The sequence below is a fragment of the Gordonia sp. B8661-1 genome (assembly GCF_059427765.1).
Window position 1 is genome coordinate 57,672 of record NZ_JCAHRL010000003.1, and the last position, 56,948, is coordinate 114,619.

Annotated in this window: 52 protein-coding genes and 3 tRNA genes (1 of these 55 only partly in view); 30 read left to right on the forward strand and 25 right to left on the reverse strand. The window is 66.8% G+C overall.

Features of this window, described 5'->3' with window-relative positions:
- The 7 genes from cmrA to AC4JJG_RS07735 all read right to left on the reverse strand — a co-directional run.
- Positions 1–268, reverse strand: the beginning of a protein-coding gene (cmrA, locus tag AC4JJG_RS07705; RefSeq protein ID WP_495402021.1) for a mycolate reductase. 539 nt of this gene lie to the left of the window's left edge; 268 of the gene's 807 nt are visible here — the first part of the coding sequence; its start codon is at positions 266–268; the stop codon falls past the left edge of the window.
- A 9-nt stretch (positions 269–277) separates the two neighbouring features.
- Entirely contained in the window at positions 278–814 is a 537-nt protein-coding gene (locus tag AC4JJG_RS07710; protein ID WP_495402020.1) for a nitroreductase family deazaflavin-dependent oxidoreductase, read from the reverse strand.
- Entirely contained in the window at positions 814–2,877 is a 2,064-nt protein-coding gene (locus tag AC4JJG_RS07715) for an oxidoreductase (RefSeq protein ID WP_495402019.1), read from the reverse strand. The genes AC4JJG_RS07710 and AC4JJG_RS07715 overlap by 1 nt, the downstream gene beginning before the upstream one ends.
- A gap of 69 nt (positions 2,878–2,946) precedes the next feature.
- Positions 2,947–3,492 carry a PadR family transcriptional regulator gene (locus AC4JJG_RS07720; protein ID WP_495402017.1) on the reverse strand — a complete coding sequence of 182 codons (546 nt, stop codon included), beginning with the start codon at positions 3,490–3,492 and terminating at the stop codon, positions 2,947–2,949.
- A 195-nt stretch (positions 3,493–3,687) separates the two neighbouring features.
- On the reverse strand, positions 3,688–4,116 hold the full coding sequence (locus AC4JJG_RS07725; RefSeq protein ID WP_495402016.1) for a hypothetical protein: 429 nt from the start codon (positions 4,114–4,116) through the stop codon (positions 3,688–3,690).
- Positions 4,113–5,297 carry a globin domain-containing protein gene (locus AC4JJG_RS07730; RefSeq protein ID WP_495402015.1) on the reverse strand — a complete coding sequence of 395 codons (1,185 nt, stop codon included), beginning with the start codon at positions 5,295–5,297 and terminating at the stop codon, positions 4,113–4,115. The genes AC4JJG_RS07725 and AC4JJG_RS07730 overlap by 4 nt, the downstream gene beginning before the upstream one ends.
- Positions 5,298–5,380: 83 nt before the next feature.
- Positions 5,381–5,881, reverse strand: a complete 501-nt coding sequence (locus AC4JJG_RS07735; protein ID WP_495402014.1) for an RrF2 family transcriptional regulator — start codon at positions 5,879–5,881, stop codon at positions 5,381–5,383.
- Between the two features lie 131 nt (positions 5,882–6,012).
- Between AC4JJG_RS07735 and AC4JJG_RS07740 the strand changes: the two genes are divergently transcribed.
- Together AC4JJG_RS07740 and AC4JJG_RS07745 are read left to right on the forward strand one after the other, a co-directional pair.
- Positions 6,013–7,317 (forward strand): uracil-xanthine permease family protein, encoded by a 1,305-nt coding sequence (locus AC4JJG_RS07740; RefSeq protein WP_495402013.1) that lies wholly within the window; start codon positions 6,013–6,015, stop codon positions 7,315–7,317.
- Positions 7,318–7,319: 2 nt separating this feature from the next.
- Positions 7,320–7,628, forward strand: coding sequence for a hypothetical protein (locus AC4JJG_RS07745; RefSeq protein ID WP_495402012.1), 309 nt, complete (start codon positions 7,320–7,322; stop codon positions 7,626–7,628).
- On the opposite strand, the gene AC4JJG_RS07750 is transcribed toward AC4JJG_RS07745, so the two are convergent.
- Complete coding sequence (locus tag AC4JJG_RS07750; protein ID WP_495402011.1) at positions 7,605–7,982, reverse strand: DoxX family protein; 378 nt, start codon at positions 7,980–7,982, stop codon at positions 7,605–7,607. The genes AC4JJG_RS07745 and AC4JJG_RS07750 overlap by 24 nt on opposite strands.
- Positions 7,983–8,146: 164 nt before the next feature.
- On the opposite strand from AC4JJG_RS07750, the gene AC4JJG_RS07755 reads away from it, so the two are divergent.
- Positions 8,147–8,998 carry a sigma-70 family RNA polymerase sigma factor gene (locus AC4JJG_RS07755; RefSeq protein ID WP_495402010.1) on the forward strand — a complete coding sequence of 284 codons (852 nt, stop codon included), beginning with the start codon at positions 8,147–8,149 and terminating at the stop codon, positions 8,996–8,998.
- Between the two features lie 7 nt (positions 8,999–9,005).
- Here AC4JJG_RS07755 and AC4JJG_RS07760 read toward each other — a convergent pair whose 3' ends face one another.
- The 3 genes from AC4JJG_RS07760 to AC4JJG_RS07770 all read right to left on the reverse strand — a co-directional run bounded on the left by AC4JJG_RS07760 (position 9,006) and on the right by AC4JJG_RS07770 (position 12,778).
- Positions 9,006–9,683, reverse strand: coding sequence for an ArsR/SmtB family transcription factor (locus AC4JJG_RS07760; RefSeq protein WP_495402009.1), 678 nt, complete (start codon positions 9,681–9,683; stop codon positions 9,006–9,008).
- A complete protein-coding gene (locus AC4JJG_RS07765; protein ID WP_495402007.1) occupies positions 9,676–11,148 on the reverse strand; it encodes an MFS transporter in 1,473 nt (490 codons plus the stop codon). Before AC4JJG_RS07765 ends, AC4JJG_RS07760 begins: the two co-directional genes overlap by 8 nt.
- A gap of 115 nt (positions 11,149–11,263) precedes the next feature.
- Positions 11,264–12,778, reverse strand: a complete 1,515-nt coding sequence (locus AC4JJG_RS07770) for a DHA2 family efflux MFS transporter permease subunit (RefSeq protein ID WP_495402006.1) — start codon at positions 12,776–12,778, stop codon at positions 11,264–11,266.
- Positions 12,779–12,873: 95 nt separating this feature from the next.
- Between AC4JJG_RS07770 and AC4JJG_RS07775 the strand changes: the two genes are divergently transcribed.
- A complete protein-coding gene (locus AC4JJG_RS07775) occupies positions 12,874–13,539 on the forward strand; it encodes a TetR/AcrR family transcriptional regulator (protein ID WP_495402004.1) in 666 nt (221 codons plus the stop codon).
- 57 nt (positions 13,540–13,596) lie between these two features.
- Here AC4JJG_RS07775 and AC4JJG_RS07780 read toward each other — a convergent pair whose 3' ends face one another.
- Together AC4JJG_RS07780 and AC4JJG_RS07785 are read right to left on the reverse strand one after the other, a co-directional pair.
- Positions 13,597–14,556, reverse strand: a complete 960-nt coding sequence (locus tag AC4JJG_RS07780) for an isopenicillin N synthase family dioxygenase (RefSeq protein ID WP_495402003.1) — start codon at positions 14,554–14,556, stop codon at positions 13,597–13,599.
- A 151-nt stretch (positions 14,557–14,707) separates the two neighbouring features.
- Positions 14,708–14,781 (reverse strand) — tRNA-Arg (locus AC4JJG_RS07785).
- Positions 14,782–14,836: 55 nt separating this feature from the next.
- Between AC4JJG_RS07785 and AC4JJG_RS07790 the strand changes: the two genes are divergently transcribed.
- Positions 14,837–16,864 (forward strand): bifunctional copper resistance protein CopD/cytochrome c oxidase assembly protein, encoded by a 2,028-nt coding sequence (locus tag AC4JJG_RS07790; RefSeq protein ID WP_495402002.1) that lies wholly within the window; start codon positions 14,837–14,839, stop codon positions 16,862–16,864.
- A 139-nt stretch (positions 16,865–17,003) separates the two neighbouring features.
- The gene (locus tag AC4JJG_RS07795; RefSeq protein WP_495402001.1) at positions 17,004–17,405 is read left to right on the forward strand and encodes a single-stranded DNA-binding protein; all 402 of its coding nucleotides are present in this window, start codon (positions 17,004–17,006) and stop codon (positions 17,403–17,405) included.
- 84 nt (positions 17,406–17,489) lie between these two features.
- On the opposite strand, the gene AC4JJG_RS07800 is transcribed toward AC4JJG_RS07795, so the two are convergent.
- Complete coding sequence (locus AC4JJG_RS07800; RefSeq protein WP_495402000.1) at positions 17,490–18,377, reverse strand: hypothetical protein; 888 nt, start codon at positions 18,375–18,377, stop codon at positions 17,490–17,492.
- Positions 18,378–18,565: 188 nt separating this feature from the next.
- On the opposite strand from AC4JJG_RS07800, the gene ettA reads away from it, so the two are divergent.
- On the forward strand, positions 18,566–20,239 hold the full coding sequence (gene ettA / locus AC4JJG_RS07805) for an energy-dependent translational throttle protein EttA (RefSeq protein ID WP_495401999.1): 1,674 nt from the start codon (positions 18,566–18,568) through the stop codon (positions 20,237–20,239).
- A gap of 18 nt (positions 20,240–20,257) precedes the next feature.
- Here the strand turns inward: ettA and AC4JJG_RS07810 are convergent, their stop codons facing one another.
- Positions 20,258–21,121, reverse strand: a complete 864-nt coding sequence (locus AC4JJG_RS07810) for a LysR family transcriptional regulator (protein ID WP_495401998.1) — start codon at positions 21,119–21,121, stop codon at positions 20,258–20,260.
- A 71-nt stretch (positions 21,122–21,192) separates the two neighbouring features.
- Here AC4JJG_RS07810 and AC4JJG_RS07815 point away from each other — a divergent pair, with 71 nt between their 5' ends.
- The 4 genes from AC4JJG_RS07815 to AC4JJG_RS07830 all read left to right on the forward strand — a co-directional run bounded on the left by AC4JJG_RS07815 (position 21,193) and on the right by AC4JJG_RS07830 (position 27,617).
- Positions 21,193–21,558, forward strand: coding sequence for a nuclear transport factor 2 family protein (locus AC4JJG_RS07815; RefSeq protein ID WP_495401997.1), 366 nt, complete (start codon positions 21,193–21,195; stop codon positions 21,556–21,558).
- A gap of 126 nt (positions 21,559–21,684) precedes the next feature.
- Entirely contained in the window at positions 21,685–26,406 is a 4,722-nt protein-coding gene (locus tag AC4JJG_RS07820) for an NAD-glutamate dehydrogenase (protein ID WP_495401996.1), read from the forward strand.
- A 57-nt stretch (positions 26,407–26,463) separates the two neighbouring features.
- Positions 26,464–26,925, forward strand: coding sequence for an acyl-CoA thioesterase (locus AC4JJG_RS07825; protein ID WP_495402057.1), 462 nt, complete (start codon positions 26,464–26,466; stop codon positions 26,923–26,925).
- Positions 26,922–27,617, forward strand: a complete 696-nt coding sequence (locus tag AC4JJG_RS07830) for a DUF8185 domain-containing protein (RefSeq protein WP_495401995.1) — start codon at positions 26,922–26,924, stop codon at positions 27,615–27,617. Before AC4JJG_RS07825 ends, AC4JJG_RS07830 begins: the two co-directional genes overlap by 4 nt.
- An 8-nt stretch (positions 27,618–27,625) precedes the next feature.
- Here the strand turns inward: AC4JJG_RS07830 and AC4JJG_RS07835 are convergent, their stop codons facing one another.
- Positions 27,626–29,704: a glycoside hydrolase family 13 protein gene (locus tag AC4JJG_RS07835; protein WP_495405761.1), complete on the reverse strand. Its 2,079-nt coding sequence runs from the start codon at positions 29,702–29,704 to the stop codon at positions 27,626–27,628.
- Between the two features lie 507 nt (positions 29,705–30,211).
- A complete protein-coding gene (locus AC4JJG_RS07840; RefSeq protein WP_495401993.1) occupies positions 30,212–30,643 on the reverse strand; it encodes a globin in 432 nt (143 codons plus the stop codon).
- 191 nt (positions 30,644–30,834) lie between these two features.
- Between AC4JJG_RS07840 and AC4JJG_RS07845 the strand changes: the two genes are divergently transcribed.
- The 3 genes from AC4JJG_RS07845 (at position 30,835) to AC4JJG_RS07855 (ending at position 32,429) form a co-directional block, all read left to right on the forward strand.
- The gene (locus AC4JJG_RS07845) at positions 30,835–31,500 is read left to right on the forward strand and encodes an HNH endonuclease (protein WP_495401992.1); all 666 of its coding nucleotides are present in this window, start codon (positions 30,835–30,837) and stop codon (positions 31,498–31,500) included.
- A gap of 151 nt (positions 31,501–31,651) precedes the next feature.
- Positions 31,652–31,900, forward strand: coding sequence for an aa3-type cytochrome oxidase subunit CtaJ (gene ctaJ / locus AC4JJG_RS07850; RefSeq protein ID WP_495401991.1), 249 nt, complete (start codon positions 31,652–31,654; stop codon positions 31,898–31,900).
- A gap of 106 nt (positions 31,901–32,006) precedes the next feature.
- Positions 32,007–32,429, forward strand: a complete 423-nt coding sequence (locus AC4JJG_RS07855) for a DUF5130 domain-containing protein (RefSeq protein WP_495402056.1) — start codon at positions 32,007–32,009, stop codon at positions 32,427–32,429.
- A 75-nt stretch (positions 32,430–32,504) separates the two neighbouring features.
- Here AC4JJG_RS07855 and AC4JJG_RS07860 read toward each other — a convergent pair whose 3' ends face one another.
- Positions 32,505–33,857, reverse strand: coding sequence for a cation:dicarboxylate symporter family transporter (locus AC4JJG_RS07860; protein ID WP_495402055.1), 1,353 nt, complete (start codon positions 33,855–33,857; stop codon positions 32,505–32,507).
- 275 nt (positions 33,858–34,132) lie between these two features.
- Between AC4JJG_RS07860 and AC4JJG_RS07865 the strand changes: the two genes are divergently transcribed.
- Complete coding sequence (locus AC4JJG_RS07865) at positions 34,133–35,713, forward strand: sensor histidine kinase (RefSeq protein ID WP_495401990.1); 1,581 nt, start codon at positions 34,133–34,135, stop codon at positions 35,711–35,713.
- A complete protein-coding gene (locus AC4JJG_RS07870) occupies positions 35,710–36,405 on the forward strand; it encodes a response regulator (RefSeq protein ID WP_495401989.1) in 696 nt (231 codons plus the stop codon). Before AC4JJG_RS07865 ends, AC4JJG_RS07870 begins: the two co-directional genes overlap by 4 nt.
- Here the strand turns inward: AC4JJG_RS07870 and pepN are convergent, their stop codons facing one another.
- Positions 36,406–39,006: an aminopeptidase N gene (gene pepN, locus AC4JJG_RS07875; protein WP_495401988.1), complete on the reverse strand. Its 2,601-nt coding sequence runs from the start codon at positions 39,004–39,006 to the stop codon at positions 36,406–36,408.
- 208 nt (positions 39,007–39,214) lie between these two features.
- Here pepN and AC4JJG_RS07880 point away from each other — a divergent pair, with 208 nt between their 5' ends.
- The gene (locus AC4JJG_RS07880; RefSeq protein ID WP_495401987.1) at positions 39,215–39,841 is read left to right on the forward strand and encodes a mycothiol-dependent nitroreductase Rv2466c family protein; all 627 of its coding nucleotides are present in this window, start codon (positions 39,215–39,217) and stop codon (positions 39,839–39,841) included.
- Between the two features lie 42 nt (positions 39,842–39,883).
- On the opposite strand, the gene AC4JJG_RS07885 is transcribed toward AC4JJG_RS07880, so the two are convergent.
- Entirely contained in the window at positions 39,884–40,891 is a 1,008-nt protein-coding gene (locus tag AC4JJG_RS07885) for a M48 family metallopeptidase (RefSeq protein ID WP_495401986.1), read from the reverse strand.
- 22 nt (positions 40,892–40,913) lie between these two features.
- Here AC4JJG_RS07885 and AC4JJG_RS07890 point away from each other — a divergent pair, with 22 nt between their 5' ends.
- Together AC4JJG_RS07890 and AC4JJG_RS07895 are read left to right on the forward strand one after the other, a co-directional pair.
- The gene (locus AC4JJG_RS07890; RefSeq protein WP_495401985.1) at positions 40,914–41,390 is read left to right on the forward strand and encodes a ribose-5-phosphate isomerase; all 477 of its coding nucleotides are present in this window, start codon (positions 40,914–40,916) and stop codon (positions 41,388–41,390) included.
- 15 nt (positions 41,391–41,405) lie between these two features.
- Positions 41,406–42,209, forward strand: coding sequence for an Fpg/Nei family DNA glycosylase (locus tag AC4JJG_RS07895; protein ID WP_495401984.1), 804 nt, complete (start codon positions 41,406–41,408; stop codon positions 42,207–42,209).
- 56 nt (positions 42,210–42,265) lie between these two features.
- Here AC4JJG_RS07895 and AC4JJG_RS07900 read toward each other — a convergent pair whose 3' ends face one another.
- Positions 42,266–42,400, reverse strand: coding sequence for a hypothetical protein (locus tag AC4JJG_RS07900; RefSeq protein WP_495401983.1), 135 nt, complete (start codon positions 42,398–42,400; stop codon positions 42,266–42,268).
- Between the two features lie 219 nt (positions 42,401–42,619).
- Here AC4JJG_RS07900 and AC4JJG_RS07905 point away from each other — a divergent pair, with 219 nt between their 5' ends.
- Positions 42,620–43,555, forward strand: coding sequence for a PE-PPE domain-containing protein (locus tag AC4JJG_RS07905; RefSeq protein WP_495405751.1), 936 nt, complete (start codon positions 42,620–42,622; stop codon positions 43,553–43,555).
- A gap of 80 nt (positions 43,556–43,635) precedes the next feature.
- Here AC4JJG_RS07905 and AC4JJG_RS07910 read toward each other — a convergent pair whose 3' ends face one another.
- From AC4JJG_RS07910 to AC4JJG_RS07920, 3 genes are all read right to left on the reverse strand, one after another.
- Positions 43,636–44,331, reverse strand: a complete 696-nt coding sequence (locus tag AC4JJG_RS07910) for a L,D-transpeptidase (RefSeq protein ID WP_495401005.1) — start codon at positions 44,329–44,331, stop codon at positions 43,636–43,638.
- A gap of 267 nt (positions 44,332–44,598) precedes the next feature.
- The gene (locus AC4JJG_RS07915; protein WP_495401004.1) at positions 44,599–45,033 is read right to left on the reverse strand and encodes a hypothetical protein; all 435 of its coding nucleotides are present in this window, start codon (positions 45,031–45,033) and stop codon (positions 44,599–44,601) included.
- A gap of 69 nt (positions 45,034–45,102) precedes the next feature.
- Entirely contained in the window at positions 45,103–45,678 is a 576-nt protein-coding gene (locus AC4JJG_RS07920) for a hypothetical protein (protein ID WP_495401003.1), read from the reverse strand.
- 263 nt (positions 45,679–45,941) lie between these two features.
- On the opposite strand from AC4JJG_RS07920, the gene AC4JJG_RS07925 reads away from it, so the two are divergent.
- Positions 45,942–46,223 carry a helix-turn-helix transcriptional regulator gene (locus tag AC4JJG_RS07925; protein WP_495405762.1) on the forward strand — a complete coding sequence of 94 codons (282 nt, stop codon included), beginning with the start codon at positions 45,942–45,944 and terminating at the stop codon, positions 46,221–46,223.
- On the opposite strand, the gene AC4JJG_RS07930 is transcribed toward AC4JJG_RS07925, so the two are convergent.
- Positions 46,175–46,248: transfer RNA gene (locus AC4JJG_RS07930), tRNA-Gly, on the reverse strand. The genes AC4JJG_RS07925 and AC4JJG_RS07930 overlap by 49 nt on opposite strands.
- Before the next feature lie 193 nt (positions 46,249–46,441).
- On the opposite strand from AC4JJG_RS07930, the gene AC4JJG_RS07935 reads away from it, so the two are divergent.
- The 9 genes from AC4JJG_RS07935 to AC4JJG_RS07975 all read left to right on the forward strand — a co-directional run bounded on the left by AC4JJG_RS07935 (position 46,442) and on the right by AC4JJG_RS07975 (position 56,798).
- Positions 46,442–46,515, forward strand: a tRNA-Pro gene (locus AC4JJG_RS07935).
- 62 nt (positions 46,516–46,577) lie between these two features.
- A complete protein-coding gene (tig, locus tag AC4JJG_RS07940; protein ID WP_495401002.1) occupies positions 46,578–47,927 on the forward strand; it encodes a trigger factor in 1,350 nt (449 codons plus the stop codon).
- 278 nt (positions 47,928–48,205) lie between these two features.
- Complete coding sequence (locus AC4JJG_RS07945; protein WP_495401001.1) at positions 48,206–48,820, forward strand: ATP-dependent Clp protease proteolytic subunit; 615 nt, start codon at positions 48,206–48,208, stop codon at positions 48,818–48,820.
- A gap of 59 nt (positions 48,821–48,879) precedes the next feature.
- On the forward strand, positions 48,880–49,578 hold the full coding sequence (locus tag AC4JJG_RS07950; RefSeq protein WP_495401000.1) for an ATP-dependent Clp protease proteolytic subunit: 699 nt from the start codon (positions 48,880–48,882) through the stop codon (positions 49,576–49,578).
- A 348-nt stretch (positions 49,579–49,926) separates the two neighbouring features.
- Positions 49,927–51,207, forward strand: a complete 1,281-nt coding sequence (clpX, locus tag AC4JJG_RS07955) for an ATP-dependent Clp protease ATP-binding subunit ClpX (protein WP_495400999.1) — start codon at positions 49,927–49,929, stop codon at positions 51,205–51,207.
- A 252-nt stretch (positions 51,208–51,459) separates the two neighbouring features.
- A complete protein-coding gene (locus tag AC4JJG_RS07960) occupies positions 51,460–52,065 on the forward strand; it encodes a molybdenum cofactor guanylyltransferase (RefSeq protein WP_495400998.1) in 606 nt (201 codons plus the stop codon).
- A 52-nt stretch (positions 52,066–52,117) separates the two neighbouring features.
- A complete protein-coding gene (locus AC4JJG_RS07965; protein ID WP_495400997.1) occupies positions 52,118–54,775 on the forward strand; it encodes a valine--tRNA ligase in 2,658 nt (885 codons plus the stop codon).
- The gene (gene folC / locus AC4JJG_RS07970) at positions 54,772–56,403 is read left to right on the forward strand and encodes a bifunctional tetrahydrofolate synthase/dihydrofolate synthase (RefSeq protein WP_495400996.1); all 1,632 of its coding nucleotides are present in this window, start codon (positions 54,772–54,774) and stop codon (positions 56,401–56,403) included. Before AC4JJG_RS07965 ends, folC begins: the two co-directional genes overlap by 4 nt.
- Positions 56,400–56,798 carry a DUF4233 domain-containing protein gene (locus AC4JJG_RS07975; RefSeq protein WP_495400995.1) on the forward strand — a complete coding sequence of 133 codons (399 nt, stop codon included), beginning with the start codon at positions 56,400–56,402 and terminating at the stop codon, positions 56,796–56,798. Before folC ends, AC4JJG_RS07975 begins: the two co-directional genes overlap by 4 nt.
- Positions 56,799–56,948 lie beyond the last annotated feature (150 nt).

Genomic DNA, 56,948 nt, shown 5'->3' on the forward strand with positions numbered 1-56,948 from the left:
AGAGGATCGAGATGTCCCGGTCGGCGAGTTCGGCGGCGAGCACCTCGACGGCGGCCGTGTCGGACAGGTCGACCGGCCGGACCTCGGCGTGTACGCCATGGCGTCGGGTGAGTTCGGCAGCGAGTTCGGTCATCACGTCGCCGCGCCGGGCCACCAGGATCAGGGAGTGGCCGCGGGCCGCGAGCGCACGGGCCAACGCCATCCCGATCCCGGAGGAGGCCCCGGTGACGACGGCGCGGGAGTTCTCTGATGGTGCGGGAAGCGGCATGGCGCCATGCTATCCGGCGGTGAGGCGGAACACCCGGATCGCCCGGTCGGTTCGGCCCTTGTACTCCGAATACACGCCGATGAGGTCCTCGAACCGCCGGTACACCCGGTCACGTTCGGCGCCGTCGAGCAGTTCGGCGTGGGCGGCGATCGGCTGGCCGTCGGTGAGTACGGTGCAGGCCGGATCGGCGAGCAGGTTGCCGGTCCACGCCGGGTGATGATCCTGCCCGAAGTTGGACCCGACGACGTAGATGTGCGGATCGTCGCGGACGTAGAGCAGGGGAGAGGTGCGCGGGAGCCCCGACTTCCGGCCGGTCGTGGTGAGCAGCATCGTCGGGGTGCCGATCGGTCCCAGGATGGTGAAACGTCCGTCGGACCGGGACAGGAGTCGCCGATCCAGTGGTGCAAGGCGGCGCACCACCGACGAACCGAATCGGGTCTTCGCCAGCGCGACCAGGGGAACGCGCAGCGGGTTGCGGTCCGACCCCCAATGCCGTTCGGGGAACGGGCGTTCCGGGGTCGGGCCGTCGCCCGCCGCGCTCGTCATCAGTCCAGTCCCGCCGCGACCTCGGTGCCCTGGCGGATCGCCCGCTTGGCATCGAGTTCGGCGGCCACATCGGCGCCACCGATCACGTGGGTGGAGATGCCCGCGAGGGTCAGCGGATCCACGAGCTCGCGCACGGATTCCTGTCCGGCGCAGACGATCACGTTGTCGACCTCCAGGACACGGGTGTCGGTCACGGCGCCGTTCTCGTCGCGGAAGCTGAGGTGCAGGCCGGCATCGTCGATGCGGTCGTAGTGGGCGCCGGAGATCTGCTCGACACCCTTCATCTTCACGGTCGCCCGGTGCACCCAGCCGGTCGTCTTGCCGAGAGTCTTGCCCTGCTTGCCGCTCTTGCGCTGCACCATGTAGACCTCACGGGTGGCGGGCAGGGGCCGCGGCTTGGTGACGAAACCCGGTCGGGTGAGATCTTCGCTGATACCCCATTCCTGTTCCCATTCCTTGAGATTCAGCGTCGGGGATTCGTCGGTGGTGAGGAACTCGGTGACATCGAAGCCGATACCGCCGGCCCCGATGACCGCGACGCGCTTGCCGATCTCCTTGTGCCCCAGCACGGCATCGGCGTACGACATGACCATCGGGTGATCGATGCCCTCGATGTCCGGGATACGCGGGGTCACGCCGGTGGCGATGATGACCTCGTCGAACTTCGCGGCGATGATCTTCTCCGCGTCGGCGCGCACCCCGAGGTGGAGTTCGACGTTGTGCACCTCGAGCTGGCGGTTGAAGTAGCGGAGGGTCTCGTTGAACTCCTCCTTGCCGGGAATCCGTGCGGCGATGGAGAACTGACCGCCGACGGTGTCGCCGGACTCGAACAGCTCGACCTTGTGTCCGCGCTGTGCCGCGGACACCGCGGCGGACAGTCCCGCGGGACCGCCGCCGATGACGGCCACCCGCTTGGCCTTGCGGGTCGGCCCGAGGCTCAGGGTGGTCTCGCGACCGGCACGCGGGTTCAGCAGACAGGACACCTTCTTGCCGACGAACGCGTGATCCAGGCAGGCCTGGTTGCAGCCGATGCAGGTGTTGATCTCGTCGCCGCGGCCGCCCTCGGCCTTGTTCGCGAAGTCCGGGTCGGCCAGCAGCGGACGTGCCATCGAGATGGCGTCGACCCGGCCGCGCTGCAGGATCTCCTCCGCGACCTCCGGGGTGTTGATGCGGTTGCTGGCGATCAGCGGAATCGACACCTCGTCGCGGAGACGTTCGGTGTACTTCACGAAGGCGGCCCGCGGCACGGACGTCACGATCGTCGGGACCTGTGCCTCATGCCAGCCGATGTCGGTGTTGATGGCGTCGACGCCGAGTTCCTCGGCCTTGCGTGCCATCAGCGCGATCTCGTCCCAGGTCTGGCCTTTGCGGACGAAGTCGGCGATCGACTGGCGCAGGATGACGGTGAAATCGCGCGGCACCTGCTTGCGGATCTCCTTGATGACCTCGACGAGGAACCGCTGCCGGTTCTCCGTCGAACCGCCCCACTTGTCGGTGCGGTCGTTGGTCTGATCGCAGAGGAACTGGTTGATCAGATACCCCTCGCCACCCATGATCTCGATGCCGTCATACCCCGCCTTGTGCGCGAGCTTCGCGGACCGGCCGAAGGACCGGATGACGTGCCAGATGATCGGTTCGGTCATCTTGAGATGTTTGAACGGATGGATGGGGGACGGCTCGGAACCGGCCGCCACCTTGAACGGGGTATAGCCGTAGCGGCCCGCGTGAATCAGCTGAATCGCGATCTTGCCGTCCTCGCGATGCACCGCCGAGGTGATGCGACGATGCCGGATGACGTCGCCGTGGTTGGTGAGCTTGCCCGCGAACGGGGAGAGCAGGCCGGTCCGGGAGGTGCCGAATCCGCCGGTGATGATCAGGCCGACACCGCCGCGGGCGCGCTCGGCGTAGTAGGCGGCCAGTTTGTCGGTGTCCCACAGGCGGTCTTCGAGGCCGGTGTGCATCGATCCCATGACGATCCGGTTCCGCAGCGTCGTGCCGCCGATCTGCAGGGGCTCGAACAGCAAGGGGTAGTGCGGGTTCGGGGTTGCCGTGTGGGCTGACATGGCTGACCTTCCTATGTGGGACGGACCGTCGTGGTCCTGTTCGTCGCGCTCTCTGTGGTTCGGGCGGCCTCAGCCGTTCAGTTCGCGTTCGAGGCCGGCGATGACCTCGTCACACCAGTCGATGAAGCTCTGTTCGGAGCGGATTCCGCCGCGGAGCACGAGGTACTGGTGCAGTTTGCGTCCGGTCAGCTCATCGGGTTCGGGGTAGTACTCGCGCTCGAACCCGGCGAACAGGGCGAGGCGTGCGACATGTTCGTCGCGGTGTGCCTTGAGTTCGCCGAGGATGGTGGCGAGGTCGCCGAATTCGGCGGCACGCAGTTTCACGCCGAGGTCACTGCGCAGCGGCTGCCACGCGGTGGGGCTCATGACCCACTCCGACAACACCTTTCGGCCCTCGTCGGAGATGGTGTAGACCTTCTTGTCCGGACGGCCGTCCTGGCTGATCGACTCATAGCTGACCAGACCGTCGGTGTGAAGCTTCTTCAGCGTCCGATAGATCTGCTGGTGGGTGGCCGACCAGAAGTAGCCGATCGAGCGGTCGAATTGCTGCCCGATCTCATATCCCGTGCCCGGACGCTCGGCGAGCGACACCAGGATCGCATGTTCCAGCGCCATATGCAGACCGTAGCAGTGCAACGATGCACTATGCAACAAGGTTCATATACAGGTCAGCGGACCGTGCCGACCCCCGGTTCTCATCGCTTCGGTGAACTAGCCGCTCTCGGGTGGGCACCGCCGAAACGAGGAGAGCGAACGGTGACCCCGAGCCGGACGATGGATGCCGTGCCCGGGGTCGTCCCGATGTCCGTGTCACGACAAGAGGAGCAGTGTTCCCGTCGCGATGAGCAGGCCGACCTTGATCAGTTCCAGGGCGACGTACACGAGGTGGACGTTGCTGCGCGGACCGTCGTACCCGGCCAGCACGGCGTCGGATCGCCGGGTCAGCGCGGGCCGGACCGCGATGAGTTGCGCTGCCAGAACGATGGCCACGAGTGCGGCGACGACCGGTATGGCGTTGCCCGGCCACGAACCGAGGACGACGGCGATGGCGAGCACCACCGCGAGCGCGGCCTCGGCGGCGTTGAGTGCGCGGAAGACGAGTCGCCCGATACCCAGGCCGATCGGCAGGGTGACGCCCGGCGCCCGGAACTTGAGCGGGGCCTCGATGAACGAGATGGCGATCACCATGCCCAGCCAGATCCATGTCGCGGAGACCGCCACCGCAGCCGAGGCGCTCATTGCGCGCCCGACCTGAGGAGTTCGGGACCGAAGGTCTCGAAGTGGATGCGCGAGGTTTCGACGTCACGGTCGAGCAACTGGTCGCGAACGGCGGAGAGGAAGCCGGTGGGGCCGCAGAGCATCACGTGGGCGTCATCGGCGATGTCGATGTCGCCGATGTTCATCTGTCCCAATCGGATTCGATCCGAGACGACGGCGGGTCGGGTCGACTCGTACCACTGATAGAGCTCGCCGTTCGGCAGGGCTTCGACGAGTGCCGCGAGTTGGCCCCGGTGGGGTTGGCGATCGCGTGAACGATCCGCGTGCAGCACGGTCACCGGGCGGTCGTCGCGCTCCTGCGCCATGGCGGTGAGCAGTCCGATCACCGGTGTGCAGCCGATCCCGGCCGAGGCCAGCACGACCGGGACGCGGGCCGCCGGTAGTACGAGGTCGCCGAAGGGATGACTGACGTGCAGTGTGTCGCCCTCGAAGATCTGCTCGTGCAGATACGCGGACACCTCGCCCGCCAGCTTCACGCTGAAGCGCCACCCGCCGGTCGACGGCGCTCCGGTGAGGCTGTACTGCCGGATCTGGTGCGCACCGTCGGTGAGTGGCACCTGAACCGAAATGTATTGTCCGGGGCGGAATTCCGGCAATGCGGTGCCGTCCGGGGCGGACAGTGTCAGCGAAATGGTGTCCGGGGCCACCTGCTGACGGTCGGTCACGACGACGTCGCGCCATACCGCTCCCGGCGCGACTCCCGCCTCGGCGTAGAGCGCATTCTCCGACGCCACCAGCAGGTCGGCCATATCCCAGTAGAGCTGATCCCAGGCGTCGGCGACCTCCGGGGTGACCGCATCACCGAGGACCTCGACGATCGACGCGAAGAGGTGCTCGTGGACGATCGAGTACTGGTCACGCGTCACGCCGAGAGAGGCGTGCTTGTGGGCGATCCGGTCGAGGATGAATCGCTGGCGCTGGGCGTCGGGCACCAGCTGTAACTGGGCGAAGGCGGCGATGGAGCCGGCCAGTGCCTTGGGCTGGTCGCCGGTCTTCTGGTGGCTGCGGTTGAACAGATCGTCCAGCAGTTCGGGCCGCGCGGAGAACATCTTCCGGTAGAAGCCGGTGGTGATGTCGTCGAGAGCCCCGTGGACCGCGGGCAGTGTGGCCGCAACGGTGGCGAGCTGGGATTCGGTGAGCATGGTGTCTCCGCTCTGCTGGGAGATTCCTCCGGGCGGAATCCTCGTCGGGGGGATTCGAGGAGGGATCTCGGTGGTGCCGAGTCCTATTCGGCAGCGTGGGGACCCGCCTGGGCGGGTATCGGTGGAGGTGGAAGGAGTTCGATGAGTACGCCGTTGCCGGGATCCCGGACGAGATCGGCGATGGTGTGTTCGTCGAGCGAGGCGAAAAAGGCTCGACGGGCCCGGGCGAGGGCACCGCGGAGGCGGCATGAGCCGCGCAGGGGGCAGGGCTGTGGGCCGTCGCAGTCGACGACCTCGCCGTCACCCTCGAGGTGACCCGCGAGCCAGCCCACCCGGGCCTGCTGCCCGAGCTCGGTGATCGCCAGCCCGCCGCTGCGGCCGCGCCGCGCATGGACGACACCGAGCTCGGAGAGTCTGCTGACCACCTTGGCGATATGGGTGTACGAGACGGCGAGCTCGTCGGCGAGATCGCGTGTGGTGACCGCGCGATACTCGGAAGAACTTGTGGCAGAGGCTGATTCACCCCGGACCGCGAGGAGCATGACCACGCGGAGCCCGATGTCGGTGAATCGTGTCAACTGCATGATTCGAGTAGACCATAATCGGCATATCAGATGCATATTTGAGGTGCGTGACCGTGCTCACACCTTGTCCGGTGCGTGTGTCCGGCGCGAACTGTGGGCGTCACCCGTCGGAATCCAGCACACTGATCGGCATGACTGCACCGGAAAAGCGCACCCCAGAACGGGGATTCGGTCCCTGGCGACGTGTCGACGGCAAGCACGCCGACGGCAACGCTCCGCACGCGGGAGCGGTGGTGATCGCACCGGAGGAGCGATTGAGCTGGCCGCGCACGATCGGTATCGGCATGCAGCATGTGGTCGCCATGTTCGGGGCGACGTTCCTCGTGCCGGTTCTCACCGGATTCCCGCCCGCGACGACCCTGTTGTTCTCCGGCATCGGCACGTTGCTGTTCCTGGTGATCACCCGCAACCGGCTGCCCAGTTATCTGGGGTCGAGTTTCGCGATCATCGCGCCGGTCCTCGCCGCCACGGCATCGCACGGACAATCCGCGGCGCTCGGCGGCATCGTGGTCGTCGGTGCGCTCCTCGTGCTGATCGGGGCGGTGGTGCACGTCGCGGGGACCGGCTGGATCGAGGCGCTGATGCCGCCGGTGGTGACCGGCACGATCGTTGCGCTCATCGGCCTGAACCTGGCACCCACCGCGAAGACCAACTACGAGAAGGATGCCATCACGGCGACCGTGGTCCTCGTTCTGCTCGTCGTGGCCGTGGTGCTGTTCCGGGGGCTCCTCGGCCGACTGGCCATCGTCCTTGCGGTGATCGTCGGGTATCTGCTCGCGCTGGCGCGTGGGGAGGTGGACACCTCCGGCATCGCCGACGCCGCATGGGTCGGCCTGCCGCACTTCCAGGGACCGTCGTTCCACCTGTCGGTGATCCCGATGTTTCTTCCGGTCGTGCTGGTTCTGGTGGTGGAGAACATCGGCCACGTGAAGTCGGTGGGGACGATGACCGGCATCGACTACGACTCGACGATCGGCCGGGCGCTGATCGCCGACGGAGCCGCCACGGTTCTCGCGGGCAGCGGCGGGGGATCGGCGACCACCACCTACGCCGAGAACATCGGTGTCATGGCGGCGACCAAGGTGTATTCGACTGCGGCATACTGGGTTGCGGGTATCGCGGCGATCCTCCTCGGACTTTCCCCGAAGGTCGGTGAGGTGATCGCGTCGGTGCCGCCGGGCGTCCTCGGCGGAGTCACCACGGCACTGTACGGACTCGTCGGCATCCTGGGCGTGCACATCTGGGTGACCAATCGGGTGGACTTCTCGCGGCCGGTCAACCAGTTCACCGCCGCCATCCCGCTCGTCATCGGAATCGCCGACTTCACCTGGGCGGCAGGTGATCTGAACTTCGGTGGGATCGCACTCGGTGCGGCCGCGGCGCTGCTGATCTACCACGCCATGACGATCATCGGCCGGTGGCGCGGTACCGTCTGACAATGGGCGACCTGACAATGGGCGACACAACCGAACCCGAGGTCGGTGCGCTGGCGGTGAACGTGGCCATCCCGGAGCATCTGCGGTGGACCGATTCTCGGCGCGATGTGGAATACGCCCTCACCTCACTGACCATCAGGCTGCTGCCGGACGGAACCCTGGCCGCGAAGGCCTATGGCACACCTGTCGCCGGAGGTCGGGGTGCCTACACCTCCTTCGCGGTCCCGGACGATCCGGACATCAGGAACCTCATCTCCCGTGCCGCGACCCGAGCCGGCGTGCTGTGGTCAGGACATCAGGGACTCGGGTGACCCGACCGCGAGCCCGAGCAGGTGCGCTCCGGCCGCCACGGCGAGCAGGAGGAACATTCCGGGAAAGGCGATGTTGTAGAACACTTTCGCGCGGATGTGGGCGATCACTGCGCCGACGAAGAAGAGTGTGAGGCCGACGGCCGCACTCACGCCGAGCCAGGGCAGTGCCGTCAGCCCGATGACCAGTCCGAGTGCGCCACAGAGCTTCAGTGCGGCGAGGTAGGGCAGCGTCCACACGGGGACGTGGACTTCGGCGGAGTTGCGCAGGACGAATCCGGCTCGGGCGACATCGGCACCTGCGATGAATCCGTTGGCGATCACGCACAGGATCGTCGCGACGAACAGCACCGTCATGGTCTCCACCGGCCCGCGTATCCGGGTGCGTGCCGCGTCCCCGGCGGAGCGGGTTGCATCGTCGGTAGGCTCATGGTCGGTGACCTCCTGTGGATCTTCGGGGTGGGAACGAGACCGGCCGTCTCACCTCTTCGACGGTTCTCGGTCCCGAAAGGTGACATCCGATGGTTCACGACGACGTTTTCGAGGCCGAGCGGCAGCACTTGACGGCCCTCGCCCATCGGCTACTGGGGTCGCTGCCCGATGCCGAGGACGCGGTGCAGGACACCTGGCTCAAAGCGGCCGCGGCGCCCCGAGGTGACATCCGCAATCCGGCGGCATGGTTGACGACCATCCTCACGCGCATCTGCCTCGACCGGTTGCGGAGCCGGCGACGCCGGACTGACGTCGAGTTCGAGGTCGATGCGGTTCCCGCCGACGTCGTTGCCGCGGATGAGCGATATCTGCAGCAGGAACAGGTATCTCGTGCCCTGCTGGTGGTGCTGGATCGGTTGACCCCGCCGCAGCGGGTCGCGTATGTGCTGCACGACCTCTTCGGGTTCACCTTCACCGACATCGGTGCCGCCCTCGACATCACACCGGACAGCGCCAAGAAGCACGCCAGTCGTGCACGGGGGCGGATCACCCGGTCGACGACTGATGACGACGGACGTGCGGCCGACACCGCTGTCGTCGATGCGTTCCTCGCGGCCGCCGCCGGCGGAGACATGGCGCGGATGCTTGCGCTGCTGGCGCCCGGTTGCGTGCGTACGGTCGATCCGGCCCTCGTACCGGCCGGCACCGCGACGGTCGTCATGGGGGCTGATGCGGTGGCCGGGGAAACGGTGTTCTTCGCCGACCGGATCCGTGCTCGCGCAGCGATGTTCGTGGACGGTCGTGCGGCTCATGTCATCGCGCCCGGTGGTCATCTCATGGCCGTCCTCGACATCGGCGTCGAACACGGGCGCGTCACGCGCGTCGAGATCTCACGCCCGGCGTCGCACGTGGTGCTCACCATCGGCGACCGGCCGGGGTGACCGCGCCTCAGTGTGCCGTGGCGTCAGCCGTCATGGCGCCGCCGCTGCGTATCCACGCGGTGATGCCGCCGGTCACCACGGAGGTGTCGAGGTCGGCGGCGAGCAGTTCGGCAGCCGCGCGCGGCGAGGCCAGGCAGTAGGGGCCCTGACAGTAGGCGATGATGCGCCGATCCGTCGGCAGCGTGTCGAGAAGTTCTCGTATCCGATTCTGGGGCAACGACATCGCGCCCGGGATATGCCCTCGCGCGTATTCCTCCGGACTTCGCACGTCGACCACGAGTGCGGAGCCGTCGGCCAGGATCTCGGCGAGTTCGTCGGGGCTCACCGGTGTCAGGTCGCGATGGTCGGCGAAGTACTCGTCGATCTCGGCGCGCACCGACGCCACGTTCTGGCCGGCGAACGCCTCGAAGGCGCCGAGCATCGCCGAGACCGCGGGGGAGGCGATCCGGTAGTGGATGCGCACGCCGTCGCGGCGGGCGGACACGAGTTGCGCCGCACGGAGGATCTGCAGTTGCGACGAGGTGTTCTTGACTCCGAATCCGCTTGCCTCGGCGAGTCCTTCGACGGTGAGTTCGGCTTCTTCGAGGAGGTCGAGAAGCCGCAGACGCACCGGGTTGGCCAGGGCCTGCCCGACGCGTCCCAACTCCGCGTAGATCCCTTCCGGGTACGGCTGCTGCTCAGGCATGCGTCGCTCCTGTCGAGGAATCCGTTGGGGCGGCGGTGGAGTCCTGATCGGTGCGAGGGCGGCGCAGCGAGGCGACGGCGGCGAACACCCCGAGCAGTGCCAGCGCCGCGAACCCGAAGGTCAGGGCGTGGGCCGAAGCGACGTGATCGTCGGTGCCGCCGCCCGCCGTCGCGCCGATGGTCACGAGCAGTCCGGCCAGGGCGGTGCCGAAGGTGTTGGCGACCATCTGGACGGTGTTGACTCCCGCCGATGCGCGAGCCGCCTCGGCGTCGTCGGTGGTGATCGTCATGGCGGCGGCGGCCTGGTGGGGGAAGGCCATGCCGATACCCGCGCCCGCGATGAACAGTGCCACGAACCAGCCCGCGACGACCAGCGGATGTGTCGAGAACTGTAGCGCCCCATACAGAGTGAAGCCGGTGGCCAGCACCGCCGGACCGGCGACCCGGACCGCTGCCGATGCCCGTCGGCCCTCCGCCCACGTGGTGCTGGACAACTGGGCGACCGACCAGCCCCACGACTGCGCGGCACCCAGCAGTCCGGCCACCAACGGCGCCATGCCGGCGATCTGCTGGCCGAACAGAGGTACGAAGGTCTCCGCGGTGGAGCCGATGGCCAGGACCGCGACCGAGAGGTAGATCCACTTGAGGGGACTGCCGTGCCGATACGTGAGACGTGGCAGCAACCCGGTCACACGACGCCGGTCGACGACGAGGAAGAGGGGGATGAGGGCGACCGCAAAGATGATCAGCGCGACCATGGCCGGCGTGTTCGTCACGACGGATGCGACCGACACGGCGCTGACCGCTAGGAGAACCAGCGCGAGAGAGGGGACGGGCAGCGTGGAATGCGACCCGTCACCGGTCTGCCCCGCGGGTAGTGCGCGCGCCGCGAGGACCGCCATCACCGCGGTGACGACGAGCAGCAGGACGAAGGCGCCACGCCACGCGTCGAATTGGGCGAACAGGCCGCCGAGAATCGGACCGAGGAGATTGCCGACGCCCCACATCGCGGAGGTGAAACCGACGGCCCGCACCCAGAGTCGGGTGGGCAGTGCCAGACGGATCACCGCGAATGCCAACCCGGTCAGCAATCCGCCGCCAAGGCCCTGTATTGCTCTGCCCGCCAACAGAACCGGCATGGTCGGCGCTGCGGCGCACACCAGAGACCCGATACCGAACAGGCCGTACGCGACCAGATACGATCCGCGGGATCCGAACCGGGAGAGGGCGCTGGTGACGAGCATCGACGACAACACGGACGTCACCAGGAAGACCGTCATCACCCAGGCGTACAGGCGCTCGCCCCCGATGTCGGCGACCGTGGTGGGCAGTGCCGCCGCGGTCAGGTAGGTGTTGGTGGCGAAGAGGGCGATGCCGCCCGCGAAGACGATGACCGCGGCGCGATGCGATCGATCGAACAATTCGGACCAACTGCCCGAGGTTCCCGTTGGGGTCTCATTCGCCATATTCTGAGGATCGTTGGAATATATCCTGAAGTCAATCCCCGGGCGCGTGACGGAAAGGTGAACGGCCGCCGTCCGGGGGTGGGACGACGGCCGTTCACTCGCCGGTTGGTGTGTGTCAGACGGCCATGGCGAGGGAGTCCTCGGGTGCGGCGGGAAGCTTCCCGTTGCGGACCAGCAGTCCCGCCACGACACCGCCGATCGCGAAAACGCCTGCGGCAACCCAGAATGCGGTCGTGTACGAATGCACCGCGGCGAGGGACATGAGCTGGCCGCGATTCGGGATCGAGGCCGCGTGCTCGGTCACGTAGGAGGTCGCGGCGCTCGCGGCGATGGTGCTCAGCAATGCCGTGCCCACCGATCCGCCGACCTGCTGCATGGTGTTGACCGTCGCCGACGCCACCCCGGCATCCTCGCTGGAGACTCCGGAGACCGCGCCCTGCATGGCCGGCGCCACCGCCGCGCCCATGCCCAGGCCGCCCAGGATCAGCCAGGGCAGGATGTCGGAGACGTACGCGCTGGAGTTGGTGAGCTGCGTGAACATCACCATGGAGACGGCGGTGGTCAGCATGCCGATCGTCATCAACCATCGGGCCCCGAAGCGGGGGAGGACCAACGCTGTGGAGGTCGTCGCGGTGAGGATCATGCCGGCGATCATCGGCAGGAACGCCAACCCGGTGCGGATCGGGGAGTAGCCCAGGTTCTGCTGCAGGAAGTAGGTGAGGAACAGGAAGATCCCGAACATCCCGATGCCCGCGATGAACATCACGAGGAACGATCCCGCGCGGGTCCGGTCGGTGATGACCCGCAGGGGGAGAAGGGCGTGTTCGGTCCGGGACTGCCACCAGGTGAAGCCCGCCAGCAATGCCACGCCCGCGACGAGCCAGGCGATCGTCGCCCAGTCGGTCCAGCCGTTGCTCTCCGCGTTCGAGAACCCGTAGACGATGGAGAAGAGTTCGGCCGATGCGGCCAGGACGCCCGGAACATCGAGTCGTGGACGGTGGTCGGAGCGGCTCGGGTCGAGGAAGAGTACGGCGCCGACCAGTGCGATCGCCGCGATGATCAGGTTGACGTAGAGGCACCAGCGCCAATCGGCCCATTCGGTGAGCATGCCGCCGAGGAGAAGACCGAGTGCGCCACCGCCGCCGGCGATCGCGCCGAAGATGCCGTATGCCCGGCCGCGTTCGGCCGGGTCGGTGAACGTGGTGGTGAGCAGGGACAGTGCCGCGGGTGCGAGCAGCGCGCCGAATGCGCCCTGTCCGGCACGGGCGATGACGAGCATGTCGAAGTTGACCGCCGCGCCGCCGATGGCGGACATCACCGCGAAGCCGATCAGTCCGATGATGAAGGTGGTGCGCCGCCCCCAGAGGTCCGACAGCCGTCCGCCGAGGAGCAGCAGGCTGCCGAAGGCGAGCGCGTAGGCGGTGACGATCCACTGGCGGTCCTCGTTGCCGAAGCCGAGAGCGGATTGGGCATGGGGGAGAGCAATATTCACGATGGTGGCGTCCAGGACGACCATCAGTTGCGCCAGCCCGAGGACGCCGAGCACGAGCCAGCGCAGCCGGTGGTGACGCCCCGGGGTGGATGCGGTCCCGGCGGTGATGCCGTCGAGATCGTCGTAGACAGCGGTCATTCTCGACCTCCAGATCCAGGCGGAGGAATCTCCTCCGCTTATGGACCGAACATACGTCATCCGGAGGTTATTCCTCCACTTGTTATTCTGGAAATATGAGCGAGAGCACATCGATATCGGGCGAAGGGCGCAAACTGCGCGCCGATGCCGAACGGAACCGGTTGCGCATCATCGAGGCGGCTCGGGATCTGTTCGCCGAGCGTGGCCTCGACGTGACACTCGACGACATCGCCGTCCGCGCGGGTGTCGGGATCGGCACCGTCTACCGCCGGTTCGCCAACCGCGACGAGTTGATCGTCGGTGTGTTGTCCGAACACCTCAACGCCGTCGCATCGGAATCGCGTGCGGCGCTCGATGATCCGGATCCGTGGCACGCGATGGTCAACGTGCTGACCCTGCTGGTGTCCTCGATGGCCGGTGATCGGGGCCTGGCCACACTGCTCATGCAGATCAGCCACGACGACCCGGACATCATGGCGGCCAAGACCGAGATGATCGCCGCCATGCGGCAGGTCTTCGACCGCGCGCAGACCGAAGGGGTGGTGCGGGCCGACCTGGCCGAATCCGACTTCTACGGAATCCTGACGATGCTCAAGTCCATCGCCGACATGGCCGCGCCGGTCGCGCCGGACCTGTGGCGGCGCTACCTGGATCTGGTACTCGAGGGCATCAGGGCGCCCGGCACGCTGCCCCTGTCCGGGCCGATCGTCACCGAGGATCAGATCCGCGAGATGCAGGAGTGCTGGCGCGCGAACAACTGAGCGGCAACGGTTTTCGGTTGGTCTCCGGCCGCGTCAAGAACCGAGGGCGTGTTGCGGCTAGATGCCGTGGTGACGTTCGGCGACATCGGGGTGTGCACGCGTGCGCGACTTCCAGGCATTCTCGCCGTAGGTGTCGAAGATGGGATTGGTCGGATCGGCCTCGACGCCGCGGGACTTCGCCGTGAGTTCCGGCGGGAGCGAGAGGATCGGGATCTTCGCATCGAGTGCGGGATTGAGGAAGTACGGAATCGACACGCGGTCGCTCCCCGGCTCGGGAGAGCGAACCCGATGGCGGGTCGCACGCAGGTAACCGCCGGTCGCCACCTCGAGGAGCTCGCCGATGTTGACGATGAGGGCGCCGGGCAGGGGTTCGACGTCCACCCACTCGCCCGTGTCGGTCTCGACCTGCAGTCCGTCGGAGCCCGGCTCCACGAGCAATAGCGTGAGAACGCCTGAATCCTTATGGGCGCCAACGCCTTGCGGATTGTCGGAGGTGCCCGGATAGCGCACCACCTTGATGAGCGTCGCGGGCCGGTCGGCGAATGCCTCGTCGAACACGTTCTCGGGCGCGCCGAGGGAGGCGGCCCAGTGCCGCAACAAACGCATTCCGACCGCCGACAGATCGCGGTCCCATGCCTCGAAGGCGGGCCGGAATCGCGCGGGCACGGCGGGCCACAGGTTGGGCCCCTGAAGGCGCCAGTAGCCCTCGGCACCCGGAATCGTCGGACGGTCGGGGCCGATGTCGATCTGTTCGCGCCAGTCGACGGTGCCGTTCGTCAGCTCGCCACCGATCCGGGAGTAGCCGCGGAACTGAGGACTCCGGAGTTGACTGATCTCGGCCTTTGCGTCGGTGGGCAGTGCGAAGAACTCGCGCGCCAGCGAGAGGATCTCCGACGATCGTGATTCGGGTATGCCGTGGCCGACGAGGTAGAAGAAGCCCCGGGTGTGCGTCGCCTCACGCAGCCGGGTCCGGAATCCGTCGACGTCGTCGGTCGAGAGATCGAGTACGGGAAGCATGTCCACGACGATCCGCCATCGTCGCCGCCGGCGCCACCGTTGCGTGCAGCGCGGGTCGTACGTCGCGTGATCTCACCGGTGCGCCCGCGTGAATCTCTTTCACACCACACAGTGGGCGCACACCGCCCGGAGGGCGGCAGGAATTCACCGGTGCCCCCGGCAGGAATCGAACCTGCGACCCGCAGATTAGAAGGCTGCTGCTCTATCCAACTGAGCTACGGAGGCGTGTGCCGCTCGGGGCGGCAGCGTGGGCGAGTATATCCCGTCCTAGAGTTGGTACATGACCAGCGTCAGCCCCGCACCACCCGTCGAGAGTCCTCGCGATTCGATGCGGGAGCAACCCGGCGTGGTGGCCGGCATCGTCTGGGCGCTGACGTGGATCACCGGCATCGTCGCGATCGTCGTCACCGCGATCGGAGCGTCGTCGGCCTTCGAGATCGCGGGTGTACCGGACCCCGGCGTACTGACGACCTACGGGTTGCCGACGATCACCGCGATCGGCCAGGTGTGTGCCGCCATCGCCGTCGGCTCCGCGTTGTTCGCCGCCTTCTTCGTTCCGCCGCAGACCGACGGGGTGCTCGACGTCGGGGGATACCGCGCGGTGCGCATCGCCTCCCGGGCGGCTCTGGGCTGGGCGATCTGTGCGCTCCTGCTGATCCCGCTGACGCTGTCGAATGTGAGTGGCCAGCCCCTCGGCACGGTGCTGGAGCCGTCGAACCTCCTCAACGCCTACGGGCAGGTGGCCGGGGCCCGAAACTGGCTGTGGACCGCCATCTTCGCGGTGCTCGCCGCGATCGTCGCCCGCGTGGTGCTGCGCTGGGGATGGACCATTCTGGTGCTGCTGCTGGCCGGGCTGAGCCTGATGCCGTCGGCGCTGGCCGGGCACTCGTCGTCGGGCGGCAACCATGATGTCGCCACCAACAGCCTGATCCTGCACATCGTCGGCGCGACGGTCTGGATGGGCGGCCTGATCGCCGTCCTGGTCTATGCACTGGGCAACGGCCGATGGCGGGTGCTGGCCGTCGGTCGATTCTCGCGAATCGCGTTCTGGTGCATCATCGTCGTCGGCCTCAGCGGAGTGCTCAACGCCCTGGTCCGGATGTCCGTCGGGGACCTCGTCACCACCACCTACGGATGGCTGATCGTCGCCAAGGCGGTGGCGCTCGTGGTGCTCGGCTCGATCGGCGCGTGGCATCGCAAGGCCACGATGCGCAGTCTGGCCGGTGAGGTGGCGCAGAAGTCGGTGTTCGTCCGCTACGCGATCGTCGAGGCGCTGGTCTTCGCCGGCACCTTCGGCCTGGCCGCGGGGCTGTCGATCACGCCGCCGCCGACGGATCAGAACGCGCAACTGACGCCGGCCGAGGTGACCATCGGATACCGCATCGACGGTCCGCCGACCCTCGCCCGAATCCTGTTCGACTGGCGCTTCGACCTGCTCTTCGGAACGTTGGCCATCGTGCTCGCCGTCGTCTATCTGCGCGGTGTGCTGCGGTTGCGCAAGCGCGGCGACGAGTGGCCCGTGGGCCGAACCGTCGCCTGGATTCTGGGGTGCCTGCTGCTGTTGTTCGCGACGTCGTCGGGGTTGGGCCGCTACGCACCGGCGATGTTCAGCGTCCACATGATCGCCCACATGCTGATGTCGATGATGATCCCGGTGCTGCTCGTGCTGGGTGGTCCCGTCACGCTCGCCCTCCGCGCCCTGAAGCCCGCGGGACGCGGGAACCCGCCGGGCCCGCGCGAATGGATCCAGACGGCCATTCACAGTCCGGTCTCGCGATTCCTCACCCACCCGGCGATCGCCGCGGTCATGTTCGTCGGCAGCTTCTACGTCCTGTACCTGGGTGGGCTGTTCGAAATGGTCACGCGGTACCACGCGGCGCACATCCTGATGAATGTGCACTTCCTGCTGTCCGGCTACCTCTTCTACTGGCTCGTCATCGGGATCGATCCCGCACCCCGCACCGTCTCGCCGGTCGCCAAACTCGGAATCGTGTGGGGGTCGTTGCCATTTCACGCGTTCTTCGGTGTCGCCCTGATGATGACGAGCGCGGTGATCGCCGAGACCTACTATCGGAGCCTCGCTCTGCCGTGGTCCTACGACCTCTTCGACGATCAGCGCGTCGGTGGTGGAATCGCCTGGGCGGCAGGCGAAGTGCCGCTAGTCGTGATCATGATCGCGTTGCTCGTGCAGTGGCGGCGGCAGGACGAGAAACAGGCCCGCCGCTTCGACCGTCAATCGGTACGCGACCATGATGCCGATCTCAGCGACTACAACGACATGCTCAAGGAACTCAACCGCGGTCGTTGATCCACAACCGGCTCCGCTATCCACAGATTGCTCCGCGGCACGTTTCCGGGGCGGTCCGTGGTCGATGCTGATTCCAGTCACGACAACCGTGACGGACCGGATCTCCACGGGGGGTTCCGGGGAATCGGAGGAGTCGAGGATGTTCGAGACCTACACCACCGTGATCGGCACCGTCGTGTCGGAGCCGCGCCGCCGTCGGACCAGTACGGGTGAGGAGGTGATCTCCTTTCGCGTCGCGTGCAATTCCCGGCGCATCGACAAACGCAGCCAGGAATGGGTCGACGGGCCGACGTTGTATCTGACGGTCAGTTGCTGGCGCCGACTGCTGACCGGTGTGGCCGCCGCTGTCGAGAAGGGGAGGCCGATCATCGCGCACGGTCAGATCAAGACGAACGAGTACCTGACCGCCGACGGTGAGAAGCGCTCGGATCTGGAGATGTCCGCGAACTCGGTGGGACTCGATCTGAGCCGATGCGTGGTGTCGTACCTGGGCAACGGGCTGCCGCAGGCCGCGGAGGAGCCCGAGCAGTCCGCCGCTTAGTGTTCCGTTCCCGCGACCTCGACTCGCTTCCGCGACCTCGGCCGAAGTCGCGGGAACGAGGCGAGGTCGCGAGAACGTGTCGGATCAGGGGCGGGAGAGCTGGCTGAGCGTGGCGCGCGCGTGTTCGGCGCGTTCGGTGGCGGCTTCGAGTTCTTCGGTGGCAGTGGCGAATTCGGCTTCCGCCGAATCGACCTGCCGGCGCGCGAAGCGCAATTCGGCGTCGTGGCGGGACAATTCGGCGCGCAGACGTTCGACCGTCGCGGACAGTTCGTCGGCGCGGCGGTGGAGATCGGTCAGTGCCTGACGGGCGCGGTCACGGGTGTGCCGGGCGTCGCTCTCCGCGGATTCCGCGGCCGTCACCTCCGCTTCCGCGGCCGCACGGAGTGCGACGGTGTCGGAAGGCGACCCGTCGTCGGCCGGAGCGTCGCCAGGGCCATCACCCGGAGCCGGAGCCGGGACCGGTGTACCCGCATCGGGAACGGCAACCAGCCCGGCCGGACCGAAGCCACTGTACTCCGCGGAGGTCACCAGGCGTCCGCGACGCAGATCGTCGTTCACCGACTCGTCGGCCACCGCGGCGCGCAGCGTCTGCGCGGCCTCGCGAAGGACGCTGTCGGTGAGTTTCGCGTCGCTCTCCGAGGCGATGGCGGACAGTCCGCGCAGCGCATCGGCGATAAGTTCCTGACGCCGGTCGGACAGCTCACGCATCCGATCGACCGCGGCGCGCCGCTGGGCGTCGGCGAGGTCGGCGGCCAACGTGGTGAAGGCCTCGATCTCGTCCGGGTGCTTACGCGACCAGAGGTTCAACATCCAGGCGACCACGGTCGGCCGTCGAAGACTCGAGATGGATTGCGCGACCGCGCGGTCGCCGTCCGCCCGTGCCTGCTTGGCCAATGCGGTGCGGCGGGCGACGAACTCCGCGGGCGGCAGACCGTACAGTTCGTCGGCGGCCTCGTCGAAGACGACTGGCATCCCTCGATAGTAGTGAGCCGGCCAGCTCGACCTGCGGGCCCGTCGGCGGCAATCGGGCACGTGACTACACTGGATCATTGATCGTGACACCGAAGGACCCACGAGAAGGCCTCTGCTCCGGATATCGACGGAGCCGGTGAGGTCTTGGCGGTCCCACCACCCGTCGATGCAGCTAGAGAGGTCAGGGCGTGCCCGAGTTTATTTACACGATGAAGAAGGTGCGCAAGGCGCACGGTGACAAGGTCATCCTCGACGACGTCACGATGTCGTTCTTCCCCGGCGCCAAGATCGGCGTGGTGGGTCCCAACGGCGCCGGTAAGTCGTCGATCCTGAAGATCATGGCCGGCATCGACCAGCCGTCCAACGGCGAGGCCTTCCTCGATCCGGAGGCCACGGTCGGGATTCTCCTGCAGGAGCCGCCCCTCAACGAGGAGAAGACGGTCAAGGAGAACGTCGAAGAAGGCATGGGCGAGATCAAGGTCAAGCTTGATCGCTACAACGAAGTGGCCGAGCTCATGGCCACGGACTACTCCGACGAGCTCATGGAGGAGATGGGCCGGCTCCAGGAGGATCTGGACAACGCCGATGCGTGGGATATGGATTCCCAGCTCGAGCAGGCGATGGACGCTCTGCGCTGCCCGCCCGGGGATTCGCCGGTCACCCACCTGTCCGGTGGTGAGCGTCGTCGTGTCGCATTGTGCAAGCTGCTGCTGAGTAAGCCCGACCTGTTGCTCCTCGACGAGCCCACCAACCACCTCGACGCCGAGAGTGTCCTGTGGCTGGAGCAGTTCCTCGCGTCCTACCCGGGTGCCGTGCTGGCCGTCACTCACGACCGCTACTTCCTCGACCACGTCGCGGAGTGGATCTGCGAGGTCGACCGCGGCAAGCTGATTCCCTACGAGGGCAACTACTCCACCTATCTGGAGAAGAAGGCCGAGCGTCTCGAGGTCCAGGGCAAGAAGGACCAGAAGCTGCAGAAGCGCCTCAAGGAGGAACTGGCCTGGGTCCGTTCCGGTGCGAAGGCCCGCCAGACGAAGAACAAGGCGCGTCTGCAGCGGTACGAGGAGATGGCCGCAGAGGCGGAGAAGACGCGCAAGCTCGACTTCGAGGAAATCCAGATCCCGACCCCGCCGCGTCTGGGCGACGTGGTGGTCGAGGTGAGCAACCTGGACAAGGGCTTCGACGGACGGGTGCTCATCAAGGATCTATCGTTCACGTTGCCGCGCAACGGCATCGTCGGCGTCATCGGTCCGAACGGTGTCGGTAAGACGACGCTGTTCAAGACCATCGTCGGTCTGGAGGAGCCTGACTCGGGCACCGTGAAGGTCGGCGACACCGTGAAGCTCAGCTATGTCGATCAGGGCCGCGCGAACATCGATCCGAAGAAGTCGGTGTGGGAGGTCGTCTCCGACGGCAACGACTACATCGAGGTCGGCCAGAACGAGATGCCGTCACGCGCCTATGTGAGCGCCTTCGGCTTCAAGGGGCCGGATCAGCAGAAGCGGTCCGAGGTGCTCTCCGGTGGTGAGCGCAACCGCCTGAACCTCGCGCTCACCCTGAAGGAGGGCGGCAACCTGATCCTCCTCGACGAGCCGACCAACGACCTCGACGTCGAAACCCTCGGCTCGCTGGAGAACGCCCTCGAGCAGTTCCCCGGCTGTGCCGTCGTGATCAGCCACGACCGCTGGTTCCTCGACCGGACCTGTACCCACATCCTCGCGTGGGAGGGCAATGTCGAAGAGGGACAGTGGTTCTGGTTCGAGGGCAACTTCGAGGCGTACGAGGCCAACAAGGTGGAGCGCCTCGGAGCCGACGCGGCCCGGCCGCATCGGGTCACGCATCGCAAGCTGACCCGCGACTAGCGACCGTCGGCCGCCGACTCAGCCGAGCCGGGTGCGCAGTGTGCGGGCGAAAGCCCGTGCCGCCGCACCCGGCTCGCTGCGTACGGCCAGTGACAGCGAGGTACGCGCCGACCCGCGAAGATCCACGGCCACCAGTGGCGCCTCGACCATCGACGCCGACAGGACGACGACCCCCGCTCCCTGTTCCGCCAGGGACAGGGCGGCGTCGGGGGAATGCACCTGAACAGCCGGAGACAGAGCGAGTCCCGTTGCGGCGCAGGTTTTCTCCAGCGCGGATCGCACGCCGGTGCCCGGTGGCAAGGTCAGGATGTCGCAGTCGACGAGATCGGACGGGGTGACGAATCGTCGCCGCGCCCACGGGTGATCGGCAGGCACACCGACGACCAGCGGCTCGTCGATGACGGTGTGTACCTCGAAGGCCTCGGGCAACGGCTCGGCGTGCGCGACCAGGGCGACGTCGAGCGTGCCGTCGGCGAGCCCGGCGACGAGGTCCGCCGAGTTCCCCTCGCTCGCGGTGACCGTCACTCCCGGGTGGTCGCGCCGGAACTCGGCGAAAGCGTTCAGGTAGCCGGGGATGGTGCAGCCGATGACGGTGCCGATCCGCACCTGACCGCGGGTGAGGCCCGCGAGCTCGTCGGCGGTCACCCGGATCCGTTCCACCGCCGATAGGGCGGCGGTGATGTGTGGCAGCAGCGCGAGTCCCTCCGGGGTGGGACCGGCCAGCCGGGTACCCCGCTCGAACAGGCGGATGCCGAGCTCCCGTTCCAGCTTGCCGACCTGGGCCGACACCCCGGACTGACTGACGTGCGCGGCGTCGGCCGCCGCGGTGAATGATCCCTGCCGGGCCACCTCGGCCGCATAACGCAGCTGATGAAGCTCCATAACCACTAATGATAGGTCTGATCGGATTCAGCTGTTGGACGTATGGCTTCAGCGGGGTGACCATCGAGTGCATGAGCGATACGACACGACCACACAGCACACCCCGAGAGATCGCGGAACTCTACTTCGACAGTTGGGCGGCGGGTGATCCGGAACCGTTGCGGGACCACCTCGCCCCGGACGTGACCTTCGACGGCGCACTCGGCTCCACACGCGGCCCGGATGAATTCTTGGTGGGTCTCGCCGGCATGTTCGCGGCGACGACGAGCAACGACGTGCGGATGCGTCTGGCCGACGACACGGACGTCGTGACCTGGTCGGAGCTGCGGATAGGGGACAAACCCCCGATGCAGGTGGCCAACTGGACTCACGTCGAGAACGGCCGGATCACCGCGGTGCGCGTGACCTTCGACCCGAGGCCGATGTTCGCGGAGTGAATCCGCGGTCGCGATGAGTCGCCGACATCCCACCCGACTCGCCGGTAGGGGTTACGATCCCTGACAGGGCCACGATCGGAGCGCACATTCGAATCCCGGCGTCTCCACAGTCATGGGGGACCGCGGATGTCACAGGCGACATCGCTTCTGCCGCAGGCGATTGCGAGCTACTTCATGTCGGCGAATGGTGCGCCCTCGCCGAATCCCGCCGATCACGACAGCGATGACGTGGAACGGGTGCGGCGTCATCTCGAGGTCGCGCACCGGCGCCGGCCCGGTCATCCGCTGGTCGACGTATCGTCGACCGGGTCCGGAGGGATCGAGATCGTCGTCGTCAACGACGACATGTCACTTCTGGTGGAGGCGGTGCTGGCGACCATCGAGGCACATGCCCTGGTCGTCAGCCGGATGGATCATCCCATCGTGCCCGTCGTGCGTGCCGACGACGGAACCCTCGAACGGATCGGCGACGAACCCGGCGCGGTCTCCGAATCGTGGATCTGCGTCTCGGCACAGTCCCAGCGCGCCGACATCGATCTCGCGGCGTTGCGGACCGACGTCGCCGAGGTGATCGAGCGGGTCAACGACGTGGGGCACGACGCCGTCGCGATGCGGGACCGGTTGCGCGCGTTGGCCGAGTCCTGTGCCGCCGCGGCCGGTGACGACCCGCAGCGGTACGAGCAGGGGCAGCTCATCGAGTGGTTCGCAGGCAATCACTTCCTGCCGCTCGGGCATGTGTACGCATCCGACGAGGCCGGCACGGACGGGCGCGACGCGCTCGGTGTGTGGCGAAGCGAGCAGGTGTCCGCCGATTGTTCGCCGCTGGCCGACGGTTCGTCGATGCCCCGCGTCTCCCGGGTCTTCCGCCGGACGGGCATCCTGCGCTCGAATTATCCGGTGTTGCTGCAGGTTCCGGCGTTCTCGCAGGATGGCCGACGTATCGGCGAACACCGCTTCCTCGGCACGTTCACCTCCTCGGGTCTGCACCAGACGGTGCTCGAGGTACCGGTTCTGCGTGAGAAGGCACGTGCGGTGTTGCAGGCGGCCGGCATGGAGGAGGGGTCCTACGCCGGTCAGTCCATGCTCGAGTTGCTGCAGAACTATCCGCTCGTCGAGATGTTCTCGGTGAGCGCCGATGAACTCGGCACACAGATCGCCGAGATGCTCGACGCCGTGGCGACGCGGTCCCTTCGCTTGTTCGTCCGCGCCGATCCGGACGGCCGGATGGCCTCGGCGCTGGTCTACCTGCCGCGCGACCGCTACACCACCGCGACGCGACTCGCTCTGCAGAACACCCTTCTCGACGAACTCGGTGGTTCCGCTCTCGAATACACGGCGCGGGTGAGCGAGATGCCGCTGGCATTGCTCAGCGTGCTGATCCGGGTGGACGCCGCGGCCGCTCGTGCGCTCGGCTCCCTCGCCACCGGCAGTCCACGGCATGCGAGCATCCAGGCGGCACTCGCGGACATCATCCGGACCTGGGACGAGCGTGTGCGCGAACTCGCGGGCAGTGGCGAGGAGCTACTCGGCATGCTGCCCGCACTGCCTGCGGCGTACAAGGACCAGCGCACTCCGCAGGACGCGGTCAACGACCTACGGCACGTCGCCGGACTCCGGCCCGGGGACATCACCGTCACCCTCACCGAACCGGAACCCTCCGAGGGCGCGGCCGACGACATCCGGAAGCGCTGGGTGTTCACGGTGTACCTCTGCGACGCGACCGCCACGCTCACCGACGTGTTGCCGGTGCTGCACAGTCTCGGCCTCGACGTGCTCGACGAACATCCCTACTCGGTGATCCGCGCCGACGGGATCACCTGCGGCGTCTACGAATTCGGGGTGACCCTGGCATCCGGGATGACAGTGGACGAGGCGCACGCCGACGATCTGTCGACCCGGTTCACCGACGCCTTCGAAGAACTCTGGCGCAGCAACGCCGAGGTGGACGCGCTCAACGAACTGGTACTCCGCTGCGGTCTGGACTGGCGGTCGGTGACGATGCTGCGCGCCTGTGCCCGTTACCTGCGGCAGTGCGGCTTCTCCTACACCACGAGTCACGTCGCCGACGTCCTCGGCGATCATCCCGCGGTGACGCGGGGCCTCGTCGACCTGTTCGCGGTGTCCTTCGATCCCGACTCGGCCGATCCGGATCGTCGCGCGCAGGTGCTGGCCGATCTCGAATGTGCGGTCGGCGAGGTGCTCAGTCTCGACGCGGACCGCATCCTCTCGGCCTTCCTGTCGGTGCTCAACGCCACCTCCCGCACCAACTTCTACGTCACCGACGATGCGGGCCAACGGCGCCAGGTGGTGTCGTTCAAACTGCGGACCCGCGAGATCCCGCAGGCTCCGCAACCGCAACCCCTGCACGAGATCTTCGTGTACTCACCGCGCGTCGAGGGGGTGCACCTGCGATTCGGCACGGTCGCCCGCGGGGGCCTGCGCTGGTCGGATCGCCGGGACGACTTCCGCACCGAGATCCTCGGACTGGTGAAGGCTCAGGCGGTGAAGAACGCGGTCATCGTGCCCCTCGGTGCCAAGGGCGGATTCATCGTGAAGCGGCCTCCGGCGGCCACCGGGGATGCGGCGGCCGACCGCGACGCGCAGCGCGCCGAGGGAGTGGCGTGCTACCGGGCGTTCATCGCGGGTCTGCTCGACGTCACCGACAACATCGACCATCAGTCGGGTGCGGTCATCCCCGCACCCGGTGTGGTGCGCCGCGACGCCGACGACCCCTACCTGGTGGTCGCGGCCGACAAGGGCACCGCGGCGTTCTCCGATATCGCCAATGACGTTGCGGCACAGTATGGATTCTGGCTCGGCGACGCGTTCGCGTCGGGCGGCTCGGCGGGCTACGACCACAAGGCGATGGGCATCACCGCGCGCGGTGCGTGGGAATCGGTGAAGCGTCACTTCCGTGAGATGGGCGTCGACACACAGACCGAGGACTTCACCGTCGTCGGCATCGGCGACATGAGCGGCGACGTCTTCGGCAACGGGATGCTCCTGTCCGAGCACATCCGTCTGGTCGCGGCCTTCGATCACCGGCACATCTTCATCGACCCGAATCCCGATGCGGCATCGTCCTTCGCCGAGCGGGACCGTCTGTTCCGGCTGCCGAGGTCGTCGTGGGCCGATTACGATCAGTCCCTGATCAGCGCGGGCGGCGGGGTGTGGCCGCGTGACCAGAAATCCATCGAGGTCACCTCCGAGATGAGGAAGGCGCTCGGTCTCGGCGACGCGATCGTCGAATTGTCCCCACCGGAACTGATACGCGCCGCGCTGCTGGCGCCGGTGGACCTGCTGTGGAACGGCGGCATCGGCACCTACATCAAGGCGTCGACCGAATCGGACAGCCAGGTCGGTGACAAGGCCAACGACGCGATCCGCGTCAACGGAAACGAATTGCGCGCCAAGGTCGTCGGCGAGGGCGGCAACCTCGGCGCCACCGAACGGGGCCGCATCGAATTCGATCTGGCCGGTGGCCGGGTGAACACCGACGCCATGGACAACTCGGCGGGTGTCGACTGTTCCGACCACGAGGTGAACATCAAGATCCTGCTGTCCTCGGCCATCTCCTCGGGGGAACTGGCCACCGGCGAACGCAACCCACTGCTCGAGTCGATGACCGACGAGGTGTCCCGGCTGGTGCTGGCCGACAACATCGCACAGAACGCCGAACTCGGGTTCAGCCGGGCGGTCGCGGAGAACCGCGTCGACGTGCACACCCGCCAGCTCGCCGACCTGGCTCGCAATCGGGGTGTCGACCTTGCGCTGGAAGCACTTCCGACGCCGGCGGAACTCCGCAAGCGCTTCACGGGCGATCTGCACCGCGGGCTCACCTCGCCCGAACTCGCCACGCTCATGGCCCACGTGAAGCTGAGCGCCAAGGCGGACCTACTCGGCACCGAACTGCCGGACAACGAGGTCTTCGATGCGCGGTTGACGAACTACTTCCCGGAGCCCCTGCACGCCCCGTACGCCGATCAGATCGCCACGCACCGGCTGCGCCGCGAGATCGTCGCCACCTCGCTGGTCAACGACGTGATCGACAAGGCGGGCGGCACCCATCTGTTCCGGCTCGCCGAGGGCAGTGGTGCGTCCACCGACGAGGGCGTACGCAGTTACGTCGCCACCACGTCGATCTTCGGTATGGACGACCTGTTCGACCGCATCCGGTCGTCGGACGCATCGGTGTCCGCCATCGACGACATGACGCTCTATGCGCGCCGCCTGGTGTTCCGGGCGTCCCGATGGATGCTGAGCATCCGGCCGCAACCACTCGCCATGCGTGCCGAGATCACCCGCTACGGGGCTCGCGTCGCCGACTTGACCGGCGGCCTCGCCGGGTGGCTGGGGGAGAGTTCCCGGGCCGAGGTGGCCGCGCGTGCCGAGCGGTACCGGTCGGGCGGCGCGGACGACGCCCTGGCGCAGGACGTGGCCGTGAGCCTGCACCGCTTCTGTCTTCTCGACATCATCGACGTCTCGGAGATCACCGAGCGGGCGCACACCGAGGCCGCCGAACTCTACTTCGCGGTGATGGAGCATTTCGGGCTCGAGAAGCTCCTGAACGCGGTGTCCGATCTGGATTACGGGGATCGCTGGCATGCGTTGGCGCGCTTGGCCTTACGGGACGATCTGCATGGTGCGCTCCGTTCGCTGACCCAGCGCATCCTCGAGGTCGGCGAACCCGACGAGACCGCGGCCGAGAAGATCGAGGAGTGGGAACTGTCGCAGGCCGCACGGCTGGCCCGGGTTCGCGGCATGCTCGCCGACATCACCGAATCCGGCACCCTCGATCTGGCGACGCTGTCGGTGGCGGCGCGGCAGTTGCGCAGCATCATCCGGTGAGTGGCGGCCCGAGTAGGGTTGGTGCCGCCCATCGACCAGCGCGGCGAAAGGATTCCGGTGGTCAACATCGACGACGGACGTGTGACCGACGACGGCTATGTGGTGGACGTGCCGATCCGGTGGTCCGACATGGATGTCTTCGCCCATGTCAACCACGCGCGGATGGTGACCCTCATCGAGGAGGCCCGCATTCCGTGGCTGTTCTACGACGAGCGGCCCACTGCGTCGCTGCGTGACGGCTGCGTGGTGGCCGACCTGCATGTGAAGTACCGGGAGCAGGTACGGCACGACGAGGGCCCGATCGAGGTCACCATGTGGATCGAACGTCTCCGCGCGGTGGACTTCACCGTCGGCTACGCGGTCCGGCGACGCGGCGCGGCACCGGGCAGCCCGCCGGCCGTCACCGCGACGACCCAGCTCGTCGCATTCGACGTCGACGCGCAGAAGCTTCGTCGTCTGACGCCGGAGGAGAAGGAGTACCTGTCCAGGTTCGTGCGCGCCGATACGACGGCGTCATGAGCGCCCCGGAGCGGTTCGTCGCGGTGACCGCCGCGGCCGACCGAAGTGACACCGTCGCATTTCTCGATCGTGCGCTTCGCCTGGACGACAGTGCGGCGGTTCGCCTCTCGCTGCGGCCCGACGGGCTCATCGGACTGTGGGCGGCTACCGGATTCGACGTGCTCGCGACCCGATCGGTCTTCGGCACCATGCGTCCCGACGACCTGGTGCTGGACGCCGCCGGTCTGCGTTCCTCGGTGGGCGCCACCGAACCCGGTACGCCGATCGACCCCGGCTTCGGACTCGACAGTGCCTGGCGCGGCGCGCTGCCCGCGTCCACCGGTTACACCCAGATCGACGACGTCCCCGCGCGTACCGTCATCGAATTGTCCCGGGAGGGTGCACATCTCGCGCGCACCGAGGGCAGTGCCCATGGCCCGGCGACGGGGCTGCTCGATCAGACCGTTCTGACCGTGGAGTCCGCCGACGGCGCATCGACGGCCGATGTGTCGATGCGCTCGCTGTTCGCGGTCACCGCCATGGGTTTCGTCCGGGACGCACGTGGCCACGAGGTGACCGAGTCGTCATCGATCGATCTCGTGGACGACGACGAGCCGGTACGAATCAGGATGTCGCGGGCGTGGATTCGCATCGACGCGCGGTACGGATCGGTGTACCAGCGCCGGGAACGTCTCGCCATGTCGCCGCTGTAGACCGGCGGTCACACCAGCCAGGCGGCCGAGTCCGGCGCGAGATATCCGTCGACCAGCGGTGAGCTGGTCAGCAGGATCTCTCCGGGCGGCAGTGGCACCGGGGTGTCGCTCGCGTTGAGCGCACAGATCAGGTGACCCTCGGAGCGCCGGAAGGCCAGGCAGCCCGCGGGCGCGCCGTACCATTCCACCTCGTCGCCGGCGAATTCGTCGCGCTCGAAACGGAGTTCGATCGCCTGCCGGTACAGCGACAAGGTCGAGCCGATGTCCTCCAGTTGGGACTCGACGGTGAACCGGGACCACGAATCCGGGATGGGCAACCACGTCTGCGCATTCGAACTGAACCCGAACGGCGGTTCGAATCCCTCCCAGGGCAGCGGCACACGGCAGCCGTCGCGGCCCCGTTCGGTGTGGCCGGACCGCTCCCAGACCGGATCCTGGAGGACGTCATCGGGCAGGTCGTCCACATTCGGCAAGCCCAATTCGGCGCCGTTGTAGATGAAAACCGCTCCCGGAAGGGCCAATTCGACCATCATCATCGCCCGTGCCCGCAAGATCCCGCGCTCGATGTCGACCACACCGGTGGTCCGGTCGTCGGAGTCGTCGGTGGCCTGTTCATGCGCGAGGGTGAAGGGGATGTCCACATCGTCGTCCGCGCCGGGATCGGCCGCCGACTCCACGGCGCTGCCGTCGCCGAAGTAGTCGTCGACGGCCTGAGTGTCGGGTTCGGCAGTGTCATCGGGTTCGGCCGGGGACGCCGGTTCGTTCGCGGCGATGGTGTCGTGCTCGTCGTCCGAGGCCGTCGACGACCCGAGATCGAGTTCCTCGTCGGCCGGGGCGTCGGTGTCGGTGGTCTCCCCGGCAGCCGTCTCGATGTGCTCGACCTCGACCTGCTCGGACGCGGGCGAATTCGCTTCGGCGAGTGTCGATTCGGTGAGCGTCAACTCATCGTCGTCGGCGACGGGCGGTGCGTCCGGGGTGTCGGACGGAGGTTCGGGGGAGTCGGCCGCGGGGGCCGTTGCCGCGTCGGTTCGGCGTGACGTCCCGTACCGGGTGACCTCCCGCTCGACATCGTGATTGGACAGCGTCCACGTCGGGACGGCACCGACCGAACGCACCGCGGCCAGCGAGTTCTCGATGGCCGCCCGGATCGGCTCGGGGGCGAAGTCGACCTTGGCCAACCGGAAGTTGAAGCCCAGGTGCAACTCGTCCGGGCGGACATACTCGGCGAACCGCTCGTTGTCGTCGACCCAGATCTCACCGATCGTCGTCGCGCCGGGGTAGTCGTTCAGCACGCTCCGGATGCGGCGATGGATGTCATGCACACCCGGATTGTTGAATCGCAGATCGTTGTCGTCGTTCACCAGCAGACCGACGGACTCGATGTCCATGTCGGGCAGGCCGTCCGGCTTCGCCATCCCGTGGGCCACGTCGATGCGGAATCCGTCCACCCCGCGGTCCAGCCAGAACCGCAGCGTCTGTTCGAGATCGTCGAAGACCTCCGGATTGACCCAGTTCAGATCGGGTTGCTCGGCGGCGAAGATGTGCAGGTACCACTGGCCCGGACTGCCGTCGGCTTCGGTGACGCGGGTCCAGGCCGGCCCGCCGAAGACGCTGGGCCAGTTGTTCGGTGGCTCGTCGCCGTTCTCACCCCGGCCGTCACGGAAGATATAGCGCTCCCGCTCGGGACTGCCGGGCTCGGCGGCGAGCGCTTCGGTGAACCACGGATGCTGGTCGCTGGTGTGGTTGGGCACCAGATCCATCGTGATCCGGATGTCGCGGTCGTGTGCCTCGGCCACGAGTTCGTCGAAGGTCGCGAGGTCGCCGAACAGGGGATCGATGTCGCGTGGGTCGGATACGTCGTAGCCGTGATCGGCCATGGGGGAGCGCATGATCGGGCTCAGCCAGATGGCGTCGACGCCCAGCAACTCGAGGTAACCGAGTTTGTCGATGACGCCGGCGAGGTCGCCGATACCGTCGCCGTCGAGATCGGAGAAGGAGCGCGGGTACACCTGATAGAAGACCGCGGACTTCCACCACGTCGTGTCGGCGGGGTCGAGTTGCGTCTCGGTGCTCGCGACGGGCGCGATCGCCGCGGACGAACCCTCCGGCTCGTCCGCCGGGAGCGGATCGTCGGTGGGCCCTTCTTCGGCGACGGCGTCGGCGTCCTCGTCGTGGTCATCGGCCTCGGGATGATCGGTGGCCGCTTCCTCATCGACCGCTGCGTCGGTGACGTCGTCCTCGACAACGGTGTCGTCGACGGGCACGTCGTCCGCCTCGACGTCATCGGTCACGACGCCGTCCGTCTCCTCGATGCCGGAGTCGTCCGGATCGACCGGGTCCGCCGTCCGGGCGTCGACGGAATCGGTATCCGTGTCGTCCGATTCTGTCTGCAGCTGCCTGTCCTCGGGCACGTCGACCTGTGCGTCGGCCACGTCGTCTGTCTCTGTGAGTGTCACGTCGGGGTCGGCGCCCGGGAGGACTGGCTTCGATGACTCATCGCTCACCGTGGTCATTGTGCCCTACCTGTGTTTTCGGTTGGGACTATCACCGGATCGGCGCGTCGCGCCCGACACGCGGGAAAATCGGTCCCGCGGTCAGAATGAGGAGTTGACCATCGACTGCGCGGCCATCTCCATGTAATCGACGAGAGCCCGTCGATGCTGGTCATCGAGCGTCGCCGAATCAATCGACGCGATGGCGGTGTGCATGCAGCGCAGCCATGCGTCACGTTCGATGGGCCCGATCGTGAACGGCTGATGGCGCATGCGCAGCCGTGGGTGGCCGCGCTCCTCGGAGTAGGTGCGCGGGCCGCCCCAGTACTGCTCCAGGAACATGCGGAGCCGGCGTTCGGCGGGACCGAGATCCTCCTCCGGGTACATCGGGCGCAAGATCTCGTCCTTCGCGACCTCGGCGTAGAAACGCGCGGTCAGACGCTCGAAGGTGGCCGCACCACCGACCTCGTCGTAGAACGTCGCCGCCGTGGCGGGCTGGGGCGTACCGGGAACCTCACTGCTCACGCCGTCCATTGTCCCGACAGTTCCGGCCGGTCTCAAACATGAGGGTGGCACGGGCGGGTGTCATTCCGCGTTCACCGTCGACGACCTGCGGTGACACGAAGATTTGTCGTGCAAACGTCCGCGGTCCGTGGTGCACTGGACCTCGGACCACGCGGCCGTCGTCGTGCGTGCGGCACGCGGGCCGGGCAGGAGGCGCGTGCATGGCCAGGGGAAGCAGGAAGGTGCCGACGGTCGACGGGGGACCGCGACGGGCGGCATCCGGGGCGAGGCGTGCCGGTCTGACGGGGCTGCCCGGAGGACTCGCCGACGACGCACCGCCTCAGTCGACGTCCCCTCAGTCGACGTCACTGTGGGCCCGCAGGAGAGTCCTGCTTCTCAATGCGACCTACGCACCGCTGACCGCGGTGTCGTTGCGGCGCGCGATCGTCCTGGTGCTGCGCGAGCGTGCGGATGTGGTGCACGCCGATTCCGCGGGTCTGGCCGTGCACTCCGCCGGCATGTCGGTGCCGGTGCCGTCGGTGATCCGGTTGCGGACGTTCGTGAAGGTGCCGTATCGCGCCACGGTGCCGTTGACGCGCGCCGCCCTCATGCACCGCGATCTGTTCCGCTGCGGCTACTGCGCGGCGAAGGCCACGACCATCGACCATGTCGTGCCCCGTAGTCGCGGTGGACTCCACACCTGGGAGAACTGCGTCGCCTGCTGTGCGGGGTGCAATCACCGGAAGGCCGACCGGCTGCTCAGCGAGATCGGCTGGACCCTGAGGGTCTCGCCGGCCGCGCCGAAGGGGCGCCACTGGCGACTGCTGGCCGCCATCAAGGAGATCGATCCGGCGTGGACGCGGTACATCGATGCGGGTGCGGCCTGACGGTCGCACGGATCCAGGTGCCGTCGGCGACCGATCTACGACGCGCTGTAGGGGTCGCTGCCCGCCACGCCCGGCCGTGGGCTAGATTGATGACACGACCTGCGTCGCAGCGATTGCAGGCTCTCCAGCAGCAACCGATCGAAAGGGTGACATGGACAACCTGATCGTCGCCATCGGAATGCCTGTCACGATCATCTGTGTGCTGTTCGCAGCCGCATGTGTGGTCTCCATGGCGTTTTCTTCCGGACTGAAGTATCCGAAGGTGCCGCACTACACCCTCGATCAGCAGTGGGATCACGCGCCGCTGCTCTTCAGCGCGACCGAGATCGAACCGATGGCGCTCTCCCGCCATGCGGAGAAGACCGATGTGGATGGAGGCTCGGCCAGTGGCAAGTGGTGAAGTGACCCCCGATCAGCATTCCCCCGATCAGCATTCCCCCGATCAGCATTCCCACGGTCTGCATTCCAACGTTTCCGTCCGGTCGGCCGGCCGGAGCGCCCTACCGATGGGCACCGCGGTCACCAACAGCGGTCGCGTGTCGGCGGCCCGCTTCCCGGGTGATGTGCCGTCGACCCCGCCGTTCAAGCGTGACGAACTCATCGGTCTCGACGACGCGCTGAAGGACGCCAGCGAACTCGCCCATGTGCGGTTCTCGGTGTACATCGGTGAACTCGGAGCGGACCCGGTCGCCGAGGCGCAGGCCATCCTGCTGCGCGCTCCGGAACCGGCGCACGGTGCCCTGATCGCGGTGTCGCCGAACAATCACGAGATCGCGATCGTGTCGGGCTCCGAGGTCGCGGGCCGCGTGAACGATCGGGTGGCCGCGCTCGGTGTCACCGCTGCCGTCACCGCCTTCCGGCAGGGAGATCTGATCGACGGTCTCATCGCCGCACTGCGTGTGATGTCGACTGCGGCCGCGGTGTCCTGACCGGCGGACGCCCCACACTCACCACGACAACGGCCGCTCACCTCTCGGTGAGCGGCCGTTGTCGTGGTGAATCGGTCAGTGCGTCACGCCGGTCCGCACCGGTTCTCGATCGGTCGTGGCATCGGCGGGCCCGACGGTGTCGATGTTCTCGATCATGTCCAGCTCGTTGAACGGCGCCCGGCCGGCCAGCACGTCGTCGACCTGGGTCCGGTCGACGGTATGCGTCCACGAGCCGACGAGGAGCGTGGCAACGGCGTTGCCCGAGAAGTTGGTGATCGCCCGGGCCTCCGACATGAACCGGTCGATGCCGACGATGATGCCGACGCCGTCGAGCAATTCCGGCCGATGCGCCTGCAGGCCACCGGCGAGCGTCGCGAGTCCGGCGCCGCTGACACCCGCCGCACCCTTCGAGGCGATGATCATGAACGCCAGCAACCCGATCTGCTCGGGCACCGACAGCGGGTCGCTCATCGCATCGGCGATGAAGATCGAGGCCATCGTCAGATAGATCGCCGTGCCGTCGAGGTTGAACGAATATCCGGTGGGGACGACCACGCCGACGGTGGATTTGTCCACGCCGAGGTGCTCCATCTTGGCGATCAGACGCGGCAGCGCGGATTCCGACGACGACGTGGCGAAGATCAGCAGATATTCGCGGGCCAGGTAGCGGACGAGCTTGAAGATCGACACCCCCACGACGGCCCGCAGGATCACACCGAGCACACCGAAGACGAAAACCACGCAGGTGATGTAGAAGGCGAGCATCAGGATCAGCAGCTGCTGCACCGCGGCCCAGCCGGTCTGGCCGACCACATTGGCGATGGCTCCGAACGCACCGATCGGCGCCACCCAGAGGATCATCGACAGCACCTTGAAGACCAGTTTCTGGAGGTGGGCGACGCCGTTCAGGATCGGTTCGCCGGTACGTCCGAGCGCCTGGATCGCGAAGCCCACCAGCAGTGCGACGAACAGGGCCTGCAACACACTGCCCTCGGTGAGGGACGACACGAGGGTCGTCGGGATGATGCTCTGGATGAAGTCCATGGTGCCGCCGGCCTCATGGGCCTTCTCGGCGAGTTCGGCACCCTTGCCGGACGCCTCGATGTTGAGTCCGTCGCCGGGTTTGATCAGGTTGCCCACCACGAGGCCGATCGCCAACGCGGCCGTGGACATCACCAGGAAGTAGATGAATGCCAGTCCGCCGACCTTGCCGACGGTGGCCGCCTTCCGCACCGAGCCGATCCCCAGGACGATGGTGCAGAAGATGACCGGTGCGATCATCATCTTGATGAGGGACACGAACATCGTGCCGAGGACGCCGAGATCCTTGCCGACTCCGGGCCACACGATGCCGACCACGACACCGGCGATGACGGCCACGATGACGCCCAGGTACAGATAGTGGGTGCGATCCCGTTTGCGCGCCATGGCCGGAATGTCGGCCGCGGTGTCCGTGCTGCTCCGGGCCGGTGTGTCCGTCGTCGACGGACGCGATTCGTCGCTGTCTCCCGGTGGAGGCGAACTCGGGTTCATCAGGTATTTCCTTCCTCGCGGCGCGTAGGACCTGTGGTGGTATAGGGATTGTCGGTGAAAAAGGTGAGCTGCGTCACGGTTGAGTTCATTTCGTTCATGAGTAGTACACGTATGGCCGTCACCGGATACGGGAAATCTCAGGATCACGAATGTGGGGGAGGTGGCCCGAGGTGAACGCGCGGTCGATCGTGCATGCGGTTGTTCCCCGGACACTGGCCGGGCAGGCCGTGGGCTGGCTGCTGGCGCTCGTCGCGATCATCGTGCTGGCAGGCAGTGTCGTCGCCGCTCTGGATGCGCGGCTGGACAGCCGGACTGCCGCACGTGACGAGGTGACGGCCGTCGCGGTGAGCCTGGCCGATGCGCCGTCGACGGCTTCCGCAGTCGTCGGTCCCGACCCCAGTGCGGTGTTGCAGCCCGTCACCGAACACGTACGTCAGGCGACCGGCATCGCGTTCATCACCATCATGCGTCCCGACGGAACGCGCTTCACGCACACCAACCCGGAGCTGATCGGGGGGAAATATCTGGGCACCCGCGACGAGGCACTCGCCGGAAAGGTGTTCTCGGAAACCTATACGGGCACCCTCGGTCCATCGATCCGCACCATCGCGCCCGTTCGCGACGCGGAGGGGCGGGTTGTCGGACTGGTGGCGGCCGGCATCACGCTGCAGACCCTCGCCGACAGCTGGCAGGCGCAGTTGCCTCTCATCGCGGCCCTCGCCGCGGCCGCTCTGCTCGTCGCGATACTCGCGCTACTGGGCATCCGCAGACGTCTGCTCCGTCAGACGGGCGGACTGGCGCCCTCCGAACTCCGGCTCATGTACGAACACCACGACGCGGTGCTGCACGCCGTTCGTGAGGGACTCGTCGTCACCGAGGGCGGCGCACCCGTGCTGATGAACGACGAGGCGCGGCGCCTCCTGGGGGATGCGGCCGGCGGTGAGGGGCGCAGGACCGGGGAGCTGCCCGGCTTCGTCACCGACGGCGATGGCGCGCTGGTCGACGAACAGTACGCACACGACGGACGCTCGCTCCTGGTCAGCCGGTCGCCGGTGGCCGACGGCGCAGGTTCGGCCGTCGTCACCATCCGCGATCAGACCGAGCTCTCCGCGGCGATGGGGGAACTCGATTCGATGACGCGCTTCGCCGAGGCCCTGCGGTCGCAGGCGCACGAATCAGCGAATCGCCTGCACACCGTCATCGCGATGATCGAGATGGGTCGGGCCGCGGACGCCGCTCAGCTCGCGACGTCGGAACTCGAACTGTCCCAACGGCTCATCGACCGGATGTCCGGAGCGGTCACCGAACCGGCACTCGCCGCATTGTTGCTCGGAAAGACCGCTCAGGCTGCCGAACGTGGCATCGATTTCACCCTCACCGAGGACTCCCAGTTCGGGGATGACGCGACCGCTCTGCTCACGCGGACCGAGATGATCACGGTGGTCGGCAATCTGGTGGACAACGCACTCGATGCCTGCGACCCGGTGGATCCCTGGGTCGAGGTGACCATCGCCGGTGATGCCGACGGGTTGAGGCTCGTGGTCGCCGACAGCGGGCCGGGGATGGACGCCGCGGAATTCGCCCGCGCCCAGGTGCGCGGGTATTCCACCAAGGAGGGCGGTGATCGGGCGGGACGGGGGATCGGCCTCGCCCTCGTCGCGCAGGTCGTCGGTCGCCGTGGCGGCACCATCACGTCGGCGAGCACATATGGTTCGGTCATCACGGTGACCATCGGGCGGGAGACGCGATGATCCGGGTCCTGATCGTCGAGGACGAAGCGCTCATTGCTCAGGCACACGGCGAATACCTCAGACGCATAGGCGGTTTCGAGATCGTCGCCACCGTGTCCACCGCGCGCCGGGCGATGGAGGCGGCCACCGCGGCGGCCGCCGACGGGGCGCCGATCGAGTTGGCGCTGCTCGATCTGGGACTGCCCGATGCGCGGGGCGTCGACCTGGCCTCCGCACTTGCCGCGGTGGCGCCCGGGCCGGACATCATCGCCATCACCGCCCAGCGTGACCTCGCCACGGTACGCAGTGCCATGTCGCACGGTGTGCTGCTCTACCTGCTCAAGCCGTTCACCTTCGCAGGCTTCAGCGAGAAGATCCGTCAGTACCTCGCCTATCGTTCCGCGATCGGTACGGGCGGCGATGCCGTCAGCCAGCGCGATGTCGACCGTGCACTCGGGGAACTGCGGACGAGTGCGGGGCGCCGGACCGCCAAGAAGGGGGCCGCCCCCGACACCGAGGATGCCGTGGCACGCGCTGTCCGCGACAGCCCCACCGGACTCACCGCGACGGAAGTCGCCACCGCCCTGGGAACGTCGCGGGTGACCGCGTGGCGATATCTCGAACGCATGGCCGAGGACGGGACCATGGACCGGGAGACCGAGTACGGCGGTACCGGACGTCCGCAAGTCCGGTACCGCTGGCGACGGCGCTGACTACTGCTTCTCGCCCGCCTCGGCGTCGAAGATCCGCGCACGCAGTGACCGTGCGACGGTGTCGCGGCCCTCGGTGATCAGGCGGCGCAGAGCGGGCGGATGCTCGCCCTCGAGGAACGCGTCGGCCGCGGCCAGACCGGCGGCATCGATCTTCCAGTGCGGATACAGGCCGATCACGACGGTCTGCGCGACCTCACTGGATCGTCGCTCCCACACGCCGGGCACCGCGTCGAAGTAGCGGGACACGTAATCCTCGAGCAGGTGCTCCTGTCCCGGACGATCGAATCCCTCGATCATGGTGCGGGTGTAGATGTTCGGGAGCGAATCGTCGTCGAAGGCCTGACGCCATGCCTGCGCCTTGGCCTCGGCCAGCGGTCGTGAGGTTCGTGCCGCGGCGGCCTGCCGTTTGCCCGCGGCCGTGTTGTCCCGGGCCTCCTCCGCGTCGATGACGGGGGTTTCGGCGAACTCGGTGTCGATGGCGCCCGCGGCGGCCAGGGCACGCACGAGTTTCCACCGCATGTCGGTGTCGATCGCGAGTCCGCCCAGGCCGTGTTCGGCCGGATCGTCGCCGTCGAGGAGACCGCGGACGACCGGGATCTGCTCGTCGGTGATCAGACCGGCGAGCATCGTGTTCACGAATGCCAGTTGGTGATCCGAGCCGTCGTCGGCTGCGCGCGCCAACTCAAGCATCCGGGTCTCGAAGCCCGGCCATCCGATGGCGCTCGCCCAGCGCGGCTCGGCGTAGGCGTCGATGGCACTCGTCGCCTGCAGCAGTACCCGCTGCACGACGCCGATCTCGGTCTCCGCGGCGATGCCGCGCTCCACCAGGGCCACGAAGTCGCGTGCCGGCATCTCCGCCTGGCGCGTCATCTCCCACGCGGCCGACCAGACCAGCGTGCGCGGCATCGGATCGGTGATGTCGCCGATCCGTGCGGTCGCGGTTGCCAGCGACTCCGGATCGAGGCGGACGGCCGCGTAGGTGAGGTCGTCGTCGTTGAGCAGCACCAGTTTTCCGCGGTGCACACCCACCAGATCCGCGACGTCGGTGCGCTCGCCCTCGACATCGAGTTCGACGGAATGCACACGGGTCAGATGTCCGTCGGCGTCATCGTCGTAGATCCCGATCCGCATGCGGTGCACCCGCGTCTCACCCGCGCCCGGCGAGGCGCCGTCCTGAACGATCGTGAACCGGGTGAAGTCACCGTTGTCGTCGACGTCGAAGTCGGCGCGCATGACGTTGATACCGGTGGTCTTGAGCCACTGATCGCCCCAGTCGGACAGGTCGCGGCCGGAGGACTTCTCCAGTGCGGCAAGCAGATCCGCGAAGGTGGCGTTGCCGAACCGGTGTGCCGCGAAGTAGTCGCGCAGCCCGGCGAGGAAGGCCTCCAGCCCGACGTATGCGACCAACTGCTTGAGCACCGACGCGCCCTTCGCGTACGTGATGCCGTCGAAGTTCACCTCCACGGCGGCGAGGTCGGGAATGTCGGCGGCCACCGGATGCGTCGACGGCAACTGATCCTGTCGGTACGCCCACGACTTCTCGACATTGGCGAAGGTCGTCCACGCGTTGGTGTATTCGGTGGCCTCCGACTGGCTCAGCACGGATGCGAAGGTCGCGAAGGATTCGTTGAGCCACAGGTCATCCCACCACTGCATGGTGACGAGGTCGCCGAACCACATGTGCGCCATCTCGTGCAGCACGGTCTCGGCCCGGCGTTCGTAGAGATACTTCGTGACACGGGACCGAAACACGTAGTCCTCGAGGAATGTGACCGCGCCCGCGTTCTCCATCGCGCCCGCATTGAACTCCGGAACGAAGAGCTGATCGTATTTGCCGAACGCGTACGGCACACCGAAGTTCTTGTGGTAGAAGCCGAATCCCTGTTTGGTCTCGGTGAACAACCGGTCGGCATCCATGTGCTCGGCCAGGGACGCGCGACAGTAGATACCGAGCGGGATGCTGCCGTGTTCGTCGGTGTAGGTGTCGGTCCACTGCGCGTACGGACCCGCGATCAGCGCCACCAGATAGGTGCTCATCGGTGCCGTCTCCGCGAAGTGGTGCACGCGGGCGTCGCCGTCGGCGGTGGTCTCGGTTGCCGCGGCGTTGGAGATGACGTGCCAGTCGGCCGGGGCCGTCACCGCCACGGTGTAGGTCGCCTTGAGGTCCGGCTGGTCGAAACACGCGAACATCCGTTTGGCGTCGGCGGTCTCGAATTGTGAATAGAGATAGACGGATTCGTCGCTCGGGTCGACGAAACGGTGCAGTCCCTCTCCGGTGTTCGAGTAGGCGCAGTCGGCCACCACGGTGAGCGTGTTCTCCGCGGCGAGCGAGGGGAGGGGGATGCCGGCCGATTCGTCGAAGCCGGAGACGTCGAGTTCGGTCCCGTTGAGCGTCGCGGAGATGAGCTTCGGGGCGACGAGGTCGATGAAGGTCGAGGAACCGGGTGTCGCGGTGAAGGTGACCGTGGTGGTGGACCGGAACGTCTCGACACCGGGCGCGCCGTTGCCGTCGGTGAGGTCGAGGTCGATCGCGTAGTGCGCGACGTCGACGATGCCGGCACGTTCGCGGGCCTGATCACGGGTCAGATTGGGTGCGCTCACAGTCGGTACTTCCACCTCTCGGGGTCGTCCCTCTCGGGGTCGTCGCTGACGGGTCGTCCGTGGACCGGAGTCCGTTCATCCGGGCGTCCGGTCCAGCCTATCGGGAATGCCCGCGTGGCTCCCTGGTTGTACGTTCGTGAGGTATATCGATCGCCCATGAACGGGCTCGGATGACACGAGCGGCGCCCGCCGAGGAGAGGACCACGAGATGGCAGACCAGGCAGCGACAGAGAAGCGCGATCGGGTGGATTTCTGGTTCGATCCGCTGTGCCCGTGGTGCTGGATCACGTCACGCTGGATTCTGGAGGCCGAGAAGGTGCGGCCGATCGATGTGCATTTCCACATCATGAGTCTGGCCGTCCTCAACGAGGGCAAGGACATTCCGGATTCGTACCGCGAGATCCTCAAGAACGCCTGGCGTCCGGTTCGGGTGATCGCCGCCGCGGCGGCACAGAAGGGCGACGAGATCCTCGCGCCGCTCTACACCGCCATGGGCACCCGTATCCACAACGAGAACAACAAAGACTTCGACGTCGTCATCGCGGAGTCGCTCGCCGAACTCGGTCTCGACGCCGATCTGGCGGCCGCTGCGGACAGCACGGACTTCGACGACGTCATCCGCGCCAGCCACCACGAAGGTATGGACAAGGTGGGCGACGACGTGGGCACGCCGACCATCCACGTCAACGGCGTGGCGTTCTTCGGACCCGTGCTCTCGCGTATCCCGCGCGGGGAGACCGCGGGCACGGTGTGGGACGGTGCCGTGGCGCTGTCGTCCTACCCGCACTTCTACGAACTCAAGCGCAGCCGCACCGAGGAACCACAATTCGACTGAGCCCGGAATCCGTTGGCCTGACCGGCCTTCGGTGATCGCCGGTCAGAGCTTCGGGGGCAGTTCCAGGCCGTTGGGCAGCGACCCCGGCGTCACGGCCGCCGGATGTGTGGGCTGCGGAATCGGCATCACATTGCCGCTGCCCACCCCGCGCACGATGGGCTTCGGACGGAAGAGCATCGCGCCCGCACGGGTGCGATCGCGCAGCGACGCGGCACGCCACGTCATCACCGGATGCGACGACAACGCGTTGACGATCCAGGTGAAGAAGCCGTGCTCATGGGTGGCACGATCGGCGAATTGATCGAAGTCAACCGCCGACAACATGTACTTGCCCGCCGACATGACACCGATCGCGCCCGGTGCGCCGTCCGGTCGGTTGTAGTAGCCGTAGTTGTCGGCCGTGTACTCCTGGGCCCGCGACAGCGCCGAGCCGAGCAGGGGGATGTTCATTCCGATGGTGCTCGCGAGTTGCCGCCAGTACGACACATGGCCCGCCGCGATATGGCCCACCTCGTGTCCGATCACGAACTCGAGCGCCTCCGGATTGCGACCGCCGCCACCGACCTCGAAAAGATCGGAGTTGACCATGACGAACCGTCGGAAACCGTGCCCCGACGCGGCGGCGTTGATCGCGCCGTTGCCGAGCACGACATAGGCGTCGGGCACGTACTCCATGCCGTACCGTGCGGCCGCGTCGACGAGCATCCGGTACGCCTCGGGGAACTGCGTGGGCGTGATCTGCACGCCGTTGACCCGTGGGGTGGCATAGGTGATGCCGCGGATCAGGAAAAGGATCAACGGCATCGCCAGCAGGATGAGGAAGTACTGACTGACGTTCCCGACGAAGACCAGCAACAACACCGCGAGATACGCCAGTGCGGTGATGCCGATCACGATCACCAGTAACGGGATTTCCCACGGGTGCCTGCGTGGGCTTCCCGCGTAGGCGGCCGGTGGCAGCCAGTAGGCGTCCGCGGGTGGCCGGGGAAAGTCCGCGGGTGAGGCGCTGACCACCCCGGGCACGTTGGGTATCGGCGATTGAGCGTCCACGACACCAATCTATAGTGGCGCCATGCGTGTCTACCTGGGTGCCGACCATGCCGGTTTCGAATTGAAGAATCAGATCGCGGAACATCTCACCGCGGGAGGCCACGAGGTGGTCGACTGCGGTGCGTTCGAATACGACGCCGCCGACGACTATCCCGCCTTCTGCATTGCCGCCGCCCAGAGCGTCGTCGATGATCCCGGCAGCCTGGGCATCGTGCTCGGCGGCAGCGGAAACGGTGAACAGATCGCGGCCAACAAGGTGCCGGGTGCGCGGTGCGCGCTCGCGTGGAGTGTCGAGACCGCCGAACTCGCGCGGCAGCACAACAACGCGCAGCTGATCGGCCTCGGCGGACGTATGCACTCCACCGAGGAGGCATTCGCGATCGTCGACGCGTTCGTGTCGACGCCCTGGTCGGAGGAGCCGCGCCACCAGCGCCGCATCGACATCCTGGCCGAGTACGAGCGCACTCACGAGGCACCGCCGGTTCCCGGAAAGAACTGACACCGGCCCGCGTACATGCCCGAAGGCCACACACTGCACCGCATCGCGCGACGGCAGCAGCGTCTGCTCGGCGGCGACAAGGTCCGGGTGACCAGTCCGCAGGGCCGGTTCGCCGACGGCGCCGCGCTGATCGATGGACTCGAATTCGCGAAGGCCGAGGCGTGGGGCAAGCACCTCATCCAGCATTACGGTCGACGTGACGAACGCCGCATGGTGCATGTGCATCTCGGGCTGTACGGCGCCTTCAGTGAGGCCGAAGCGCCGATGGATGAACCCGTCGGCCAGGTGCGGATGCGGATCGAGGGCGACGAGTGGGGAGTGGATCTGCGAGGTCCGACGGCGTGTGAGATCTACACACCGGAAGATCTCGAAGCCCTGATCGCGCGTCTCGGGCCCGACCCGCTCCGCCGGGACGCGCGTCCCGAGGAGGCATGGCGTGCGATCAGCAGATCCCGACGCCCCATCGGTGCGCTGCTGATGGATCAGAAGGTCATGGCCGGCGTCGGCAATGTCTATCGCGCCGAGGTGTTGTTCCGCGCCGGGATCGACCCGTATCGCGAAGGCCGATCAGTGACGGCGGAGGAGTTCGGGGAGATCTGGGACGACCTCGTCGGCCTGATGCCGATCGGTGTGCGCCGCGGCCGTATCCATGTGATGCGGCCGGGCGACGACCATGGTGCGCCGTCCTATGCGGCGGATCGGCCGCGGACGTATGTGTACCGACGAGCGGGAGAGCCCTGCCGAATCTGCGGTACCGCTGTCCGCGTCGCCGAACTGGACGGCCGAAACCTGTTCTGGTGCCCTGTATGTCAACGTTGACCGCGGGAAATCGCTAGCGGCACAACAGGTTTCGAGAAGAGGTGAGCGTCAGTCGCTCAGATGCGCTCGGCGCGCTGCGCCATGACGAGGAGCTCGTCGCGCTGCGACCGGCTGGCAACGGCATGAATGCTGTTGTACAGCTTGCGCTGCGAGGTGGTGGTGAAACGGGCACGAATACGTGCGAATGACATGGTGTCGACAACCCCTTTGTTGTTCGATCTCGTGACTTACATGGTCGATTATCCGCGCATTACCAGTGGAACTCAACGAGATCAAGGGTGATCTGCCTTACGTCAGGTGTGAGGTTCGTCGCAATCAGGCGTGACCTGCGAATTTTTCCGGAGTCACTCACAGGGAAGCCTCAGGCTCCGCTCACCTGATTCATCGCGGTTCGGGCGCATGATCGGTGCATGGATGCGATTGCACTGCAGGGACCCCGGGTCACCGTTCTCGCCGTGGGCGGCACGGGTGAGTCCCATGAGGGTGATCGGCGGAGCCGGGTCAGCGGACTGCTCGCTGGCGTGATCGCCTGTCTTGACGCACGATTCGAATCGCGGTGGGTCGGCTATCCGGCGAGCTACGGGCCGGTGCCTCAGTCCGGCGGTGTCAGCTATCGGCGCAGCGTCGAGATCGGGGTCGCGAATCTGATTGCTGCACTTGATGATTGCGATGGCCCGGTGATGTTGATCGGATATTCGCAGGGGGCCGTGGTCATCCGCGATGCATTGCACGCGCTGGACGGCGAAGGCAGCGAGCATCTGCGCCGGGTATGGGGCGTCGGACTCGTCGCCGACCCACATCAGCCGCCGGGGGCGGTGCGCGGGTGCGACGGCTGGGGAGTCGCCGGACCGGGACTGAGTCTGCCCGCGGGTCTGGACGTCCACTGGGTGGGGACGCCGGACGACATGATCTGCAATGCGGGCCCCGATTCGCTGTTGCGCGATGTTGCCGACCTGACTTCGGAGATGGGGTTCCGGCGACCCGTCGAATGGCTGCGCCGGTTGTGGGCGCTGGTGCGGACCAACGCTTTCCAGAATGCGAGCCGGACGGCGATACGGTTCTCCCAGATCCGCCGGGACATCGGCCGCATGCGATCCGGGGCGCGTGAGGTCCAGGGCTATCTGCCTGACACCCTGCGCTGGGGTGGTCTGGTGATCAGCAATCGCCGCGGTGGACGTCATACGTCGTATGCGGTTGAGCCCTATCGTCGGAATTCGATCACGGACCCGGACAGTACGGGTTGCGCGACTCTCGCGGGTTGGCTGCAGGTGTGCGCGACCTTCCGTGCGGCCGACGTCCCGACCGGTCCGGTCGCCCGGGCACCCGTCGTCTCCGACGCCGCCTGAGGGCGCCTGTCCCACGACGGACGGAAGGCCCGATCCGATGGATCGGGCCTTCCGTCGTCACATCCGTCGATGCAGTGGGATTACGTTCCCTGATACTTCGGGCCCACGGTGCCGCGGACGACGATCGGGGTGTCACGCGGGATGGTGTCGAACACCCACTTGCCGTTGGCGGTGCTCACGTTGATGCAGCCATGGCTCACGTTGCTCTTGCCCTGCTGGGCGACGGACCAGGGGGCAGCGTGGATGAAGATGCCGTCCCACGACATACGGGTCGCGTACTCGACGTAGGTGCGGTAGCCCTCGGCGGAGTTGACCGGGACGCCGTACGTGGACGAATCCATGTACATGTCGCGGTGCTTCTCCTTGGTGTAGTACACGCCGTTCGACGTCGGGTGCTTGTTCGATCCCATCGAGATGGGCATCGTGCGCGCCACCTTGCCGTTGTGCCACCAGGTGATCTGGTGGGTCGCGTCATCGGCGAGTGCGATCCAGCCCGTCTTCGTCTTCACGTTCGGGATGGCCGGACCCTTCGGCTTCTCCGGCGTGGGCTTCGGAGTCGGCTTGGGGGTGGGCTTCGGCGACGGAGGGGTGGGGACGCCGGGGATCTGCGGAGCTCCCGGGATCTGCGGGATCTCGACCGGGGGCAGGCCGGGAATCACCGTCACCGGGGCGGCGCTGGCCGTGAGGGGCAGGGCGACCATGACTGCAACCACACCGATGAGTGTGGCCAGCAGGCGTCGCACGCCGCTCGTGGCGCGGGGCTTCGATGTCAGCACTGGGATGGACCTCTACATTCGGTTTCGTAAAGCGCAATTTCGCAGAAGCGCTCAGTCATCGTTACACAACCGTTGTCATCGGACCAAGGTGAACCAGCCGGACAGTGTATGAACGGACTACAACAAATATGGCGGGCGCTGTAACGCTTTCGGGAACGTCATGGTGACGACGGGGTCACGACGAGCATTTGTGATAACAGTCACATATTCGTGTGCGCATGGTTTTGCCGGGTAAGTAACGACGCAAAGTCACAGACGTCACAATAGTCACCATTCGCGCCGGCCCATCTGGTCGTCGATCCACTCTCGCTCATCCTGCGCGAGCGACCGGAACAGTGCTGTCAGCATCGGTACGTCGACCCAGAGTTCGTCGGCGATCTCGGTAGCATCCCGACTCCAGCGGAGCGCGTCGACGAGCCGGTCGAGGCTGATCAGTCGACGTGCCGCGATGGACTCGACCGTCCGTTCTTCGCGCGCTCGCAGTGTGCGGTCGCCGGGAAAGACGCGTCGCTCGTCGTGGACGAGTTCGTGCGACAGGGTGCAGCGCCGCTCGGCCTGGAGATCGTCGGCGTTGAGGCGGATGTTCCCGCCGCGGATGCAGCCGCGTTGCCGATCGGGCAGCGGGACGATGTCGATCACCAGGTGTGGGCGACGGCCCGCCTCCCGCCAGGGGTGCCAGGCTGCCGTGGTGGTCGGGGACATGGCGCGAGGTTATCGAGGGGGTGTGACACGGCGCCTGTACGCGGCGTGCGGGCCGGCGGTGCGATGCGCTCAGTCCGGGGTGGTGGAACCGGGCGTCTCCGCGGACGCATCCTGCGCACGACGGCGTCGGTTGCCCTCGGAGGTGTCGGCCGTCGCGCGGTCGGCCGCTGCGAGATCGTAGTCGGACTGCTTGGGGATGCTCTTCGAATCATCTTGGGAATCAACGGGATTGGCCGATCCGGGTGAGTCAATGTAGCGATTGATCTCGTGCCGCTGGGCAATCAGTGCGCGAAGGATGTCGATGGCGGCGCGCCGTTCGCGCGGCGACAGGTCGTCGACGCCCGGTGGCAACTCGTCGGCGAAGGGCACCCCGGGTGAGGGGCGCCGGGCGGCGGCGAATGCGACGTCGTCCGCGACGCCGGCGAGCCAGCCGATCGCGCGCACGGTTCCCGCGGTCGGTTCGCCCTTGTAGGTACCGCGGACGATCTGGGAGGCGGTCGTCCGGTTCAGTGACAGCCCGCGCGGCCGTGCCGACTCCTCGGACTCCACGAGTTCCTGCAGGGTGCGGTACGAGGAGTCCAGTCCGGCGGTCGTGCGCTGGGAAATGGCTTGTCGGAGGAGCTCGCCGAGGCTTGGTGCGGTCACGATCTGAGCCCTCCTCGTCATCGGGTGGCTGCCGGAGGCGCTCGGTGCCGCTGACAACCGCACCGTCGATAGTGCCACGTCAAGCCGAGGGATTGCCGGTTGACGGTATGAAAACCGAGCGTGAATGTCAATACTGACGGTTGACACTTCGACAACCCGGGGGCAGGATGATGCCGCTGACCACAGGTGTGGTTCACATGGGGGGAAGGGACTGCTGGATGGAAATCCGGGATCCTGCGGCGCTGAGACGCGCTCGAAAAACGATGCGCTATTCACAGCGCGACCTCGGGCACCTCGTCAGGCGAACGCAGACCACGATCTACAAGATCGAGACGGGCCGGCTCCGGAACATCACGGAGGATCTCGCGCATGCGCTGGCCCGCAGGCTGAATTGCGACCTGGACGAGCTGTTCGTCATCGAGGGCCCCGCGAACGAACAGAGGTTGCATTTCGACGCGTCTGCCGCGTCAAAAAGCAACCTTTGTCCTCCCCATTATGGAGCGGGTGACGGGAATCGAACCCGCGTAGCTAGTTTGGAAGACTAGGGCTCTACCATTGAGCTACACCCGCGTGCCGCGCCGCCGGGTGGGATCGCCACTGGCGTCGCGTGCGCACCAGACTGTACCCGGTGTGGTCGGGGAACCTGAAATCGAGTCGGCGATCGTCATCGGTGCACCGATTTAGGTGTGGGCACCTCCGGCACGTACTATCTGCTGTTGGCCCTGCACGTGGTCGCCGATCCGGCGAATGACTCACGGCCGACCGGGATGTGGCGCAGCTTGGTAGCGCATCCGCTTTGGGAGCGGAGGGTCGCAGGTTCAAATCCTGTCATCCCGACAGAACGCCGATCGATGGCGACGAAGACCGACAGAGCAATGCAGATGTGAGGAGCACGAGGCGTGAAGAGCACCGTCGAGCAGCTGAGCCCGACCCGAGTGAAGCTCAATGTAGAGGTCCCGTTCGAGGAGCTGTCCGGCGACTTCGACCGTGCCTACCAGGCGCTGGCACAGCAGATCCGGATTCCGGGTTTCCGGCCGGGCAAGGCACCGGCGAAGTTGATCGAGGCGCGGGTCGGCCGTGACTCCATCCTGGCGCAGGTCGTCAACGACGCACTGCCCGCGAAGTACTCGCAGGCCATCACCGAGACCGAGACCAACGCGATCGGCCAGCCCGAGATCGATCTGTCCGACCTCGTCTACGGCGAGCCGGTCGTGTTCACCGCCGAGGTCGACGTGCGGCCGGAGATCGAGCTGCCCGACTACTCGACGCTGGCGGTCCAGGTGGATGCCATCGAGATCGAGGATGACGCCGTCGACGAGCAGGTCGAGAATCTGCGTGCGCGTTTCGGCACCCTGGTCGGCGTCGAGCGCGGCGCCCAGAACGGCGACTTCGTCTCCATCGATCTCGACGCCACCATCGACGGCAAGCCGGTCGAGGAGGCGTCCACCGAGGGGCTGTCCCATGAGGTCGGCTCCGGTCAGCTCATCGAGGGCCTGGACGACGCGCTGGTCGGTCTGAAGGCCGGCGAGTCGGCCGAGTTCACCACCAAGCTCGTCGCCGGTGACCACACCGGTGAGGACGCCCTGGTGACCGTCAAGGTCAACTCGGTCAAGGAACGCGAGCTGCCCGAGCTGGACGATGAATTCGCCCAGATGGCAAGTGAATTCGACACGGTCGCGGAGCTTCGTGACAGCCTTGCCGACCAGGTGAAGCAGTCCAAGCGGTTCGAGCAGGCGAACGCGGTCCGTGACAAGGTGCTCGAGGAACTCCTCGAGAAGGTCGAGATCCCGCTGCCGGAGAAGGTCGTCGCCGACGAGGTCGAGGGTCAGCAGCACCAGATCATCCACGCGCTCGGACACGACGACGCCCAGGTCGCCAAGTTCCTCGAGGCGCAGGGCAAGACCCGCGAGGAATGGGACGCCGAGGCCAAGGAAGAAGCCGAGAAGTCGGTGAAGACCCAGCTGCTGCTGGATGCGATCGCCGAACAGCAGGAGACCGAGGTCAGCCAGGACGAGCTCACCCAGCAGATCCTGTTCCAGGCCCAGCGCTACGGCATGCAGCCGCAGGAATTCATCCAGCAGCTGACCCAGGCCAATCAGGTGGGCGCGGTGTACGCGGACGTGCGACGCGGGAAGGCGCTCGCCGAGGTCGTCGGCGACGTCACCGTCACCGACTCCAACGGCGACACCGTCGACACCGCCGAGTTCTTCGGCAAGGACGACGCCGACGAGGAGAACTCCGAGGACTGAGCATGTCGTCCCGCGCAGGTGCGGGACGCAGATCTCCCCGAAGTGCGACTGTTCGAACAGCCGGGGCCGGGCTCTGCCCGGCGTCGGCTGTTCTGCTCTCAGCGAAGCGCGGGCACGTGGGGACTGTCCGGCCCCCGGCATTGGTTAGTGTCGGTGAGGACATCGAGACCACCCACCGGCGCGGACTGTCGACCACAACCCGCGTATCGGATCGGGGACGACCCGGAAACCGGTGGGCGCACGTCGCGTCACACCACGACAGGCAAAGGTAGGAACTTGTGAGTGAGCCGACCATCCACACGCCCACGCTGAGTTCGGGAGTGTCCGGGCTGAATCTGACCGACTCGGTCTTCGAGCGGCTGCTTCGCGAGCGGATCATCTTCCTCGGCACCCAGGTCGACGACGACATCGCGAATCGCCTGTGCGCACAGATCCTTCTGTTGGCGGCCGAGGATCCGACTCGCGACATCAACCTGTACATCAACTCGCCCGGTGGCTCGGTCACCGCGGGCATGGCCATCTTCGACACCATGCAACTCGCCGAATGCGATGTCGCGACCTACGCGATGGGCATGGCGGCGTCGATGGGTCAGTTCCTGCTCGCGGCCGGCGCCAAGGGCAAGCGGCACGCCCTGCCGCACGCGCGGATCATGATGCATCAGCCGTCCGCGGGTATCGGGGGCACCGCCGCCGACATCGCCATCCAGGCCGAACAGTTCGCGGCCACCAAGAAGGAGATGAACCGTCTCAACGCCGAGTTCACCGGCCAGCCGCTGGAGAAGATCGAGGCCGACTCCGACCGCGACAAGTGGTTCACGGCGGCAGAGGCCAAGGAGTACGGGTTGGTCGATCACGTGGTGAACCGCGCGACCGCGGTCACCCCCGGAAGCTGAGTCCGCGAGATCCGACACGTCCATCCATTCGGCCACACCACAATCCAACGGAGCAGAAGATGACCAACTCCCTTTCGCTCGACTCCCTGCCGGCCGACGTCGCCGCGGGCATCCCGGCATCTGCGCTGGCACTCAAGAAGATCGAGGCGCGCTACATCCTGCCGCAGTTCATCGAGCACACCCCCAACGGTCAGCGGCAGTACGACCCCTACGCGAAGCTCTTCGAGGAGCGGATCGTGTTCGTCGGCACGCCGATCGATCAGACCGTCGCCAACGACGTGATGGCGCAGCTGCTGGTGCTCGAGTCGCAGGACCCGGACCGCGACATCGTCATGTACATCAATTCGCCCGGCGGCAGCGTGCCGGACATGCTGGCGATCTACGACACCATGCAGTACGTGCACTGCGACATCACCACCGTGTGCCTCGGTGAGGCGGCGTCGGCCGCGGCGATCCTGCTGGCGGGCGGCACCCCCGGCAAGCGTGCGGCGCTCCCGAACGCGACCGTCCTGATTCACCAGCCGCGCACGGGCGGTGCCTATCAGGGGCAGGTGTCCGATCTAGAGATCCAGGCCGCGGAGATCGAGCGCATCCGCAACCGGCTCGACGAGATCCTCGCGCGGCACACCGGTCAGAACCCGGAGAAGATCCGCAAGGACACCGACCGCGACAACATCCTGACCGCCGAACAGGCGAAGGAATACGGGATCATCGACGAGGTCTTCGAGTACCGCAAGAAGTCGATGAAAAAGAGCTGACCCGCGAACTCGACGAGCATGCGGCCTCGCCGTCGCACATCGGTCCGACACGCCGGACCGATGTGCGTGCCCGAGGTCATGGGTAGGCGTCATCCTTGACGTCTGCGCGATGGTTCCGGGGCCGCTGACAGGTGCCGGAGCCAAACGTGGGGAATTGCGACAACCAGGGCGGTGACCCGGATGACGACCATCGGACGACATTTGCGTCGTACGGTCGAAGTTGGAGCCATCCGCGGGTACCGTCGAACTAACCAGGCGGTCCGACGGTCGGTATGACTGCCCGTGCCGGTGACTCGGTGGACGTCGTTCGCCGAGAAGCCGGCGCAACAAGGAAGGTATGTACACGAGATGGCACGAATCGGAGACGGTGGCGACCTGCTGAAGTGCTCTTTCTGCGGAAAGAGCCAGAAGCAGGTCAAGAAGCTCATCGCCGGTCCCGGCGTGTACATCTGCGATGAGTGCATCGACCTGTGCAACGAGATCATCGAGGAAGAACTCGCCGAGAACGGCGACGTGAAACTCGACGAGCTGCCGAAGCCCGCAGAGATCCGCGACTTCCTCGAGAACTACGTCATCGGCCAGGACACGGCCAAGCGCACCCTGGCCGTCGCGGTGTACAACCACTACAAGCGGATTCAGGCGGGCGAGAAGAAGGATTCGCGAACCGGCGAGACCGTCGAGCTGATGAAGTCCAACATCCTGATGCTCGGTCCCACCGGTTGCGGCAAGACCTACCTCGCGCAGACCCTGGCGAAGATGCTGAACGTGCCGTTCGCCATCGCCGACGCGACCGCCCTCACCGAGGCCGGCTATGTCGGTGAGGACGTCGAGAACATTCTGCTGAAGCTGATCCAGGCCGCCGACTACGACGTCAAGCGCGCCGAGACCGGCATCATCTACATCGACGAGGTCGACAAGATCGCCCGCAAGAGCGAGAACCCGTCGATCACCCGCGACGTCTCCGGTGAGGGCGTGCAGCAGGCACTGCTGAAGATCCTCGAGGGAACGCAGGCGTCGGTGCCGCCGCAGGGCGGCCGGAAGCATCCGCATCAGGAGTTCATCCAGATCGACACCACCAACGTGTTGTTCATCGTCGCCGGCGCGTTCGCCGGACTGGAAAAGGTTGTCGCCGAACGAATTGGCAAGCGCGGCATCGGTTTCGGTACCGAGGTGGCCAGCAAGGACGAAGTCGACACCACCGATCACTTCGCCGAGGTCATGCCCGAGGACCTCATCAAGTTCGGCTTGATCCCGGAATTCATCGGCCGTCTGCCGATCGTCGCATCGGTCACCAACCTCGACCGTGAATCCCTGGTGAGCATCCTGTCGGAACCGAAGAACGCGTTGGTGAAGCAGTACACCAAGTTGTTCGAGATGGACAATGTCGAACTCGAGTTCAGCGATGACGCACTCGAGGCGGTCGCCGATCAGGCCATCCATCGCGGCACCGGTGCCCGCGGGCTGCGCGCCATCATGGAGGAAGTGCTGCTTCCGGTGATGTACGACATCCCGAGCCGCGACGACGTGGAGAAGGTTGTCGTCACCGGAGAAACGGTGCGCGACAACGTCCTCCCCACGATCGTGCCGCGCACCGAGAGCTCTGACGAACGCCACGACAAGTCCGCCTGACGTCGGCGGCCGTCTCGATACGGCGACTCGCTTCGCTCGTGGCCTCCTCGACCACCGGTGGTTTCCGTTGATCGAGAAGGCGGGCGGGCGTGCGGTGGCTACCAGGCCCCGCCGATCACGTCTCCTGTTGATCGAGTAGCCGCGCGCGAGCCTGCGAGCCCGTGGCGTATCGAGATCCCTACCCGCGCATTCCGCCGGGCTCTCTTGTGGCATTCGGCTGCCCGAAGGCGCGGTTTGCGGAAATATGGACCCATGGGACAACAGGATTCGGAATCTGACCTCGCCGGCATCGTTCTGGCCGGTGGGCGTTCTCGCCGGATGGGACGCGACAAGGCGGCACTCGACTGGGACGGCGAGCCGATGCTGGCGCGGATCGTACGGATCGTCGGTGAGCGATGCAGTCCGGTGTACGTGGCCGCGGCCGAGGAGTCGGCTGCCTATCGCACGCTGTTCGGCACCGGCGGCCCCGAGGCCACCTGGATCACCGACGAGACCCCCGGCACCGGACCGGTCGGCGGATTGGCCGCCGCGCTCGCCGTCGCCGCGGATGCCGCCCCGTGGGCTTTCGTGTGCGCCACCGACATGCCGCTGATCTCCGTCGACCTCATCGACGAACTGTTGCGCGGCGTGACGCCGTCGACGCAGGCGGTGATCGCCACGGACGCGCAGCGGGATCATCCGATGGCCGGTGTCTACCGAACCGATGCGGCCCCGCTGATCGCCGAGGTCGCGGCATCGGGGGAGCGGCGCATGCTGGGCATCCTCGACGCGCTGACCACCCATCGAGTGACGGTGAGCAACCCGGACTGGCTGACCAACGTGAACGCACCGGACGATCTTCACCGCCTTCGGGTCTGAGGTCGTCGCCTGCCCTGCAGACCGGCGACGGGCGTTACCTAATATTGGTGGGGTGAGCACAACCGACCCCACCCGCGAACTGCCGAAGTCCTGGGACCCCGCCGAGCATGAGGCCCGGCTCTATCAGGGCTGGGTGGACGCCGGCTACTTCACTGCGGACGCCACCAGCGACAAACCGGCCTTCTCGATCGTCATCCCGCCGCCGAATGTCAACGGGTCGCTCCACATGGGCCACGCGTATGAGCACGTCCTGATGGACGCGCTGTCGAGGCGGCGCCGGATGCAGGGTTACGAGGTGCTGTGGCTGCCCGGTATGGACCATGCGGCCATCGCCATGCAGACGATGGTCGAACGCAAACTGGCCGACGAGGGACTCACCCGCGACGACCTGGGCCGGGAGAAGTTCATCGAGCGGGTCTGGGCGGAGAAGGCCGAGATCAGCGGAAACATCGGCGATCAGATGCGCCGGCTCGGCGACGGTGTCGACTGGTCGCGCGAACGGTTCACCATGGACGAGGGCCTGTCGCGGGCGGTGCTGACCGTCTTCAAGCAGATGTTCGACGACGGCCTGATCTATCGTGCCGAGCGCCTGGTGAACTGGTCGCCGGTGCTCAAGACCGCCATCAGCGACATCGAGGTCAGTTACTCCGACGTGGAGGGCGAACTCGTCAGCTTCCGGTACGGCAGTCTCGACGACGCCGAACCGCACATCGTGGTCGCGACGACTCGTCTGGAGACGATGCTCGGTGACACCGCCATCGCCGTGCATCCGGAGGACGAGCGCTACGCACACCTGATCGGCACCGAACTCGAGCACCCGTTCGTGGATCGCCGCATCCCGATCATCGCCGACGACTACGTCGATCCCGAATTCGGCAGCGGCGCGGTGAAGATCACGCCCGCACATGACCCGAACGACTTCGCGATCGGGCAGCGCCATAACCTGCCGATGATCACGATCATGGACGACGAGGCCCGGATCGCCGACACGGCAACGCCTTTCGATGGGATGGACCGATTCGAGGCCCGCGTCAAGATCCGCGAGGCGCTGGCCGAGCAGGGGCGCATCGTCAAGGAGGTGCGCCCGTACCTGCACAGCGTCGGCCATTCGGAGCGGACCGGCGAGCCCATCGAGCCGCGACTGTCGATGCAGTGGTGGGTGAAGGTGGAGTCCTTGGCCAAGGCAGCCGGCGACGCCGTCCGTGACGGGTCGACCGTCATCCACCCGGCGTCGATGGAACCGCGCTGGTTCGGCTGGGTCGACAACATGTACGACTGGACCATTTCGCGTCAGTTGTGGTGGGGTCACCGCATCCCGATCTGGTACGGCCCGAACGACGAAGTGGTCTGCGTCGGACCGGACGAGGAGCCGCCCGCCGGCTACGTCCAGGAAACCGATGTGCTGGACACCTGGTTCTCCTCCGGACTGTGGCCGTTCTCCACGCTGGGCTGGCCGGACAAGACGGCCGATCTCGAGAAGTTCTATCCCACGTCGGTGCTCGTCACCGGTTACGACATCCTGTTCTTCTGGGTGGCCCGCATGATGATGTTCGGCACCTACATCGGACCGTCGCTCGGTGGCGACAACGCGGTGCCGTTCCGGAATCTGTTCCTGCACGGGCTCGTTCGCGACGAGCACGGCCGCAAGATGTCCAAGTCGAAGGGCAACGGCATCGACCCGCTGGACTGGGTCGAGCGTTTCGGTGCGGACGCTTTGCGCTTCACCCTGGCGCGCGGAGCGAATCCCGGCAACGACATCTCGGTCGGCGAGGACCACGCCCAGTCGTCCCGCAACTTCGCGACGAAGCTGTACAACGCCACGAAGTTCGCGTTGATGAACGGCGCGCGGGTGCCCGATGCCACCACGTCGCTGCCGGTGCGCGACACCCTGACCGAGGCGGATCGCTGGATTCTGGATCGCCTGGACGCGGTGGTCGCCGAGGCCGACGCCGGGTTCGAGGCCTACGAGTTCTCGAAGGCCTGCGAGGCGCTGTACCACTTCGCGTGGGACGAGGTGTGTGACTGGTATCTGGAACTGGCCAAGGTGCAGTTCTCCGAGAACGACGACAGTCGTTCGGCGGCAACGGCGCTGGTGTTGGGTACGGTGCTCGATCGACTGCTTCGCCTGTTGCATCCGGTGATGCCGTTCGTCACCGAGGTGCTGTGGCGCGCACTCACCGGCGAGGAATCGCTGGTCATCGCGCAGTGGCCGGCGGTGTCCGGCGCAGCAGCGGATCCGGCTGCCGCGCAACACATCGCCGATCTGCAGCGGCTCATCACCGAGGTCCGGCGCTTCCGCAGCGATCAGGGGCTGCGCCCGGGGCAGCGGGTCGCCGCCGAGATCGACGGCCTCGACGCGGCGGGGCTCACGTCGTCGCGCCCCTACCTGGACTCGCTCGCCCGTCTGGACCGGGCGGAGGACGGGTTCGCGGCCACCGCCACGATCGACGTCCGGCTGTCCACGGAGACGGTCACCGTGCGGATCGACACCTCGGGCACCGTCGACGTGGAGGCCGAACGCAAACGGCTCGCGAAGGATCTGGCCGCGGCGGAGAAGGAGTTGGCGACCACGACCGCCAAGCTCGGCAACGAGCAGTTCCTGTCGAAGGCGCCCGATCAGGTGGTGTCCAAGATCCGTGACCGGCAGCAACTCGCCAGCGAAGAGGTCGAGCGCCTCGGGACCGCGCTCGCAGCGCTCGGAGGATCATGAGCCGCCGCGACGAGCACGGCCGCGACGACCACGAGGCCCTCGAGGACATCGACGATCTGGATGTCGACCATCTGGGCGCCGACGTCGACCCCACGGACCTGGCGTCGCTGCTCGGTGACGATCAGGATGCGGACGATCAGGATGCGTACGAGGCCGACATCGACTACGACGACCCGGATGAGGGCGCCGATCGGGACGGTGCCGACGCATCGCCCGCGGCGGTGCCCCGGCTCCGGGACGACGCCCATGTGCTCGCCGAACTGGCGGAACTCGAAGCCGAACTCGACACCCGGTGGCCCGAGACCAAAATTGATCCGTCGCTGACACGTATCGCGGCTCTGATGGATCTGCTGGGGTCACCGCAGGACAGCTATCCGGCCATTCACATCGCCGGCACCAACGGCAAGACGTCGGTGACGCGGATGATCGATGCACTGATGCTCGCGCTGCACCGGCGCACCGGGCGGATCACCAGCCCGCACCTGCAGCGCGTCACCGAACGGATCTCGGTCGACGGCGAACCGATCAGCGCGCGGACCTACATCGACACCTATCGCGAACTCGAGCCGTACATCACGATGGTCGACGACTCGTCGACGGCCGCGGGTGGCCCGCGGATGAGCAAGTTCGAGGTGCTGACGGCGATGGCCTACGCGATCTTCGCGGAGGCGCCCGTCGATGTCGCGGTGGTCGAGACCGGCATGGGTGGTCGATGGGACGCCACGAACGTCGTCGACGCCACGGTTGCGGTCATCACCCCGATCGCGATGGATCATGCCGACTATCTGGGCGGATCGCTGGCGGCGATCGCGGGGGAGAAGGCAGGCATCATCAAGTCGGCCCGCGGCGACGATCTCGCACCCGTGGACCCGGTGACGATCATCGCGACCCAGGAGCCCGAGGCGATGGACGTCCTCCTGCGGCAGACCGTCGAGTCCGACACCGTGGTGGCGCGCCAGAATTCGGAGTTCGCCGTGCTCGATTCGGTGACCGCGGTCGGTGGGCAGATGCTCACCCTGCAGGGACTCGGGGGCGTCTACGACGAGATCTATCTGCCGCTGCACGGGGCACATCAGGCGGCCAACGCCTCTCTCGCGCTCGCCGCCGTTGAGGCCTTCTTCGGTGCGGGCAGCGATCGCCAACTCGACATCGACGCCATCCGTGCCGGATTCGCGTCGGTGACCAGTCCCGGGCGGCTCGAGCGTGTCCGCAGCGCGCCGACGGTCTTCGTCGACGCGGCGCACAACCCGCACGCCGCGGCCGCGCTGGCGCAGGCCCTCACCGAGGAATTCGACTTCCGTCGTCTCGTCGGTGTTCTCGGGGTGCTGGGGGACAAGGACGCGGAGGGAGTGCTGTCCGCGCTGGAACCGGTGCTCGACGCGGTGGTGCTCACCAATAACGGGTCGCCGCGCGCACTCGACGCCGAGGATCTCGCGGAGATCGCACGTCCGATCTACGGGGAGGACCGGGTCGTCGTGGAGCCCTTCCTGCCCGATGCGGTCGAGACGGCGATCGGACTCGCCGAGGAATCCGATGGGGAACCGGTCGCCGGTTCCGGCGTCGTCATCACCGGCTCCGTGGTGACCGCCGGAGCGGGCCGCACTCTGTTCGGAAAGGACCCCTCATGACCGAGCCGCGGTTCACGCCGCCCACGAACGATCCCTGGAAGGGTTTGCGCGGCGTCATGGCCGGCACGCTCATTCTCGAGGTCATCGTCATCGGACTCACCTTTCCGATCGTCGCGAAGGTCGGCTCGGGTCTGAGCTGGTTGTCGGGTGGATATCTGGGGTTGGTCCTGCTGCTGCACATCCTCGCGGCCGGGATGCAGGGGCGTCCCCACGCGATCCGCATGGACATCGGCCTACAGGCGCTCGTCATCGCCGGTGGCCTGCTGCATTGGTCGATCGCGGTCGTCGGCGTGATCTTCCTGTGCGTGTGGGTGTACATCGCCTACATCAAGCGTGATGTCGAGCAGCGGGTGGAGAGAGGACAATTGGCGGGCCAGGAGCCGATCGATCCCTGATCGGGGCGCGTTTGCCGATTCCGATGCGGGATCGTTACGACGATCCTATGGCGACGATCACATTCCGCTGTCAGAATGTCGTGCGGGGGGTCGACAAGCAGTCTGCCGTGTCCGGCGCCCCGGTCATCCTTTTCCCGACGCGCCACGTGA

Bases quoted from the DNA above. Each gene is read 5' to 3' on its own strand.
- AC4JJG_RS07710 (WP_495402020.1), bottom strand. From the start codon at position 814: ATGACGAGCGCGGCGGGCGACGGCCCGACCCCGGAACGCCCGTTCCCC.
- AC4JJG_RS07715 (WP_495402019.1), bottom strand. From the start codon at position 2,877: ATGTCAGCCCACACGGCAACCCCGAACCCGCACTACCCCTTGCTGTTC.
- AC4JJG_RS07720 (WP_495402017.1), bottom strand. From the start codon at position 3,492: ATGGCGCTGGAACATGCGATCCTGGTGTCGCTCGCCGAGCGTCCGGGC.
- AC4JJG_RS07725 (WP_495402016.1), bottom strand. From the start codon at position 4,116: ATGAGCGCCTCGGCTGCGGTGGCGGTCTCCGCGACATGGATCTGGCTG.
- AC4JJG_RS07730 (WP_495402015.1), bottom strand. From the start codon at position 5,297: ATGCTCACCGAATCCCAGCTCGCCACCGTTGCGGCCACACTGCCCGCG.
- AC4JJG_RS07735 (WP_495402014.1), bottom strand. From the start codon at position 5,881: ATGCAGTTGACACGATTCACCGACATCGGGCTCCGCGTGGTCATGCTC.
- AC4JJG_RS07740 (WP_495402013.1), top strand. From the start codon at position 6,013: ATGACTGCACCGGAAAAGCGCACCCCAGAACGGGGATTCGGTCCCTGG.
- AC4JJG_RS07745 (WP_495402012.1), top strand. From the start codon at position 7,320: ATGGGCGACCTGACAATGGGCGACACAACCGAACCCGAGGTCGGTGCG.
- AC4JJG_RS07750 (WP_495402011.1), bottom strand. From the start codon at position 7,982: ATGACGGTGCTGTTCGTCGCGACGATCCTGTGCGTGATCGCCAACGGA.
- AC4JJG_RS07755 (WP_495402010.1), top strand. From the start codon at position 8,147: ATGGTTCACGACGACGTTTTCGAGGCCGAGCGGCAGCACTTGACGGCC.
- AC4JJG_RS07760 (WP_495402009.1), bottom strand. From the start codon at position 9,683: ATGCCTGAGCAGCAGCCGTACCCGGAAGGGATCTACGCGGAGTTGGGA.
- AC4JJG_RS07765 (WP_495402007.1), bottom strand. From the start codon at position 11,148: ATGGCGAATGAGACCCCAACGGGAACCTCGGGCAGTTGGTCCGAATTG.
- AC4JJG_RS07770 (WP_495402006.1), bottom strand. From the start codon at position 12,778: ATGACCGCTGTCTACGACGATCTCGACGGCATCACCGCCGGGACCGCA.
- AC4JJG_RS07775 (WP_495402004.1), top strand. From the start codon at position 12,874: ATGAGCGAGAGCACATCGATATCGGGCGAAGGGCGCAAACTGCGCGCC.
- AC4JJG_RS07780 (WP_495402003.1), bottom strand. From the start codon at position 14,556: ATGCTTCCCGTACTCGATCTCTCGACCGACGACGTCGACGGATTCCGG.
- AC4JJG_RS07790 (WP_495402002.1), top strand. From the start codon at position 14,837: ATGACCAGCGTCAGCCCCGCACCACCCGTCGAGAGTCCTCGCGATTCG.
- AC4JJG_RS07795 (WP_495402001.1), top strand. From the start codon at position 17,004: ATGTTCGAGACCTACACCACCGTGATCGGCACCGTCGTGTCGGAGCCG.
- AC4JJG_RS07800 (WP_495402000.1), bottom strand. From the start codon at position 18,377: ATGCCAGTCGTCTTCGACGAGGCCGCCGACGAACTGTACGGTCTGCCG.
- AC4JJG_RS07810 (WP_495401998.1), bottom strand. From the start codon at position 21,121: ATGGAGCTTCATCAGCTGCGTTATGCGGCCGAGGTGGCCCGGCAGGGA.
- AC4JJG_RS07815 (WP_495401997.1), top strand. From the start codon at position 21,193: ATGAGCGATACGACACGACCACACAGCACACCCCGAGAGATCGCGGAA.
- AC4JJG_RS07820 (WP_495401996.1), top strand. From the start codon at position 21,685: ATGTCACAGGCGACATCGCTTCTGCCGCAGGCGATTGCGAGCTACTTC.
- AC4JJG_RS07830 (WP_495401995.1), top strand. From the start codon at position 26,922: ATGAGCGCCCCGGAGCGGTTCGTCGCGGTGACCGCCGCGGCCGACCGA.
- AC4JJG_RS07840 (WP_495401993.1), bottom strand. From the start codon at position 30,643: ATGGACGGCGTGAGCAGTGAGGTTCCCGGTACGCCCCAGCCCGCCACG.
- AC4JJG_RS07845 (WP_495401992.1), top strand. From the start codon at position 30,835: ATGGCCAGGGGAAGCAGGAAGGTGCCGACGGTCGACGGGGGACCGCGA.
- ctaJ (WP_495401991.1), top strand. From the start codon at position 31,652: ATGGACAACCTGATCGTCGCCATCGGAATGCCTGTCACGATCATCTGT.
- AC4JJG_RS07855 (WP_495402056.1), top strand. From the start codon at position 32,007: ATGGGCACCGCGGTCACCAACAGCGGTCGCGTGTCGGCGGCCCGCTTC.
- AC4JJG_RS07860 (WP_495402055.1), bottom strand. From the start codon at position 33,857: ATGGCGCGCAAACGGGATCGCACCCACTATCTGTACCTGGGCGTCATC.
- AC4JJG_RS07870 (WP_495401989.1), top strand. From the start codon at position 35,710: ATGATCCGGGTCCTGATCGTCGAGGACGAAGCGCTCATTGCTCAGGCA.
- AC4JJG_RS07880 (WP_495401987.1), top strand. From the start codon at position 39,215: ATGGCAGACCAGGCAGCGACAGAGAAGCGCGATCGGGTGGATTTCTGG.
- AC4JJG_RS07890 (WP_495401985.1), top strand. From the start codon at position 40,914: ATGCGTGTCTACCTGGGTGCCGACCATGCCGGTTTCGAATTGAAGAAT.
- AC4JJG_RS07895 (WP_495401984.1), top strand. From the start codon at position 41,406: ATGCCCGAAGGCCACACACTGCACCGCATCGCGCGACGGCAGCAGCGT.
- AC4JJG_RS07900 (WP_495401983.1), bottom strand. From the start codon at position 42,400: ATGTCATTCGCACGTATTCGTGCCCGTTTCACCACCACCTCGCAGCGC.
- AC4JJG_RS07905 (WP_495405751.1), top strand. From the start codon at position 42,620: ATGGATGCGATTGCACTGCAGGGACCCCGGGTCACCGTTCTCGCCGTG.
- AC4JJG_RS07915 (WP_495401004.1), bottom strand. From the start codon at position 45,033: ATGTCCCCGACCACCACGGCAGCCTGGCACCCCTGGCGGGAGGCGGGC.
- AC4JJG_RS07925 (WP_495405762.1), top strand. From the start codon at position 45,942: ATGCGCTATTCACAGCGCGACCTCGGGCACCTCGTCAGGCGAACGCAG.
- AC4JJG_RS07950 (WP_495401000.1), top strand. From the start codon at position 48,880: ATGACCAACTCCCTTTCGCTCGACTCCCTGCCGGCCGACGTCGCCGCG.
- clpX (WP_495400999.1), top strand. From the start codon at position 49,927: ATGGCACGAATCGGAGACGGTGGCGACCTGCTGAAGTGCTCTTTCTGC.
- AC4JJG_RS07960 (WP_495400998.1), top strand. From the start codon at position 51,460: ATGGGACAACAGGATTCGGAATCTGACCTCGCCGGCATCGTTCTGGCC.
- folC (WP_495400996.1), top strand. From the start codon at position 54,772: ATGAGCCGCCGCGACGAGCACGGCCGCGACGACCACGAGGCCCTCGAG.
- AC4JJG_RS07975 (WP_495400995.1), top strand. From the start codon at position 56,400: ATGACCGAGCCGCGGTTCACGCCGCCCACGAACGATCCCTGGAAGGGT.